Source organism: Streptomyces sp. NPDC056452 (assembly GCF_042796085.1).
Lineage (GTDB): Bacteria > Actinomycetota > Actinomycetes > Streptomycetales > Streptomycetaceae > Streptomyces.
In genome coordinates, this window is record NZ_JBHTRI010000004.1 from 229,348 (window position 1) to 286,658 (window position 57,311).

General features: G+C 71.2%; 47 protein-coding genes (2 of these 47 only partly in view). 29 read left to right on the forward strand and 18 right to left on the reverse strand.

Features of this window, described 5'->3' with window-relative positions:
* Positions 1-1,277: the 3' portion of a phosphopyruvate hydratase gene (eno, locus tag ACFQ6X_RS06215; RefSeq protein ID WP_383176669.1), read on the forward strand. It extends 31 nt beyond the left edge of the window; 1,277 of the gene's 1,308 nt are visible here — the last part of the coding sequence; the start codon falls outside the window, past its left edge; it ends in the stop codon at positions 1,275-1,277.
* An 88-nt stretch (positions 1,278-1,365) separates the two neighbouring features.
* On the opposite strand, the gene ACFQ6X_RS06220 is transcribed toward eno, so the two are convergent.
* Positions 1,366-2,556, reverse strand: a complete 1,191-nt coding sequence (locus ACFQ6X_RS06220) for an FAD-dependent monooxygenase (protein ID WP_383176672.1) — start codon at positions 2,554-2,556, stop codon at positions 1,366-1,368.
* A gap of 154 nt (positions 2,557-2,710) precedes the next feature.
* Positions 2,711-3,490, reverse strand: coding sequence for a chaplin family protein (locus tag ACFQ6X_RS06225; protein ID WP_383176675.1), 780 nt, complete (start codon positions 3,488-3,490; stop codon positions 2,711-2,713).
* 346 nt (positions 3,491-3,836) lie between these two features.
* Here ACFQ6X_RS06225 and ACFQ6X_RS06230 point away from each other — a divergent pair, with 346 nt between their 5' ends.
* The 6 genes from ACFQ6X_RS06230 (at position 3,837) to ACFQ6X_RS06255 (ending at position 6,785) form a co-directional block, all read left to right on the forward strand.
* Positions 3,837-4,238 carry a rodlin gene (locus ACFQ6X_RS06230; protein ID WP_383176678.1) on the forward strand — a complete coding sequence of 134 codons (402 nt, stop codon included), beginning with the start codon at positions 3,837-3,839 and terminating at the stop codon, positions 4,236-4,238.
* A 222-nt stretch (positions 4,239-4,460) separates the two neighbouring features.
* Positions 4,461-4,694 (forward strand): chaplin, encoded by a 234-nt coding sequence (locus ACFQ6X_RS06235; protein WP_383176681.1) that lies wholly within the window; start codon positions 4,461-4,463, stop codon positions 4,692-4,694.
* A gap of 224 nt (positions 4,695-4,918) precedes the next feature.
* Positions 4,919-5,221 carry a hypothetical protein gene (locus tag ACFQ6X_RS06240; RefSeq protein ID WP_329206173.1) on the forward strand — a complete coding sequence of 101 codons (303 nt, stop codon included), beginning with the start codon at positions 4,919-4,921 and terminating at the stop codon, positions 5,219-5,221.
* Between the two features lie 186 nt (positions 5,222-5,407).
* Complete coding sequence (locus ACFQ6X_RS06245) at positions 5,408-5,818, forward strand: rodlin (protein ID WP_383176684.1); 411 nt, start codon at positions 5,408-5,410, stop codon at positions 5,816-5,818.
* Positions 5,819-6,040: 222 nt separating this feature from the next.
* Positions 6,041-6,259: a hypothetical protein gene (locus tag ACFQ6X_RS06250; protein WP_383176687.1), complete on the forward strand. Its 219-nt coding sequence runs from the start codon at positions 6,041-6,043 to the stop codon at positions 6,257-6,259.
* Positions 6,260-6,374: 115 nt separating this feature from the next.
* Complete coding sequence (locus ACFQ6X_RS06255; protein WP_329206169.1) at positions 6,375-6,785, forward strand: rodlin; 411 nt, start codon at positions 6,375-6,377, stop codon at positions 6,783-6,785.
* 80 nt (positions 6,786-6,865) lie between these two features.
* On the opposite strand, the gene ACFQ6X_RS06260 is transcribed toward ACFQ6X_RS06255, so the two are convergent.
* A complete protein-coding gene (locus tag ACFQ6X_RS06260) occupies positions 6,866-7,366 on the reverse strand; it encodes a DUF5949 family protein (protein WP_383176690.1) in 501 nt (166 codons plus the stop codon).
* Positions 7,367-7,685: 319 nt separating this feature from the next.
* Between ACFQ6X_RS06260 and rsgA the strand changes: the two genes are divergently transcribed.
* A complete protein-coding gene (gene rsgA / locus ACFQ6X_RS06265) occupies positions 7,686-8,843 on the forward strand; it encodes a ribosome small subunit-dependent GTPase A (protein WP_383176693.1) in 1,158 nt (385 codons plus the stop codon).
* A 75-nt stretch (positions 8,844-8,918) separates the two neighbouring features.
* Positions 8,919-10,295, forward strand: coding sequence for a DNA-3-methyladenine glycosylase 2 family protein (locus ACFQ6X_RS06270; RefSeq protein WP_383176868.1), 1,377 nt, complete (start codon positions 8,919-8,921; stop codon positions 10,293-10,295).
* A gap of 11 nt (positions 10,296-10,306) precedes the next feature.
* Here the strand turns inward: ACFQ6X_RS06270 and ACFQ6X_RS06275 are convergent, their stop codons facing one another.
* Both ACFQ6X_RS06275 and ACFQ6X_RS06280 read right to left on the reverse strand, forming a co-directional pair.
* Positions 10,307-10,789 carry a DUF456 domain-containing protein gene (locus ACFQ6X_RS06275; RefSeq protein WP_383176696.1) on the reverse strand — a complete coding sequence of 161 codons (483 nt, stop codon included), beginning with the start codon at positions 10,787-10,789 and terminating at the stop codon, positions 10,307-10,309.
* A 73-nt stretch (positions 10,790-10,862) separates the two neighbouring features.
* On the reverse strand, positions 10,863-11,849 hold the full coding sequence (locus tag ACFQ6X_RS06280) for a helix-turn-helix domain-containing protein (protein ID WP_383176699.1): 987 nt from the start codon (positions 11,847-11,849) through the stop codon (positions 10,863-10,865).
* Positions 11,850-12,058: 209 nt separating this feature from the next.
* Here ACFQ6X_RS06280 and ACFQ6X_RS06285 point away from each other — a divergent pair, with 209 nt between their 5' ends.
* The 3 genes from ACFQ6X_RS06285 (at position 12,059) to ACFQ6X_RS06295 (ending at position 19,389) form a co-directional block, all read left to right on the forward strand.
* Entirely contained in the window at positions 12,059-15,820 is a 3,762-nt protein-coding gene (locus tag ACFQ6X_RS06285) for a S8 family serine peptidase (protein WP_383176702.1), read from the forward strand.
* Positions 15,821-15,958: 138 nt separating this feature from the next.
* Positions 15,959-17,536, forward strand: coding sequence for a protein phosphatase 2C domain-containing protein (locus ACFQ6X_RS06290; RefSeq protein WP_383176705.1), 1,578 nt, complete (start codon positions 15,959-15,961; stop codon positions 17,534-17,536).
* A gap of 110 nt (positions 17,537-17,646) precedes the next feature.
* Positions 17,647-19,389 (forward strand): pyruvate dehydrogenase, encoded by a 1,743-nt coding sequence (locus ACFQ6X_RS06295; protein WP_383176708.1) that lies wholly within the window; start codon positions 17,647-17,649, stop codon positions 19,387-19,389.
* Positions 19,390-19,401: 12 nt separating this feature from the next.
* On the opposite strand, the gene ACFQ6X_RS06300 is transcribed toward ACFQ6X_RS06295, so the two are convergent.
* The 3 genes from ACFQ6X_RS06300 to ACFQ6X_RS06310 form a co-directional block, all read right to left on the reverse strand.
* Entirely contained in the window at positions 19,402-22,518 is a 3,117-nt protein-coding gene (locus ACFQ6X_RS06300; protein ID WP_383176711.1) for an alpha-mannosidase, read from the reverse strand.
* Positions 22,519-22,585: 67 nt separating this feature from the next.
* The gene (locus tag ACFQ6X_RS06305) at positions 22,586-22,975 is read right to left on the reverse strand and encodes a barstar family protein (RefSeq protein WP_383176714.1); all 390 of its coding nucleotides are present in this window, start codon (positions 22,973-22,975) and stop codon (positions 22,586-22,588) included.
* Between the two features lie 96 nt (positions 22,976-23,071).
* Entirely contained in the window at positions 23,072-23,470 is a 399-nt protein-coding gene (locus tag ACFQ6X_RS06310; protein ID WP_383176717.1) for a ribonuclease domain-containing protein, read from the reverse strand.
* Positions 23,471-23,711: 241 nt separating this feature from the next.
* On the opposite strand from ACFQ6X_RS06310, the gene ACFQ6X_RS06315 reads away from it, so the two are divergent.
* Positions 23,712-24,122 carry an ATP-binding protein gene (locus tag ACFQ6X_RS06315; RefSeq protein ID WP_383176720.1) on the forward strand — a complete coding sequence of 137 codons (411 nt, stop codon included), beginning with the start codon at positions 23,712-23,714 and terminating at the stop codon, positions 24,120-24,122.
* A 3-nt stretch (positions 24,123-24,125) separates the two neighbouring features.
* Here the strand turns inward: ACFQ6X_RS06315 and ACFQ6X_RS06320 are convergent, their stop codons facing one another.
* The gene (locus ACFQ6X_RS06320; RefSeq protein ID WP_383176723.1) at positions 24,126-25,211 is read right to left on the reverse strand and encodes a DUF2637 domain-containing protein; all 1,086 of its coding nucleotides are present in this window, start codon (positions 25,209-25,211) and stop codon (positions 24,126-24,128) included.
* A gap of 202 nt (positions 25,212-25,413) precedes the next feature.
* Positions 25,414-26,262 carry a (2Fe-2S)-binding protein gene (locus ACFQ6X_RS06325; RefSeq protein ID WP_383176726.1) on the reverse strand — a complete coding sequence of 283 codons (849 nt, stop codon included), beginning with the start codon at positions 26,260-26,262 and terminating at the stop codon, positions 25,414-25,416.
* 146 nt (positions 26,263-26,408) lie between these two features.
* Between ACFQ6X_RS06325 and ACFQ6X_RS06330 the strand changes: the two genes are divergently transcribed.
* Positions 26,409-27,158 (forward strand): GntR family transcriptional regulator, encoded by a 750-nt coding sequence (locus tag ACFQ6X_RS06330; RefSeq protein ID WP_383176728.1) that lies wholly within the window; start codon positions 26,409-26,411, stop codon positions 27,156-27,158.
* A 44-nt stretch (positions 27,159-27,202) separates the two neighbouring features.
* On the opposite strand, the gene ACFQ6X_RS06335 is transcribed toward ACFQ6X_RS06330, so the two are convergent.
* Both ACFQ6X_RS06335 and ACFQ6X_RS06340 read right to left on the reverse strand, forming a co-directional pair.
* Positions 27,203-27,985 (reverse strand): hypothetical protein, encoded by a 783-nt coding sequence (locus ACFQ6X_RS06335; RefSeq protein WP_383176731.1) that lies wholly within the window; start codon positions 27,983-27,985, stop codon positions 27,203-27,205.
* Positions 27,986-28,148: 163 nt separating this feature from the next.
* Positions 28,149-29,885, reverse strand: coding sequence for a PucR family transcriptional regulator (locus tag ACFQ6X_RS06340; protein WP_383176733.1), 1,737 nt, complete (start codon positions 29,883-29,885; stop codon positions 28,149-28,151).
* A gap of 272 nt (positions 29,886-30,157) precedes the next feature.
* On the opposite strand from ACFQ6X_RS06340, the gene ACFQ6X_RS06345 reads away from it, so the two are divergent.
* From ACFQ6X_RS06345 to ACFQ6X_RS06370, 6 genes are all read left to right on the forward strand, one after another.
* Positions 30,158-31,048: an FAD binding domain-containing protein gene (locus tag ACFQ6X_RS06345; protein WP_383176738.1), complete on the forward strand. Its 891-nt coding sequence runs from the start codon at positions 30,158-30,160 to the stop codon at positions 31,046-31,048.
* Between the two features lie 2 nt (positions 31,049-31,050).
* Complete coding sequence (locus ACFQ6X_RS06350) at positions 31,051-31,647, forward strand: (2Fe-2S)-binding protein (RefSeq protein ID WP_383176741.1); 597 nt, start codon at positions 31,051-31,053, stop codon at positions 31,645-31,647.
* 2 nt (positions 31,648-31,649) lie between these two features.
* Positions 31,650-34,067, forward strand: coding sequence for a xanthine dehydrogenase family protein molybdopterin-binding subunit (locus ACFQ6X_RS06355; protein ID WP_383176744.1), 2,418 nt, complete (start codon positions 31,650-31,652; stop codon positions 34,065-34,067).
* Positions 34,068-34,281: 214 nt separating this feature from the next.
* The gene (locus ACFQ6X_RS06360; protein WP_383176747.1) at positions 34,282-35,739 is read left to right on the forward strand and encodes an NCS2 family permease; all 1,458 of its coding nucleotides are present in this window, start codon (positions 34,282-34,284) and stop codon (positions 35,737-35,739) included.
* A gap of 41 nt (positions 35,740-35,780) precedes the next feature.
* Positions 35,781-36,920, forward strand: coding sequence for an XdhC family protein (locus ACFQ6X_RS06365; protein WP_383176750.1), 1,140 nt, complete (start codon positions 35,781-35,783; stop codon positions 36,918-36,920).
* A 103-nt stretch (positions 36,921-37,023) separates the two neighbouring features.
* Positions 37,024-40,779 carry a S8 family serine peptidase gene (locus tag ACFQ6X_RS06370; RefSeq protein WP_383176753.1) on the forward strand — a complete coding sequence of 1,252 codons (3,756 nt, stop codon included), beginning with the start codon at positions 37,024-37,026 and terminating at the stop codon, positions 40,777-40,779.
* A 64-nt stretch (positions 40,780-40,843) separates the two neighbouring features.
* On the opposite strand, the gene ACFQ6X_RS06375 is transcribed toward ACFQ6X_RS06370, so the two are convergent.
* The 5 genes from ACFQ6X_RS06375 to ACFQ6X_RS06395 all read right to left on the reverse strand — a co-directional run bounded on the left by ACFQ6X_RS06375 (position 40,844) and on the right by ACFQ6X_RS06395 (position 45,688).
* Positions 40,844-41,698 carry a DUF3626 domain-containing protein gene (locus tag ACFQ6X_RS06375; RefSeq protein WP_383176756.1) on the reverse strand — a complete coding sequence of 285 codons (855 nt, stop codon included), beginning with the start codon at positions 41,696-41,698 and terminating at the stop codon, positions 40,844-40,846.
* Between the two features lie 56 nt (positions 41,699-41,754).
* Positions 41,755-42,522, reverse strand: coding sequence for a hypothetical protein (locus tag ACFQ6X_RS06380; protein ID WP_383176759.1), 768 nt, complete (start codon positions 42,520-42,522; stop codon positions 41,755-41,757).
* A 163-nt stretch (positions 42,523-42,685) separates the two neighbouring features.
* Positions 42,686-44,230: an N-acetylmuramoyl-L-alanine amidase gene (locus ACFQ6X_RS06385; protein WP_383176762.1), complete on the reverse strand. Its 1,545-nt coding sequence runs from the start codon at positions 44,228-44,230 to the stop codon at positions 42,686-42,688.
* 192 nt (positions 44,231-44,422) lie between these two features.
* On the reverse strand, positions 44,423-45,154 hold the full coding sequence (locus tag ACFQ6X_RS06390; RefSeq protein WP_383176765.1) for a nitroreductase family protein: 732 nt from the start codon (positions 45,152-45,154) through the stop codon (positions 44,423-44,425).
* Positions 45,155-45,244: 90 nt separating this feature from the next.
* On the reverse strand, positions 45,245-45,688 hold the full coding sequence (locus tag ACFQ6X_RS06395; RefSeq protein ID WP_383176768.1) for a nitroreductase family deazaflavin-dependent oxidoreductase: 444 nt from the start codon (positions 45,686-45,688) through the stop codon (positions 45,245-45,247).
* Between the two features lie 227 nt (positions 45,689-45,915).
* On the opposite strand from ACFQ6X_RS06395, the gene ACFQ6X_RS06400 reads away from it, so the two are divergent.
* From ACFQ6X_RS06400 to ACFQ6X_RS06410, 3 genes are read left to right on the forward strand one after another with little or no spacing between them, the layout of a single operon-like run.
* A complete protein-coding gene (locus ACFQ6X_RS06400) occupies positions 45,916-46,149 on the forward strand; it encodes a phosphopantetheine-binding protein (protein ID WP_383176771.1) in 234 nt (77 codons plus the stop codon).
* Positions 46,146-47,420: a beta-ketoacyl-[acyl-carrier-protein] synthase family protein gene (locus ACFQ6X_RS06405; RefSeq protein ID WP_383176774.1), complete on the forward strand. Its 1,275-nt coding sequence runs from the start codon at positions 46,146-46,148 to the stop codon at positions 47,418-47,420. The genes ACFQ6X_RS06400 and ACFQ6X_RS06405 overlap by 4 nt, the downstream gene beginning before the upstream one ends.
* Positions 47,421-47,434: 14 nt before the next feature.
* Entirely contained in the window at positions 47,435-48,370 is a 936-nt protein-coding gene (locus ACFQ6X_RS06410; RefSeq protein WP_383176777.1) for an alpha/beta fold hydrolase, read from the forward strand.
* A 57-nt stretch (positions 48,371-48,427) separates the two neighbouring features.
* Here the strand turns inward: ACFQ6X_RS06410 and ACFQ6X_RS06415 are convergent, their stop codons facing one another.
* A complete protein-coding gene (locus ACFQ6X_RS06415; RefSeq protein ID WP_383176780.1) occupies positions 48,428-50,845 on the reverse strand; it encodes an endonuclease/exonuclease/phosphatase family protein in 2,418 nt (805 codons plus the stop codon).
* A gap of 543 nt (positions 50,846-51,388) precedes the next feature.
* On the opposite strand from ACFQ6X_RS06415, the gene ACFQ6X_RS06420 reads away from it, so the two are divergent.
* The 6 genes from ACFQ6X_RS06420 to ACFQ6X_RS06445 form a co-directional block, all read left to right on the forward strand.
* On the forward strand, positions 51,389-52,642 hold the full coding sequence (locus tag ACFQ6X_RS06420; protein ID WP_383176783.1) for an ROK family protein: 1,254 nt from the start codon (positions 51,389-51,391) through the stop codon (positions 52,640-52,642).
* Between the two features lie 303 nt (positions 52,643-52,945).
* Positions 52,946-53,491 carry a flavin reductase family protein gene (locus ACFQ6X_RS06425; protein WP_383176786.1) on the forward strand — a complete coding sequence of 182 codons (546 nt, stop codon included), beginning with the start codon at positions 52,946-52,948 and terminating at the stop codon, positions 53,489-53,491.
* Between the two features lie 13 nt (positions 53,492-53,504).
* Positions 53,505-54,569, forward strand: coding sequence for an ABC transporter substrate-binding protein (locus ACFQ6X_RS06430; protein ID WP_383176789.1), 1,065 nt, complete (start codon positions 53,505-53,507; stop codon positions 54,567-54,569).
* On the forward strand, positions 54,566-55,438 hold the full coding sequence (locus ACFQ6X_RS06435) for an ABC transporter permease (protein WP_383176792.1): 873 nt from the start codon (positions 54,566-54,568) through the stop codon (positions 55,436-55,438). Before ACFQ6X_RS06430 ends, ACFQ6X_RS06435 begins: the two co-directional genes overlap by 4 nt.
* The gene (locus ACFQ6X_RS06440; RefSeq protein WP_383176795.1) at positions 55,414-56,181 is read left to right on the forward strand and encodes an ABC transporter ATP-binding protein; all 768 of its coding nucleotides are present in this window, start codon (positions 55,414-55,416) and stop codon (positions 56,179-56,181) included. Before ACFQ6X_RS06435 ends, ACFQ6X_RS06440 begins: the two co-directional genes overlap by 25 nt.
* A 19-nt stretch (positions 56,182-56,200) precedes the next feature.
* On the forward strand, positions 56,201-57,311 hold the 5' portion of the coding sequence (locus tag ACFQ6X_RS06445; RefSeq protein ID WP_383176798.1) for an LLM class flavin-dependent oxidoreductase. 266 nt of this gene lie beyond the right edge of the window; only the first 1,111 of its 1,377 coding nucleotides appear in the window; its start codon is at positions 56,201-56,203; the stop codon falls past the right edge of the window.

Sequence of the window (57,311 nt, forward strand, 5' to 3'; positions counted from 1 at the left end):
CCACCATCGAGACCGTCACCGCCCGCCGGATCATCGACAGCCGGGGCAACCCCACGGTCGAGGTCGACATCGTCCTGGCGGACGGGTCCCTGGGGCGCGCGGCGGTTCCCTCAGGCGCCTCCACCGGCACCCGGGAGGCCGTGGAACTGCGCGACGGGGACACCACGCGCTGGCACGGCAAGGGCGTCGACCGCGCGGTGGCCCACGTCAACGGGGAGATCGCGGCGTCCGTGCGCGGCCGGGACGCGGCGGACCAGGCGGGTCTCGACGCCGCGCTGATCGCCCTCGACGGCACCGCCACGAAGGCCCGGCTCGGCGCCAACGCGGTCCTCGGCGTCTCCCTCGCCGCCGCCAAGGCCGCAGCGGCGGCCCACCGCCTGCCCCTCTACCGCTACCTCGGCGGCGCCGACGCCCGCCTCCTGCCGCTGCCGATGATGAACATCGTCAACGGCGGCGCCCACGCCGACAATCCGCTGGACTTCCAGGAGTTCATGATCGCGCCCGTGGGCGCGGACACCTTCGCCGAAGCCGTCCGCATGGGCAGTGAGGTCTTCCACACCCTGCGCCGCGATCTGCTGGCCGCCGGGCACTCCACGGGTGTCGGCGACGAGGGCGGCTTCGCGCCCGCGCTGCGTACCGCCGAGGAGGCGCTCGACTTCGTGACGGCCGCCATCGAGCGCACCGGCTACCGCCCCGGCACGGACATCGGCCTGCTCATGGACCCGGCGTCGTCGGAGTTCTTCCGCGACGGGGTGTACGACTACGCGGGCGAGGGGGTGCGCCGCACCCCCTCCGAGAACGTCGACTACCTGGCCAAGCTCATCGAGGCCTACCCGATCGTCTCCATCGAGGACCCGATGGCGGAGAACGACCTGGAGGGCTGGCGCGAGCTGACCGCCCGCGTCGGCGACCGCTGCCAGCTCGTCGGCGACGACGTGTTCTGCACCGACGAGACGCTGCTGCGCGAAGGCATCCGCACCGGCGTCGGCAACTCGGTCCTGGTCAAGGTCAACCAGATCGGGACCCTGACCGAGGCACTGGCCGCCGTGGACACGGCCCACCGGGCGGGCTGGACGGCTGTCATGTCGCACCGCTCGGGCGAGACGGAGGACACCACCATCGCCGATCTGGCGGTGGCGACCGGCTGCGGTCAGATCAAGACCGGATCGCTCTCCCGCTCCGACCGCACGGCGAAGTACAACCAACTGATCCGGATCGAGGAGGAGCTGGGCGACTCGGCGCGCTACGCGGGCCGCTCCGCACTGCGACGGGCGTGAGCCGCAGGCAGACCCGAGCGCGCGCCGACGGGGCGGCGCGCGCCTCCCGGCCGATCGTCGAGGGGGTCTCCCGGCTGCGGAGATCCTGCTACTGGACGCCGCCGTACAGATAGCTCGTACTGCCGGCGAGGGTGGCGCGGCACCAGGCGTCCACCGCGCCCTGGTCCATCGCGGTCCAGTCGGGAGTGCGTTCCACCTGGGCGCCGCCCAGCCTGCGGCCGAGCTCCATCAGCCGCGCCCCCTCCGCGGTGCGCTCCCGCGCGTAGTGCCGCAGCGCCTCTGCGGGTGAGGCGGACCCGCGCAGCGCCTCCTCCAGGCACAGGGCGTCCTGCAGCGCCTTGACCGCGCCGCTCGCCGTGTGCGGCCGGGTGACGCCTGCCGCGTCCCCGGCCAGCAGGAACGGCGGATCCGCCGACCGGGGTGCGTGGAGGTCGGTCACCGGGTGGCAGACCATGGAGGTGTGCTCGCCGCGGGCGACGATGTCCGCCCACTCGGGAGGGAAGTGCTCATCGGCGATGTCGCGTACGTACGGTGCCAGTTCCTGCGGATCACGGGGTTCCGGCGCGGGCGGCCTCGCGTAGACGGCGTAGGCGAGCAGACGCTCCTCGGGTCCGGCCCCGCCGCCCCGGGGGATCAGGTAGAAGATGCCGTGCCCGCCGGGGTAGCCGATGGTGATCCAGGCACTCCGCAGGAGTTCGAGCTGCCGCTGATACCCGTCGAACGCGCTCAGCGGGAGCGCACCGCGCCACACCATGTACCCGGCGGGCGTCGGACTCAGCCCGGGGGCGAGGGCGTGCCGGGTCAGCGACCGGTGCCCGTCGGCGCCCACCACGATGTCGTACGGCTCCTCCGCCCCGGCCGCACGGACGAGGGCCTGCCCCGAGGCGGTCCGTTCGACGGAGGTGACCGGACGGCCCCGGTGGTAGCGGACCGAGTCGGCCTTCGCGCGCAACGACCGCCACAGCAGCCCCCAGTTGCACGGCGTGACCGGGCTCGGCTGGCGCGCGAACTCGCGGGCCGACCGCTGCCCCGGCTGCCGGGTCAGCCAGACGCGCGTGGCCACCGGTGCCGTGGGCATCGCGGCGTCCAGATAGCCCGTGGCGACGAGCTGTTCGTGCAGGGGAGGCGGGATCACGATGCCCAGACCGCGGTCCTGGAGTTCGCCGGTGCTGCGCTCGTACACGGTGACGTCCGCCCCGGCCCTGGAGCCCGCGATCGCCATCGCGCACCCGGCGATGCTGCCGCCGACCACGCCCATACGTAAGCCTGTCGCTGCCACGCCTCTGCCGCCTGTCCGTCGTCCCGGTAGGTGTCGTCCCCATGGTCGCAGTCGCCCGGTGCGGCCGGGGGAGCAACACCTGCTCGGCACAAGGGCCGCCCGCACAGCAATCGATGCTGTGCGGGCGGCCCTTGTACGTGCGTGACGGCGGAAACTAGCGCTGCGAGCTGCGGGTGCGCCGCAGCAGCACTGCGCCGCCGAGGAGCAGTGCCGCACTCGCACCGGCGGCCAGGCCGATGTCACCCGCGCCGGTCTCGGCCAGCTGCGTGTCGGGGGTGTTCGGTCCGGGGTTGCCGGCCGGCGGCTGGTCGACCGGGGGCTTGCTCACCGGCGGCTCGGAGGCCGGGGGCTCGTCGACGGGCGGCTCGTCCACCGGCGGCTCGGAGGTCGGCGGCTCGTCGACCGGCGGCTCGTCCACCGGCGGGTGCTCGTGGTCGTGACCGCTCACGTTGGCGCAGGAGTTGCCGCCCGTGGGGTTGAGCGCACCCACGATGTCGACGGTGTTGCCGCAGGCGTTCACCGGGATGTCGAGGGGCACCTGGGCCAGGTTGCCCGACAGCACGCCGGGCGAGCCGGTGGCCACGCCCTCCGCGCTCGCACCGGAGCCGTGACCGCCGTGGCCGCCGGAGCCGTGGCCCCCGGACTCGTGTCCACCCGAGCCGTGGCCCCCGGACTCGTGACCGCCGGACCCGTGTCCGCCGTGGCCCTTGTCGGAGCTGACGTTCGCACACTTGTTGCCGAAGGCGGGGTTCAGCAGGGCGATCACATTGACGGTATTGCCGCAGAGGTTGACCGGGATGTGCACCGGCACCTGCACGGCATTGCCCGAGCCCACGCCAGGCGAATTGGCGGCAACGCCGTCAGCCGACGCGTCGGCGTGCGCATAACCGCCGGCGGCGGACAGGATGCCCGACGCCGCCGCCATGACGATCATGCTTTTATTCAGAACCTGTCGCATTACTTGCCCTTCTTCGGGATATTCACGTGGGCAGTGAGCCCGCAGAATCATCGCGCGGTGCCGCATGTGTGCCGGGGCGGTGGCCCCGGCGGCAACTCATTCCATCTACGCGGACTACTTCATAACGACAGGGGAGTTGCGTGGGAAACTTGGAGAGTCGTGGAAATTATGTAACCACTCGAATGGGTAACGCACATACGTTCACTTGACGGTGGGTGCCTGGGGATTTCCGGCATTCGGGTGAACGGGGAGAACCAAACCAGGGGCGGAGAGTTGGGCAGGGCGCTCCGCCACGGGGCAATCGGTACGAGAAGGGTTCATCGTGATCAAGAAGGTTCTGGCTACGGGTGCCGTCGCCGCCTCCATCCTCGGTCTCTCGGCGACGAGCGCCATGGCGATCGGTGACGACACCGGCACGACGTCGATCAACGGCAACGGTGCCGTGTCGGAGTTCGGCAACAGCGTGACCAAGGGTGACCAGAGCCCGCAGCTCAGCCTGGTCCAGGGCTCGCTGAACAAGCCCTGCATCGCCCTGCCGCTCAAGGCGAACGTCGGTGGGCTCCTCGGTGCCCTCGCGGTCGGGGTCCAGGACATCAACGTCCTGTCGAGCCCGCAGAACCAGCAGTGCACCGAGAACTCCACCCAGGCCAAGGGTGACGAGGCGCTGTCGCACATCCTGTCGGACATCCCGGTTCTCGCCGGAAATGGCGCCGGCAACGGCTGATTTGGGCCGCACCAACCGGCCCGGGCCGCCGACACTCCTCCATCGTGCGGCCCGGGCCTGCGTCATTCGGGGGGTTTTTCAAGAAACTGCTTCCAGAGAGTTTCGATAACGCCCGCCAATCGTTACGGATTACAGAAACGGGGCCACGAGCGCATTTTCAACAGCGTTCGTGCGGCACGAAAGACGTGACCGCTCAGGGCTCCGCTGCAGAAAGGGATGAAAGTGAAGTACACCAAGGTTGCCGCCATCGCCGCCGGAACGCTCATGGCGCTGGGCTCCGCTGCACCGGCCATGGCCGACTCCGAGGCCGAGGCCATCGCGGCCCACTCCCCGGGTGTCCTGTCGGGCAACGTCATTCAGGCCCCGATCAACATCCCGGTGAACATCTGCGGCAACACCGTGAACATCATCGGTCTGCTCAACCCGGCCTTCGGCAACGTCTGCATCAACGACTGACGTTTCCCGGTCGAGTCGATGGCCAGTCATCGGCAGGCCCCGGACCGCATAGCCGCGGTCCGGGGCCTTCTCATTTCCGCCGACGAAAAGTATGCCCTGTGCAGTTGCCCGTTCGCGGGCTGATCGTTATGCCTGGTGAAAGCGGCGGAAGTCACAGGTAAAGAAGACTTGTGCGACGCGGGGACGCGACCGAAACAGACGCCGCTCCAGAAGGGAACCCGAAAGTGAAGTACGCGAAGACTGCCGCCCTTGTCGCCGGTTCCGTGGCCGCTCTCGGAACGGCCGCTCCGGCCTTCGCCGTTACCACCGCCACGGCCCCCCACTTCAGTCTGACCAGTGGTGTGAACGAGATCACGTCCACCACGCCGCAGCTCGCGGACCAGGTGGTGAACCCCGTGGTGGGTGCGGTCGGCGACACCACCGAGGCGGTCCAGGAGGACGGCACGGTCAGCAAGCTGGCGGACGGTGCGACCGGTGCGGCCAGGAGTGCCGGCCCGCTCCTGGGCGGGCTGCCCCTCGGCGGCTGATCCGTTTCGCGGGACGCGTTCCTTCCCGATGCGCGTCATTCCCGTTGCCCTTTTCCGCGTAATCCTGCGGTGACCTGGACGAATTAAGAATCGTTCGAGTGAAACGGCACAACCAAACCCGCCGGAACGAGTTGTTCACCATGCTCCGGACAGGCGGGCAACAGAAGAATCAGAAGGGCTAGTTCCATGATGAAGAAGTTCCTGGCGTCGGCGGCAGTCGCTGCCTCCGTCGTCGGCGTTTCCGCCGCTGCGGCCCCCTCGGCCATGGCGATCGGCAACGACCAGGGCACCACGTCGGTCAACGGCAACGGCGCCGTGCAGTCCTACGGCAACAGCAGCACGCACGGCGACATGAGCCCTCAGATCGGTCTCATCCAGGGATCGTTCAACAAGCCCTGCATCGCCCTGCCGGCCAAGGCCAACATCGGCTCGCTCCTCGGTGCCGTCGGGGTCGCCGTCCAGGACGTCAACGTCCTGTCCAGCCCGCAGAACCAGCAGTGCACCGAGAACTCCACGCAGGCCAAGGGCGACGAGGCCCTGTCGCACATCCTGGACGACATCCCGATCCTCTCGGGCAACGGTGCGGGCAACCACTGACCACCGATAACTCCCGTCCTGCCCTTCCGCAGTTCATGACCTGAGGGGCCGGCTCATCCGTGCGGCAACCGTTCGTCGGGAGCCCGGGTGAACCGGCCCCTCAGGGCTGCCCGCCCTCATGCACCCTCCGGTCTGCAGGTCGGGTAGCCCGATAGTGCGGGAATTGGGCCGGTTGCCCCAGTCGCGGCCGACGCGGGCCGCCCGTTCGGGTAGGTGGCCCTCATGGACCAGTACGACAGTCACCATCCGCCCGGCCGTGACCCCCGGCCGGAGGGCGCCACGCCCATCTACGACAGGCTGCTCGCCGAATGGTGCGAGGCGGCCCGGCGTGAGGCCGTGGGGCGCCCGCAACGCCCGGCGTCCGGTGGGCCGGTGCGCGGCAGGGCGAGCGCCTTCGTCCCGGCCGCGCGCACAGCGGAATCCACGGGAAACAGCAGGTAGGGAACGTCGACCCGGCGCCGGTTCCAACTCGTTTGAGTGGTGTAGCGGAACCGAAACCTCCGCTTGGGGTTAGTCAGTACGTTCCACAACGGGACGCTCCGAAAGGTGAAGCTTGATGAAGAAGATGATGGCCGGCGCGGCTGTGGCTGTGTCCCTGGTCGGTCTGTCCGCCGCCGCGGCCCCCTCGGCCATGGCGATCGGCAACGACCACGGCACCACCACGGTCAACGGCAACGGCGCCGAGTCGAAGTTCGGCAACAGCGCCACGCTCGGCGACCAGAGCCCGCAGCTCAGCCTGGTGCAGGGCTCGCTCAACAAGCTCTGCGTCGGCCTGCCGGCCAAGGCCAACGTCGGTGCGCTGCTCGGCGTGATCGCCGCGGTCGCGGTCCAGGACGTCAACGTCCTGTCCAACCCGCAGAACCAGCAGTGCGCGGACAACTCCACCCAGGCCAAGGGCGACGAGCCGCTGTCGCACATCCTGAACGACATCCCGGTGGTCTCGGGCAACGGCGCGGGCAACAACTGACGCCACTGAGCGCGACGATGCCCACCACTCCACGGGGGGTGGTGGGCATCGTCATGTCCCGGTGCGGCGCAGGTGCCGGCTCAGGTCAGACTGCGTACCGGCAGGAGGCAGTGGGCCGAGGTCCCGATGACCTCCGGGTCACCCACGAAGGACCGCAGCAGCTCCTCGTCGACCGGCAGGCCCGGAGCGGCCGCCGGCCACGGGCGCGTGGCGAACATGCCGTGCACCTGGCCCTCGGCCTCGGCCACCGCGAGCCACTCGCGCGGGACGGTGTACTGCGCCTTGAAGTGAGGCATCGTCAGGACGGCCTGGCCGGACTGGATGAGGAGCTTGACCGGAAGGTTCGGCTTCTCGGTGGCGTCCAGGGTCTCGCCCCCCACCCGCAGTCCGCTGCGCTCGAGAGCCACGCGCATGGCCTTCTCGCCCGTCTCCGGTCCGTCCTGCCCGTCGCCGAGCGAGTAGGTGAGGAGAAAAGCGACGTCACGGCCGGTCGTGGCGTTCTCGCCGCTCCAGGCGAGGAGGATCTGTGTGCCCAACTGGGCTTGTGCGAACGTGCCGGTGGCGGTCTGGGGTGAGGTCATGTCCGGCACCCTAATGGCCTGAGACCGGTTGTTGTGCATGCGTATCACCTGATCGAGGGAGATCCCCTGTCAAGCCGGACGAACGCCGCAGCCCGGTGCTCGGGTGCGAAAACCCGTTGACGCCGCAGGGCGGCCCCGCGCTAGGCTGTGCGGAGTTCAAGGAATCAGGAGGTGAGGACATTGATGACTGTCGTTGCGATGGGCGCTGCCCACAACCAGAAGAGCATCGTTCTCACCCCCGTGGCCACCGGCTGACCTTCACCTTTCTTCTCCGCGCCCGAGCGCGCGGTGCCGGGGCCACCCTTGTGAAGGGTTTCCCTTGTCTTTCCCCATTCTTCCGGTTTCCGTTTCGTCGCACCCGCTGGCTCCGTACGGCTGGGACGACGACTGGGCCGCTGCCTTCGCCCCGTACGCCGAGCAGGGACTCCTGCCCGGCCGCGTGGTCAGGGTGGACCGCGGGCAGTGCGACGTGGTCACCCCGGACGGCACACTCCGGGCGGACACCGCGTTCGTGGTGCCCCGCGATCCGATGCGGATCGTCTGCACCGGCGACTGGGTGGCCGTCGACCCCGACGGCGACCCGCAGTTCGTCCGCACCCTCCTTCCACGGCGCACCGCCTTCGTACGCTCGACGTCCTCGCAGCGTTCCGAGGGCCAGGTGCTCGCCACCAACATCGATCACATCGTCATCTGCGTCTCGCTCGCCGTCGAGCTGGATCTCGGACGGCTGGAACGGTTCCTGGCGCTGGCCATGTCCAGCACCTCCGGTGCCGCCCTGCTGGGTGACGGGACACAGGCCGAGGAGTACGAGGCGCACCCGCTCGTCGTGCTCACCAAGGCAGATCTCGTCCCGGACGCCGCCACGCTCTCCCATCTGGTCGAGGACATCGAGCGCATCGCCCCCGGAGTGCAGGTGCTGCCCGTCAGCTCCGCCACCGGTGAGGGGGTCGACGTGTTCGGTGCCATCGTCTCGGGCGGTACGAGCGTGCTGCTCGGGGTCTCCGGCGCGGGCAAGTCGACCCTCGCCAACACGCTGCTCGGCGAGGACGTCATGGATGTCCGGGCGGCGCGCGACGTGGACGGCAAGGGCCGGCACACCACCACGACGCGCAACCTCCTCGTGCTGCCCGGCGGCGGCGTGCTGATCGACACCCCCGGGCTGCGTGGGGTCGGGCTCTGGGACGCGGAGGCCGGCGTCGGCCAGGTCTTCTCGGAGATCGAGGACCTGGCGCGGCAGTGCCGCTTCCACGACTGCGGCCACGAGGCCGAACCGGGCTGCGCCGTGCTCGGCGCGATCGAGGACGGGACGCTGCCGGAGCGGCGTCTCGACAGCTACCGCAAGCTGCTCAGGGAGAACCACCGGATCGCGGCCAAGACGGACGCCCGGCTGCGCAGCGAGACCATGCGCGAATGGAAGCGCAGGGGCGCGGAGGGCCGGGCCGCCATGGCGTTCAAGCGGGAGGGCCGTATGCGGTAGTGCGGGCGGCCACCTGCTTCGACGTCCGAAAACCGCGAGTGCGCCCTCGGGAGGGGGCGCACACTGGACGGTGTGATGGACGAAGAGACCAGGTACGAGGCGGTGAGCCGCCGCGACGCGCGCTTCGACGGAGAGTTCTTCTTCGCCGTCGCGACCACCGGCATCTACTGCCGGCCGAGCTGCCCCGCCGTCACCCCCAAGCGGAAGAACGTGCGGTTCTACCCGACCGCGGCCGCGGCCCAGGGCAACGGCTTCCGGGCGTGCAGACGCTGCCGCCCGGACGCCGTGCCGGGCTCCGCCGAATGGAATGTGCGTGCCGATGTCGTCGGCCGCGCCATGCGGATGATCGGCGACGGCGTCGTGGACCGGGAAGGCGTCCCCGGGCTCGCCGGGCGGCTCGGCTACAGCGCACGTCAGGTCCAGCGCCAGCTCAACGCCGAGCTGGGAGCCGGCCCCGTCGCCCTCGCGCGCGCCCAGCGCTCCCACACCGCCAGGGTCCTGCTGCAGACCACGGACCTGGCCGTCACCGAGATCGCCTTCGCGTCCGGCTTCGCCAGCGTGCGCCAGTTCAACGACACGATCCGGCAGATCTACGCCCGCACCCCCAGCGCTCTGCGGACCGAGGCCGGTACGGGCACCGGCGGGGGGCTGCGCGAGGGGCGAAGGGCCGGAATCCCGCTCCGGCTCGCGCACCGCGGCCCGTACGCCGCCCGGGAGGTCTTCGACCTCCTCGGGGCCGAGGCCGTGGCCCGGATCGAGGAGATCGGCGGAGCCCCCGGCGCACGCACCTACCGGCGCACCCTGCGGCTCCCGTACGGCGCCGGAGTCGTGGCCGTCGACGAGGCCTCCGCCGGGCCGTGGCTGGAAGCCCGCATCGCGCTCACCGACCTCCGCGACCTGACCACCGCCGTACAGCGGCTGCGCCGGCTCCTCGACCTCGACGCCGATCCGTACGCCGTCGACGAGGCCCTCGGCGCCGATCCGCGTCTGGCGCCGCTCGTCGTGGCCCGCCCGGGTCTGCGCTCGCCGGGCGCGGCGGACCCGGAGGAGTTCGCCGTACGTGCGCTCGTGGGCACGGAAGCCGCCGAAGGGCTGGTGGAGCGGTACGGGAAGGTCCTGGACGTACCGTGCGGCGGCCTCACCCATGTCTTCCCCGAACCGGGTGTGCTGGCCGTCCGGGCGGAGGATCCGGCCCTGCGGGAGCTCGCGGGCGCCCTTGCCGAGGGAACCGTACGGCTCGAAGCCGGAGCGGACCGGGACGAGGCGGAGCAGGCGCTGCTGCGGCTGCGGGCGATCGGACCGGAGACCGCGGCGCTGATCCGCATGCGGGCGCTGGGCGATCCCGATGTGGACCCGCACGGGACACCCGCGACGGAGGGTCTGCGGCCGTGGCGGTCGTACGCCGTACGCCACCTGGAGCGCGCGGGCCGAGCGGGACTCCTGGGGCGGTAGGCGCAGGCCGGTCAGCCCCAGATCACGGCGCCCAGCCACGCCCCGACCACGAGCAGGCAGACGAAGAGCTCCAGGAGCACCGAGTAGCCGGTCGCCCGCATGACCGACCTGAGCGAGGTCCAGCCCGCCCTGCGGGTGCCCAGCCGCAGCCGTTCCGCCCCGTAGATCGCGCCCACGTAACCCAGCAGCCCGCCGATCACCGGCACCACGAAGAACCCCGCGATCGCGGCGACACCGCCGATCATCAGCGTCTTGCGGGGAGCCCCCGACTCCTGCGGGCGGCGTGACGGCAGCAGCGCCTTCAGCGCCTGGTTCAGCAGGAGCAGACACGTCGCCCCGATCAGTACCCCCCACGCGAGCGGCGTCGTGTCCGTCAGCGCCCACCACAGCACCGCGGCCCAGATCATCGCCTGCCCGGGCACACCCGGCACCAGCACACCGACCAGGCCGAGCACCATCACCGCGCCCACGGCAACGAGCTGCCACACACTCATTCGACCAGCGTGCCGGAGTCCGCCCGGTCCCGCCCGTCAGCGCAGGTCCGACAGGGGGCGAACCCCCGGGCGGTCAGCGCGGCGCCCGGGCCACCCAGCCGCGTTCGTACGCGTGCCAGCCCAGCTGCAGCCGCGTCGACACCCCGGTCAGCTCCATGAGCCCCTTCACCCGCCGTTGCACCGTCCGCAGGCCCAGTTCCAGCTGTTTCGCCACACTCGCGTCCGTCAGACCGGACAGCAGCAGGGACAGGATCTCCAGATCGGTGGGGTCCGGCCCGGGGCCTTCCTCCTCGCTGACGCCGCTCTCACCCAGCCGCAAGGGCATCGCATCGCGCCACACCGCCTCGAACAGTCCCATCAGGGACTCCAGCAGACCACTGCCATGGACGACCAGCGCGGCGGGCTCGGCCCCGCGCCCCGTCAGCGGCACCATGGCCAGCGAAGCGTCGGCGACCACCAGTTTGGTCGGCACCCGGTCGACCACCCGGCACTGCTCGTCGCGGCTCAGCGCCGCCGAGAGCTCCACGATCCCCGACGGCAGCGCGAGCACATCGCGCTCGACGACGACCCGGTAGGACACTCCGCGCATCGCCGCGCGTTCCTCGGACTCGTTCTCCATGCCCGTGACCGCGATCGGCTTCCCCGTGACCAGTGCGCAGACCTCCGAGACGGCGCCCAGCTGCAGCTGATGGAAGCGATGCGCCACCGCACTCGCACCGGTCACCACCTCCACCAGGTCGTGCACCGCCGGCTCGGCCGCCTCCGCCCGGTACTCCTCGGCGAGCAGCGCCGACGCGAGCTCGGCCTGCTCCAGTTCGTGCCGCTGCTGAGTCAGCAGCGCGCCCAGAGCGACCCCGGGCGGCGCGGCCACCCAGCGGTCCGTCCGCGACGAGGACTGGGCGGCGAGCCCCTGCTGTTCCAGCCGGCGCAGCGCCCGCTCCGTGTCCGCCTCCGGCAGCGCCAGCCGGCGCGCGAGATCGGAGAGCTCTGCGGCGCCCGCCGCGACAAGCGCCCGGTAGGCCGCTTCCTGTCTCTCGTCGAGACCTATCGCTGCCAGCATCTTCCGACCCTCCCCGGGATGGTGTGCGCGCGTCTCCGCGCCTTTCCGGCCGACCGGCCATGGCGGGAAACAGCCACGGCGCAAACCCGCCGGACACATCATCCCCCGTACCACCGGTGCCTCTGCCAATGTGGCGCCACCGCAGCACCAACAACCTTTCGAATGTGGCGCCTTGTGCTGCTACGTTCCGGAATGATCTGGGGAGAGCGATGCGCCCGATATCGCGCACGGCGCTGGGAGCGGCCACCGCCGCCGTCCTGGCCGTCACCGCGATCGCACCGTCCGTGGCGGCGCCACCGGACGACTCGACCGCACAGAGAGCGCTGACCGGCAGCGCGGCCGCGACTGCCGAGGACGCCCCGGTCACCGTCACCCTCGTCACCGGCGACAAGGTCCTGGTGAGCACCGACGGTTCGGGCAACGCGTCGGCAACGGCCATGGCCCGGGCGGACGGCACCGTACCCCTGGTGCAGACCCGGCAGTCCGGCAAGGACCTGTACGTCTACCCCGACACCGCCGCGGACGCCCTTGCCTCGGGCACCGTCGACGAGGAACTCTTCAACGTCACGGGACTGATCCGCCAGGGCTACGACGACGCCCACTCCACGACCGTCCCGCTGATCGCCACCTACACCGGGCAGGCCGCGCGCAGCACTCCCGTCACCCCGCGCGGCGCCGAGCGCGGACTCGACCTCGCCGCCGTCGACGGTGTCGCGCTCAAGGCAGACAAGAAGCAGACCGCCGCCTTCTGGGCCGACGTCACCGGCACGCGCGCCCGCTCGGCCGCCGGCCTGAAGAAGCTCTGGCTCGACCGCAAGGTCCAGGCCACCCTCGACCGGTCGACCAAGCAGGTCGGCGCCGACCTCGCCTGGGCCGCCGGATACGACGGCAAGGGCACCAAGGTCGCCGTCCTGGACACCGGTGTCGACGCCGAGCACCCCGACCTGAAGGGCCGGATCGCCGCCTCGGAGAACTTCACCGACTCCGACACCACCGACGACCGGCAGGGCCACGGCACCCACACCATCTCCACCGTGGGCGGCTCCGGCGCGGCCGGCGACGGCAGGAACAAGGGCGTCGCCCCCGGCGCCGACCTGCTGGCCGGCAAGGTCCTCAACGACAGCGGTTCCGGCGCCGAGTCCTGGATCATCGCCGGTATGCAGTGGGCCGTCGACCAGAAGGCCGACGTCGTCTCCATGAGCCTCGGCAGCCAGACCCCGACCGACTGCACCGACCCGATGAGCGTCGCAGCCGAGGAGCTCGCCCGGAACAAGGACACCTTGTTCGTCATCGCGGCCGGCAACTCCGGTCCGACGCTGAACACCGTCTCCTCGCCGGGCTGTGCCCCCGGCGTGCTCACCGTCGGAGCCGTCGACCGCGACGACTCCACGGCCCAGTTCTCCAGCCGCGGACCCGCGATCGGCTCGCACACCCTCAAGCCCGAGATCTCCGCCCCCGGCGTCGACATCTCGGCCGCCGCGGCCGGTGGCCGCGGGGTGTACGCGTACCGGACGATGTCGGGCACGTCGATGGCCACCCCGCATGTCGCGGGCGCCGCGGCCATCGTGAAGCAGCGCCACCCGGACTGGACGGCACAGCAGATCAAGGCCGCTCTCGTCTCCTCCGCGAAGAGCGACATCCCCGGCGACGTACGGGAGACCGGCGGCGGCCGCCTCGACGTCAAGGCCGCCATCGACACCACCGTCGTCGGCGCGCCCGCGCTCCAGGGCGGCACGTTCAACTGGCCGCAGGACAAGAGCGACCGCACCACGGTCGACGTCCCGTACACCAACTCCGGCACCGGGCCGGTGAAGCTGTCGCTGAGGGTCCAGGGCGTCACCGGCAACGACGGCTCGGCGGTCCGCTCCTCGGTGGCCGGGCTCGACGCGAGCAGTGTCACCGTCCCGGCCGGAGCGACCGTCACGGTCCCGCTGCGCATCGACCCGACCGCGAGCCTGAAGGCCGCCCAGTACGGAGATGTCACCGGGCGTGTGCTGGCCACCGGCGCCGGCGGCGTCAAGGTCTCCACACCGTTCTCGCTGTACGTCGGCGCCGAGACGGTCACCCTGCGCGTCAAGCTCATCGACCGCACCGGGAAGCCCGCCGCCGGATCCTCCTCGCTGGACGTCATCGGCACCGACACCGCCGACGGTGAGCGCCGATTCAACGACGGCGCGGCCGACCAGGTGTACCAGGTGCGCCCCGGCGCGTACTTCGTCTCCAGCTTCGTCACGACACCGGACCTGAAGGACGCCACCGGCAGGATGGTCGACTCCGTCGGCTACCTCGCCAGGCCGCAGCTGAACGTCACCAAGGACACCACCCTGGTACTGGACGCCCGCAAGGCCCACCGGATCCAGGTGAGAACCGAGGACCGCACGTCCGAGAGCCGCTCCACGACCCTCGCCTTCGGCCGCAGCTGGGACGACACCTGGCTGCACTCGGGTTCCGTCACCGGCAGCCGCATCATCAAGGACTACTTCGCCGACGTCCAAGGCCGGGCGAGTGACGGCGACTTCGAGTTCACCAGCTTCTGGCGCGCGTACGCCCCGCAGATCGAGAAGTTCTCGGTCGTCGGCGGCGCCGAACTGCACCCGCAGACGGCGAGCACCGGCGCCGTCAACCTCGACGGTACGGGCGAGGCCGCACTCGTCGATGCCGGCACCGGCACTCCGGACGAGCTCAAGGCCGCCGGTGTCGAGGGGAAGATCGCTCTGGTGAAGGTCGCCGACGACGGATACATGACCGTCCAGGCCCGGAACGCCAAGGCTGCCGGCGCGAAGGCACTCATCGTGTACCGGTCCTCCGCGGGCAAGTGGCTGCCGTCCCTCGGCTTCGGTTCGGCGCCCGTGCCCTCCCTCGCAGTCGAGGCGGGCGAGGCCGCCGGTCTGACTGCCGCCCTTGCGGACGGCCCCGTGAAGCTGCGCTGGAAGGCCACCGCCACCAGCCCGTTCGTCTACAATCTGGGCTTCCCCGAGACCGGCCCGGTCACCTCGGACCGTACGTACAAGGTCCGTGACAGCAAGCTCGCCAAGTCCACCGCCACGTACGAGGCGATGGGCATCGCAGCCGACTACGACGACTCGCTGGTCTTCGGCCGGCCGTACGGCGGACGCTACTCCGGCGTGTTCAGCACCGTCGCCGTCCCGGGCAAGCGCACCGAGTACTACTCGGCAGGCGACAGCACCTGGGAGCGTTTCGTCTCCTCCAGCCTGCCCTGGGGCGAGACCATGTTCGACAAGCCCCGTACGTACAAGGCGGGCCAGCAGCGTACGGAGAACTGGTACCGCGGCATCGTGGGCCCGTCGACGCCGCTCAGTCTGCAGGGTGAGCAGCAGCTCGCCGCCGAGCGTCAGGACAACCTGATCGGCGTCGCCCCGGGCTTCTGGGCCGACACCGAACACGGCGCGATGCAGGGCTCCTTCGGAGACCTGGGCGGAATGACACTCACCAGTGGCGGCGAGGTGCTCGGCCGGTCCGGCTACCCCTCCGGCGTGTTCACCGTCCCGGCCGAGGACAAGGCGTACGAACTCACCCTGGTGACGTTCAAGTCCGGTCAGCCGGCGGCCGTCTGGAAGCGGTCGACGCACACCGAGACCACGTGGAAGTTCCGCTCGCACCGCGAGGAGAACACCTACTCCCAGGGCATTCCGATGCTCTTCCCGGGCTACGACCTGGCGACGGACGGGCTGAAGACCCTGGCGGCGCAGGACGGTCAGAAGATCGAACTGAGCGTTACCGGCCACGCGGGGTACACGCCCGGCAGGCTGACCGCCGCCAAGGTCTCCTACTCGTACGACAACGGTGAGACCTGGACCGCCGCCACCACCGCGGAGAAGCGCGGCACTTGGACCGCGACCGTGAACCACGCGGGAGCGGCGGGCAAGCCCGTCACCCTGAGGACGGAACTGACGGACGCCAACGGCAACTCCGTCATCCAGACCGTGACCGACGCGTACGCCGTGCGCTGACGACACCCTGACCGGTCCGCCGGGCGTCCTTCCCGTGGGGGGTGGGGCCGCCCGGCGGACCTTTTTCCGGCGGTCAATTCCGGGCCTCTTTTCCGGATGAACCGTTTTCGCACAGCCCGCGCGGTGGACAATAAGGGCATGAGTCAGCAGGGGGAGACGCCCGCCGCCCACGAGGACGACTGGTGGCGCAGGCTGTACGACGAGACCGCGCCGGACACGGGGCCCACCAGCGCGGCCGACAGTCTCGACGACCGCTTCGACTCCGCATCGGATGCGGTGGGTCCACCGGAGGACCGCGCAGACCCGGAAACGAACGATGGCCCGGGAACGGGAACGGGCGCAGGTCCGGGTGCCCCGGCGCCGGATGCCTTTTCCGTCAAGGAGGGCGCCGCCGTCCCGGTGCCCGATCCCCGCCTGCCCACAAGGCCGTCGGCTCCCGGGGCGCCGCCCGCCGGCGCACACCGGCAGGAGCAGCCCGCACCCAAGGCGCCCCCTGCACCTCAGCGATCCGCCGCGGACGGCGTGCCCGCGCCCCAGCGATCCGTACCGGCCGCACCGCAGAAACCTGCCGGGCCGCCGCATCCCGCGCCGACGCGCACGGTGGCGTGCCCCGCTCCGTGGGAACCTCCGGCCGGAACCGCGCAGCCGCGGACCTTCGCCGCCCCGCCACCACCCGAGGCGCCCCCCGAACAGCCCGCGCGCCCCGTCACGGCGTCCCGCCCCGTCGTCGGCCACATCGGGGACCGGCCGCCCACCTACGACGCCGAACCCGTCGCCCTGCCCGTATCCGGCCCCGGTGACCTCGACGGGCTCGTCGCCGACACCGTGCTCGACGGCGCCCGGTACGGGACGTACACCCTGCGGGCCGCCTCCGTACGCGGGGACTCGGCGCGCTTCCGGGGCGAGCCCCGGCGTGACGCCCTGCTGACGGCACGCTTCGGTGCCGGTGACGGGTCCCTCGTCCTGGTCGCCGTCGCCGGCGGTGCCCGGGCCGCCGAGTACGCGCACCTCGCCGCCGCCGACGCCTGCCGCTGGATCGGGGGCGCCGTGGGCCGCAGCCACACCAGGCTCTCCGACGACATAAGGGCGGGACGCAGGGGCGATCTCAAGTCGGGTCTGCACCGTCTCACCGACCGGACCTACGGCAAGCTGCGCGCCCGCGCGGCGGAGCTGGGCATCGAAGCCGACGCCTACACCGTGGGCCTTCGCTGCCTGCTCCTGTCCGCGGACCCCGAGTGCCGCACCCGGGTCTTCTTCGGCATCGGCGACGGGGGACTGTTCCGGCTCCGTGACGGTGCCTGGCAGGACCTCGAACCGCCGGCACCACCCGCCGGTGCCGGCCGGGGGGAACCCGTCGTCGGTTTCGGCTCGGCCCCCCAGGCCGGTGCGGAGAGCGAAGAGGGGCCGGGCGGCGACCGGCTGACGATGGACCTGCAGATCACGACGCCGCCGTCCCCGTACATCGAGAGTCCGGTGCCGCCGCCCGCCGAGCCCTTCCGCTTCCGTGCCTCGGTCGCCCGTCCGGGGGACACGCTGCTGCTCTGCAGCAACGGTCTGGCCGAACCGATGCGGGGCGAGCCCGCCCTCTCCGAGGAACTCGCCGAGCGCTGGAGCGCCACCGGGCCGCCGGGACTGGCCGCATTCCTCGCGGACATCCAGACGAGGGCCAAGGGGTACGCCGACGACCGCACGAGCGCCGCCGTCTGGGAGGCGTGACGCCGCACGCCATGGGTTGATGGACTTCGGAGTCCGACGGCCGGCTGTCCCGGTCCCGGAGCCGGGACAGCCGCATGTGCGCCGAGCACACGCAGAGAGGGCGCACACCCATGGCCAAGCAGAACGTGTCGGAACAGTTCGTCGACATTCTCGTGCGGGCGGGGGTGAAGCGGATGTACGGCGTCGTCGGTGACAGCCTCAACCCCGTGGTCGACGCCATCCGGCGTAACGCCGCCATCGAATGGATCCAGGTCAGGCACGAGGAGACCGCCGCGTTCGCCGCCGGTGCGGAGGCCCAGATCACCGGCACCCTGGCGGCCTGCGCCGGGTCGTGCGGACCGGGCAATCTGCACCTCATCAACGGCCTCTACGACGCCCACCGCTCCATGGCCCCGGTCCTCGCCCTCGCCTCGCACATCCCTTCGAGCGAGATCGGGCTCGGCTACTTCCAGGAGACCCATCCCGAGCTGCTCTTCCAGGAGTGCAGCCACTACAACGAGATGATCTCCAACCCGCAGCAGATGCCCCGGCTGCTCCAGACCGCCGTCCAGCACGCGATCGGGCGCGGCGGGGTCAGCGTCGTCTCGATGCCCGGCGACATCGCCTCCCGGCCCGCCCCCGAGAAGTCGATCGAGCACGCCCTGGTCACCACGCGGCCCTCCGTACGGCCCGGCGACCAGGAGATCGAGAAGCTCTGCCGGATGGTCGACGAGGCCAAGCGGGTGACGCTCTTCTGCGGCAGCGGCACCGCCGGCGCGCACGCCGAGGTGATGGAGTTCGCCGGGCGCGTCAAGGCACCGGTCGGGCACGCGCTGCGCGGCAAGGAATGGATCCAGTACGACAATCCGTACGACGTCGGCATGAGCGGGCTGCTCGGTTACGGCGCCGCCTACGAGGCCACCCACGAGTGCGATCTGCTCATCCTGCTCGGGACCGACTTCCCGTACAACGCGTTCCTCCCGACCGATGTGAAGATCGTCCAGGTGGATGTGCGTCCCGAGCACCTGGGCCGTCGCTCCAAGCTCGATCTGGCGGTCTGGGGCGACGTGCGCGAGACCCTGCGGTCGCTCACACCGCGCGTGAAGGCCAAGACCGACCGCACGTTCCTCGACCGGATGCTGAAGAAGCATGCCGACGCGCTCGAGGGCGTGGTCAAGGCGTACACCCGCAAGGTCGAGAAGCACGTTCCGATCCACCCGGAGTACGTCGCCTCCGTGCTCGACGAACTCGCCGACGAAGACGCCGTGTTCACCGTCGACACCGGCATGTGCAATGTGTGGGCCGCCCGCTATCTCACGCCCAACGGGAAGCGCCGGGTCATCGGTTCGTTCAGCCACGGTTCGATGGCCAACGCGCTGCCGCAGGCGATCGGCGCCCAGTTCACCGACCGGAACCGGCAGGTCGTGTCGATGTCCGGCGACGGTGGATTCACCATGCTGATGGGCGACTTCCTCACCCTGGTCCAGTACGACCTGCCGGTGAAGGTGGTCCTGTTCAACAACTCCTCGCTCGGCATGGTCGAACTGGAGATGCTCGTCGCGGGGCTTCCCTCGTTCGGCACGGCCAACAAGAATCCGGACTTCGCGGCGGTCGCCCGTGCCTGCGGGGCGTACGGGGTGCGGGTGGAGAAGCCCAAGCAGCTCGAAGGCGCCCTCAAGGACGCCTTCAAGCACAAGGGTCCCGCACTCGTCGACGTGGTCACCGACCCGAACGCGCTCTCCATCCCGCCGAAGATCAGCGCCGACATGGTGACCGGCTTCGCGCTCTCCGCCAGCAAGATCGTGCTGGACGGCGGGGTGGGGCGGATGCTCCAGATGGCCCGCTCCAACCTCCGGAACATGCCCCGCCCCTGACCTGCGGCACGCTCAGGCGGGTGTCAGCCGCACCGTCAGGATCTGGAAGGGCCTGAGCGACAGCACAAGACCGTCCTCGCCGGCCACGGCCTCCTCCACCGGCCGCTCCAGCAGATCAGTGATCTGCGCCCGCACCACGGGGAAACCGACCCGCAGAGTGGTGTCCGCCCGCCCTCCGGCCGACTCGTACAGCCGCACGACGACATCACCGCCACGGTCCTCGGCGAGCTTCACCGACTCCACGGTCACCGCCGGATGCCCCGTCGTCACCAGCGACGGCACGGCCGGGGCCACCGCCGCCCGCAGCGGCAGATTGAGCGCCAGCCCCTCCCGCACCGCGTCGGTGACCTGCGCGCCGGGCGCCAGGGCGTAGCGGAAGCGGTGCGTCCCGAGATCGGCGTGCGGGTCGGGGCTGTGCGGTGCGCGCAGCAGCGACAGCCGTACGGTCGTGCCGAGCCCGGCCTCGTGCGGGGTCCGCGTCACCTCGTGGCCGTACGTCGAGTCGTTGAGGACCGCGACGCCGTAGCCCGGTTCGGCGACGCGCAGCCAGCGGTGTGCGCAGATCTCGAAACGCGCCGCGTCCCAGCCGGTGTTGTCGTGCGTCGCCCGGTGTACATGACCGAACTGGATCTCGGCCGTGGACCGTTCGGCGTGGACATCCAGCGGGAAGGCCGCCTTCAGGACTTTCTCCGACTCCTGCCAGTCCACCTCGGTGTCGATGTCGAGCCGGCGGCTGCCCGCGGAGAGCCGCAGCTCCTGCACGATCCGGGACGCTCCGAAGGAGCGCACCACACGGACGGCGGACCGCAGCGGCCCGGCCTCGACCGTCTCGACCAAGTCCGCGTCCGTCAGGTCCGTGCGCGAGCGGCGGTAGTGCCGGTCGATGTCCCAGGCGTCCCAGTGGTTGGGGTGATCCGGATGCAGCTGAAGGAGGTTCGCCCGGTGGCCGGGGGCGAGGACGTCCCGGCCGGCCACCAGGTCGCGCACCGAGGCGATCAGCCCGTCCCGGTCGACCGTGACCCGCAGGAGCCCGTTGTCCAGAACGATTCCGCCGTCGTCCGCGGTGCCGGTCGCCGTGGCCGCGTGGTCCGGCACCACCGAGCCGTCCAGCAGCCCCGCACCCAGTGCCGGCGTCTGTGCCGCCACTGCCGTACGCCCGTCGCCCAGCTCCTGCACATGGGCGCCCGACGGCAGCACTCCGCTCGCATCCGCGTCCAGTTCGAGAACGTGACTGCGGTCGTACGGCGAGGCGTTGAGCGCCACGAGACCCTCCGGCGGGCCGAGCGCCGTCACCGCCTCGGCCACCGCGTCGGCGAGCTCCGCCCGCACCTCCTCGTACGTGTCGCGGGCCTCGCGGTGCACCCAGGCGATGGACGAGCCGGGCAGGATGTCATGGAACTGCAGCAGCAGAACGGTCTTCCAGATCCTGTCCAGCTTCTCGTACGGGTAGCGGTAGCCGGGGTTGCGCAGGGCCGCCGCCGTCGCCCACAACTCCGCCTCGCGCAGAAGGTGTTCACTGCGTCGGTTGCCGCGCTTGGTGGCCGCCTGGGAGGTGTACGTCCCCCGGTGCAGCTCCAGGTACAGCTCGCCCGACCAGACCGGTGCCTCGGTGCCGTACTCCTCCTCGGCCGCCGCGAAGAACGCCGAGGGCTTCTCGATCTCGACCCGGGGCGAGCCCTCCAGATTCCGGAGCCTGCGGGCCTTCTCCAGCATCTCGCGGGTCGGCCCGCCCCCGCCGTCGCCCCAGCCGAACGGCACCAGGGAGCGTGAGGCGCGGCCCTTCTCGGCGAAGTTCTGTTCGGCACGGGCGAGTTCGCGTGCGTGGAACTGGGCGTTGTACGTGTCCACCGGAGGGAAATGCGTGAAGACCCGGGTTCCGTCGATGCCCTCCCACCAGAACGTGTGGTGCGGCATCCGGTTGTGCTGGTTCCAGGACAGCTTCTGCGTCAGGAACCACCGGACCCCGGCCAGCCGGGCCAACTGCGGGAAGGCCGCTGTGTAGCCGAAGGAGTCCGGCAGCCAGATCTCCTCCGTCTCGACCCCGAGCTCCTCGGTGAAGAACCGCTTGCCGTGCACGATCTGGCGGGCCAGCGCCTCACCGCCGGGCATGTTGGCATCGGACTCCACCCACATCGAGCCGACCGGCGCCCACTGACCGTCCGCGACCGCCTGCTTGATCCGCTCCCAGATGTGCGGCTGATGCTCCTTCACCCAGGCGTACTGCTGGGCCTGGGAGCATGCGAAGACCAGCTCCGGATAGTCCTGGGCGAGGGCGGTGACATTGGCGAAGGTGCGCGAGGCCTTGCGCACCGTCTCGCGCAGGGGCCACAGCCACGCCGAGTCGATGTGCGCGTGCCCGGCCGCCGACACGCGGTGCGCGCTCGCCGAGGCGGGCCTGGACAGGGCCTGGGCCAGTTCCGCCCGGGCCGCCGCCGCCGTGCCTGCCACATCGTGCAGATCGAGCGCGTCCAGCATGCGTTCCAGCGCCCGCAGGATCTCGTGGCGCCGCGAGCGGTCGGCGGGCAGTTCGCCCATCAGCTCGGACAGCACCTCGATATCCAGGACGAGATGCCAGACGTCCTCGTCGAGGACGGCGAGGTCGGCGGAGGCGAACGTGTAGAGGGGACGGTCCCCGGCGGTCAGTACGTCGCCGAGCGGGGTCGGTTCGAAGCCGTGCTCCAGCACGGCGGGGTTGGCCGCGGCCTCCAGGAGCAGGGCGACCGGCTCGCCGCCCTTCGCCGCCGCGGCGATCGTGAGGTGCCGGTTGCGCGGATGGATGCCCTTGAGGGGGACGCCGTCGGCGGCGTACAGCATCCCCTCCGCCTGGAATCCCGGCCCCTGGCCGGAGAACCCGGGATCGACGACCACCTCCACCCGGCGTCCCGACCACTCCTCGGGCACGCTGCCCCTGAGCCGGAACCAGGTCGTGGACCACGGCGTCCCCCACGCCGTTCCGGTCACGAAGGGCGCGTACGCCTGATCGAGAGCGTCGGCCACCGGTACGGGTTCGCCGGGGGCGTGCCAGGCGGAGAGGGCCAGAGGGATCCGGGCCGCGTACTGGGCGGGGCGGACGAACTGCTGGAGCGCCCGCTCCAGACGGCCCTCCACCAGGGTGCGGTCGTCGTGCATCACGGCTCCTCGGGGTCGGTGCCTGCGGGGTGTTACAGGGCTTCACTTCCCCGTACGGCGCCCGTGATCACCTCAGCCGCAGGGTCCCGGGCGCGGTCCGTTCCGTGATGACGTCGACCAGCGTGTCGAAGAGCGTCGGGCCCCGGCCGGCCAGCGCCTCGGCCAGCGCGTGCTCGGCAGCGGCCCTTCCGGTGGGGTGCACACGGGGGAGCGTGCGCCGCAGATGGCGTGCGGTCTCCTCGTGGCCCAGCGCACGGGCGGAGAGCGCGTGGTCGCGCCATTCGATGACGAAGGCGGCGTCGTCCGGGGTGCCCATACCGCCGCTCAGACAATCGGCGAACGAGTCGAGACCGCGGCCGAAATAGCCGCCGGGGCCGTTCACCGCCTCGCCGACCACGTCCCAGAAGCGCTCCAGGCCGGTGACCTCGGAGCCGTCGATCACATAGATCACGGTCATGCGTGGAGGGTACAAGCGCGGTTCTCCCGCCGCCGGTCCGGTGATCCGCGCCGCAGGTGGGGGACGACGGCGCGGACCGGACCGGGGGATTGCTGATCAGCAGTCGTGGTCGACCAGGTCGAAGGACTCGTAGTGGTCAGCGGTGTAGTAGTCCTCCTGGACCTCTTCGCCCGTCACGATCCGACGGGCCCCGCGGGTCGGGGAGCCGGGCGTGATGACCGTGTACTCGTGGTAGTAGCCGGTTCCCTGGCTCGGCAGGATGCCTTCCCGGTTCTGGAAGACGGTGCCGTCCTGGTCGTACGGGAAAGGGCCTCCCGCGTCGATGAGATCGAGGGTGTCGTGCGCCTGCGACGGCAGGGCGGAGTAGCAGATGCTGCCGACCGCGGTGACCGAGGGAGCGGTCGCGGCCGTCGCGGTGACCGGGCCGCCGACGAAGAGGACGGACAGGAGGGCGGCGATGCCGCCGAGCGTGGTGATCCGTGGGGGGATTCGCATGGGCACCATGATGACGCGCGTAGATCCCCATCCGTCAACGCCGACTCATGTGAATTTTTTGGAAGTTAACCGTGGGTACGAAAACGTAACGCACCCGCCTTCCGGCCGGGGTTGCGCCGGTGTCCGTTCACCTGTTGACGCCCGCACAAGCGTGAGTGCCCGCCTGTGGGGCATGCATCCCGTGAAGGTGTTCGAGGGATGACGACTCGAAGGAGGTCGATTCACTGTGCGCGCGGGGGACATGACGAAGCGACAGGAGAGCCGGCCGGTGCGGCTGCACCGGAGACTGGGGCACGCGGATCTGTCGGGCGTGGGGGAAGTGAGAGGCGCCTTGCGGGAGTTCCTGCGCTACCGCTCGCGTCCCGAGGACACCGACGTGGCAGAGCTCCTGCTGAGCGAACTCGTGACGAACGCCCTGATCCACACCCGCACCGGCGCAGTGGTCACGGTGACGGCGGCGCCCAGGCGATTACGGGTGGAGGTGCGCGACTTCCTGGCGGAGCAGGAGCCCGAGCCGTACGTACCGAACGCCGACGACGGTACGCACGGCAGGGGACTGCTCCTCGTGCAGAGCCTGGCCGACTCCTGGGGAGTCACCGCGCAGGCGCTGGGCAAGGTGGTCTGGTTCGAGCTGAACAGCGAGAAGCCCTGAGGCCTAGCCGAACTGCTGCTCCAGATCCTTGAGCTTCTGCTCCAGCGAGTCGAGCCGGGGCAGGGTCTGGGTGTCGTCCTCCGCTGTGAGGTCGACGGTCACGGGTTCACCGTTCGGGTTCTGTGCCGAAGTACTCCTGGATTTCTGGCCGTTGACGGCTTGCAGGGATGGCCGGGGACGCAGGGGCAGCTGTCCCGGCTCTGTTATGGCAGGCTCCGCGACGGCCGGTGTGCCGCCGCCCTGTGCGGGTGCGATGGCCTGGACGTCCACTTCGTGGGCGTTCCTGCCGATGCGTCCCCAGGCCCGGTTCTGCCGGTTCAGGGCCTTGATCTGCGCCCGGTCCAGCTTCGCCTGGTCCTTCCTGCGGTGCCGGTCCTGTTCCTTCTCCCGGCGGTCCTCGCGTACCTCGTCGACCGCCTCGTCCAGGGTGCGTACGCCCTCGAGGAGCATCAGCGACCAGGCGCCGAAGGTCTCCCTGGGCGCCCGCAGCCACCGTACGATCCGGATCTGCGGCAGGGGCCGCGGTACCAGCCCCTGCTCCCGCAGGGCGGCCCTGCGGGTCTGCTTGAGCGCCCGGTCGAACAGCACGGCTGCCGAGAGGGACATCCCCGCGAAGAAGTGCGGGGCGCCCGCGTGGTCCATCCCGCGCGGCGCGTGCACCCAGTTGAACCAGGCGGCAGCGCCGGCGAACGTCCACACCAGCAGCCGGGAGCCCAGCGCCGCGTCACCGTGGCTGGCCTCCCGCACCGCGAGCACCGAACAGAACATGGCGGCCCCGTCGAGGCCGAAGGGGACGAGATACTCCCAGCCCCCGGAGAGGCTGAGGTTTTGCCGGCCGAAGCCGACGAGTCCGTGGAAGGAGAGGGCGGCGGCAACCGCGGCGCAGCAGAACAGCAGCACGTACGAGGCGGTCGCGTAGAGCGCCTCCTTGCGCCTGCGGCGGTCCTCGCTGCGTTCCCAGGTGTCGTCGGCCGCGGCCTTCTCAGCGGCGCGCTTGCCGCGCGCGACCACCGTCACCGCCGCCATGACCCCCACGAGCAGTACGGCGCCCGGAAGCAGCCAGTCAAGCGATATGTCGGTCAGTCTCATGCGCGGTCCCTTGCGTCGCGTAGGGCGTTTCGGACGCCATCGTGACGGAAATACCGGACCGCTCAGGGGGGTTTCGGGGCAAGTGAACGCCATTGGGGTGGCTGGGCTCACCGTTGGACGGAATCTTCTCGAACATCCGTATAGGGCAAGCGAGTTGCGTTCGAATTCAGGTCGCCCGGACGGGCGGTGTGAGCCGACGCCCTCAGGGAGCGGGCGTCAGCTTCCGGACGCGGTCGGCGTCGCAGGTGCGCGGGCAGGTGACACAGGTGTCCTCGGGCCGCAGGGTGTAGAAGAGGCAGCAGCTCGCCCGGTCGCGGGTCGGCAGTGCCTCACCGTCGGGGCCGGTCAGCTCGCGGAAGCCCGCGGTTCCCACGTACGGCTTGGTGGTGCCGGGCAGCAGCAGCTCCAGCTCGTCCATCGCGCGGCGCTCCTCGCCGAGCAGATGGGCGATGTACCAGAGGCCCTCGACGATCTCGTCCGTCGCCATGCCCCACAGGGCGCGCTTGCCGCGCCGCATGCGCGGCCCGAAGCCGTCGAGCACGGGGCCGAGGTGCTCCGCCACCGCATCGCGGACCTCGGCCCGCAGTGCCGACTCGTCCGGCACGATCCGCGCGCCCGGCAGCGTCGCCGCCGGATCGTCCGGAAGGCAGGCGAACTCGCGCACCCGGACGGTCAGATGCCCCAGGGCCCGCTGGAAGGAGACGTCCCGGACGGGAATCCGCGGCACCCGGCGCTGCAGGAACCACGGAACGGTCACCAGCAGACAGGCGGGCCAGGCGTAGCGGTGAAGTCCGAAGCTGGCCACCACGTCGGGGCGTGCCTGGGTGCCGTAGTCCCGGAGCACCTGCGCGTTGTCCCAGGCCAGGAAGGCGTCCAGGGCGGCGCCGCCCTCGGCGAGCTCGGCGGCGCCCACCCAGCCCGCGCCCGACGGCGCGGCCGCGTCGTCGGCGAGCACCTCGGCCCGCAGCCCGGGAAAGACCTCGGCCAGGCGTACGTACGCCGCCGTCACGGGGGACGGGGCGGGGGCGGTGAGCAGGGTGGGGACGGTCATGCAGGGACCACCGAATCACGATCGTTTGCAGGTAAGCCTAACCTTACCCGAATTGATCGATGTTTGAACTGCGGCCTCCTCCGCCTATCGTGCACAGAGGGCAGGCCACGTGCGAGCCGGGCCCGTGGCAGGCCGAGGAGGTCCGGGTGGAGCAGGGCAGAGCGCGCGAGGGCGTACGCCCGCCGTACGCGTCCGCGGGGACCCCGCAGGACGTCCGTGTGCCCGAACAGGCACGCGGCGAGCACACCCACAGCGAGCCGCCCGCCCCCCGCGTGGTCCAGCGGCACTCCGTACGCGGCCAGATCCTGGACGCCCTGCGCGCCGCCCTCGTCGACGGCGAACTGGCACCGGGGCAGGTCTACTCCGCCCCGGCGCTCGGCGCGCGGTTCGGTGTCTCCGCGACGCCGGTGCGCGAGGCGATGCAGCAGCTGGCCATCGAGGGCGCCGTCGAGGTCGTGCCCAACCGCGGCTTCCGGGTCAGCGAGCGGGGCCCGCGCGAGCTGGCCGAGCTCGCCGAGGTGCGCGCCCTGATCGAGGTCCCCGTGATGCTGCGGCTGGCCCGTACCGTGCCGGCGGGCAACTGGTGCGTGCTGCGCCCGCTGGCGGACGCCACGGTCGCCGCGGCGGCCGTCGGTGACCGGGCGAGCTACGCCGAGAGCGACCGCGCCTTCCACCGTGCCGTTCTCGCGCTCTCGGGCAACCAGCAGCTCGTGGCGGTCGCCGACGAGCTCCACCGCCGTTCCCAGTGGCCCCTGGTCAGCAACCCCGCCACCCGGCGGGCCGACCTCCTCGCCGACGCCTCCGAGCACACCGCGCTGCTGGACGCGCTCATCGCGAGGGACCTCACGGTCGTGCAGTCACTCGTGCGCGAACACTTCACGGGCGCCGAGGGCTGACCCCGCGCCGTCCCCGGCCGGGGACGGCGCACCGGCCGCGAGCGTCAGTTGGCCTCCACGGTCTCCGGGGCCGGTGGCTCGAGCCGGGGGGCCAGCCACGTCGGTACGCCACCGAGCAGCCGGAACAGCCGGCCCGCCTCGGCGCGCAGCCGCCCCGCCTCGGGTTCCGTCTCGGCGTCCGCGAGCGAGAGCAGGGCCGGGGCGGTACCGACGAGATAACCCAGCTCCTCCCTTATCCGCAGCGATTCCGCGAAGCCGTGCCGTGCCTCCGCGAGCTCGCCCTCGCGCAGGGCGAGCGAGGCCAGGTGCCGCCAGGTGAACGAGAGCAGCAGCTCGTCGCCCTGGGCCGTGGCCCCGGCATGGGCCCTGCGGTACGCGGCCCGGGCGGACTGGGGGGCGTCGGAGATGTTCTGGGCGATCAGGCCCCGGCGGAAGTCCAGCAGGGGGCGGCCGGGGGCTCCCGGGGCCAGCAGCGCCGCGGCCCTGCTCAGCGCCACGCTGGCCTCGTCGGCCCGGTCCCGTACCCCGAGCAGGGTCGAGGCGTACGCGAGGTAGCCGCGCTCGCAGGCGGCCGCCCCGCGCTCGGTGTCGTCGTGGGCGAGTGCCTCGGCCGTGCGCAGGGCGTCCTCGGCCTCGGTCCAGCCCGTACTGGTGTAGAGGCACTGCTCGGTCAGCAGAGAGGTCCGCTGGAGAGCGGCTGCGGCATCCGTGGCCGCGTGGTGTTCCAGCAGTGCGGCCGCGTCCGTCCAGCAGGCGCGTGACCGCAGCCGCCATACCGCTGTCTGGAGCGGCGGATCGTCATCTGCTGTCGTTCCGGAACCAGACATGGCGGTATGCGCCACGTTGCCCTCCCCGAGCGCGCCCTTGAGCTGTTGAGTGTGGCCGCATCTCAGCACGGAATGGCACGCCGGGCCAAGGGGTGGGATCAATGTCAGGTGAAAGATTTCACAATCGACCGGACCGCGACGGTGCCGTGACGGCGCCCGGAGGTCAGCTCATACGCAGGGCGAGGAAGAAGTCGAGCTTGTCCTCGAGGCGCGAAAGGTCACGCCCCGTCAACTGCTCGATTCGGCCGACGCGGTAGCGCAGCGTGTTGACGTGCAGGTGCAGCCGGGCCGCGCAGCGGGTCCAGGAACCGTCGCAGTCCAGGAAGGCCTCGAGCGTCTCGATGAGCTCCGCGCGGTGCCGCCGGTCGTAGTCGCGCAGCGGGTCCAGCAGACGGGCGGTGAAGGCCCGGCGGACGTCGTCGGGTACGAAGGGCAGCAGCAGGACGTGCGAGGCGAGCTCGTGGTGGCCGGCCGCGCAGACCCGGCCGGGGCGTGCCGCCGCGACGCGGCGGGCGTGCCGGGCCTCCTCCAGCGCGCCGCGCAGTCCTTCGGCCGAATGCACGGCGGCGCTGACACCCAGTGTCAGACGGCCGTCGTCCGCGAGCCCCGCCGAGAGCGGTTCGCGGACGGTGGCGAGGAGGGCGTCGGCGTGCAGCGCGTTGTCCCGCCGCTGCGGGGCCTCCTCGGGCGCGTCCTGGCCGGAGCCGGAAGCGGGCTCCGCCGCGGGCGCGGAGACGGCGGGCAGCGGAACGAGGGCGATGGCCTCGTCACCCGTGTGGGCCACGGCGATCCGGTCCGTGGAGTCGGGTCCCGCCACGGCGGGGTCGACGAGGATCTCCTCCAGCAGCGCCTGGGCGACCTGGCCGCCCGGCAGCTCCGGGCCGGAGTCCGTGCCCTCGCCCGCCCACTCGACCCGGGCCACCACGACCTGCCAGTGCGGTGCCGTACCGAGGCCGGGCAGCAGGACCGGGGCCGCGACCCGCAGCCTGGCCGCGATCTCGGCCGGGGGCGCGCCCGTCTGGACCAGCTCCAGCACCTCCTGGGCGAGCCTGCGCCGCACCGTACGGGCCGCGTCGCGGCGGTCCCGTTCGACCGCGATCAGCTGCGTGACGCCCTGGAGCAGGTCGAGCCGTGCCGCCGGCCAGTCGCTCGCGTCGGCCTCCACGGCCAGCAGCCAGTCCGAGAGCACCGACTCCCGCGCGTCGCGGGACGGCGCCGGGACGGTACCCCGGCCGTTGTTCCGGATCGGGAACAGCGAATACGTCGTACCGCCCACCTCGGCGCGGTGCGGGCCCCGGCGGCCGGTGCGGGTGGCCGCGAGGTGCTGCGCGGCCAGTGCCGCGGCAACGGGTCCGGACAGGGGTTCGCCGGCTCCGGCGATCCGGCGGCCCGTGGGGGAGAGGACCCAGGCGCGCAGGTCCAGGTCGGAGGTCAGCAGGTCGAGGACCACCTCGGGACCGCCGCCCGCCGGGCCCGAGGTCATCAGCCGGCGGTGCCGGTCCACGACGGCGGCGAGATCACCGGCACGCTCACCGGAGACCTGACGCACCACATGCTCGGTGATCGTTGCAAATGCGACAATTTCATTGACCGCGAAGAGCGGAAGCCGGTGGTGCAGGCATGCTTCGACGAGATCGTCGGGAATGGCCCCGAGCTCCGCCTCGCCCGCGGCGAGACCGGCGACCCCGGCACCCGCCAGGATTCGGACAAACGGCTCCGAGTCCGCCGCGTCCCGGCGCCAGGCCAGGCCCGTGAGGACGAGCTCCCCGCCGGAGAGATAGCGGCTCGGGTCGCGCAGATCGGTCGTCATCACGCCCCGGACCGAACGGTCCAGCTCGTCCTCGCCGCCGAGCAGCCGCAGGCCCAGCGCGTCGGTGTCCAGCAGTGCGCGCAGCCGCATCTCGATTGCCGCCGATCTTTTTCGTTGGTCCGGGGGACAGCTGGGGATACCTGTGAGTTGCGGTGAGGTTCATGTTCCCCACCATTCGTTCGAATCTACAAGACAGGGATGAGGACCAGCCAATTCCTTCATGGTTTCGGTGACTGCACCGAGTGGAGCAAGGCTTGTGTACTGGGTCACACACCGCGTCAACAACACAGGAACGACCAGTCGAGGGCCGGCCGTCCCCAGCCCCCAGCCGAACGACCCGATTGAGAAGAAGAGAGCCACTCATGGACTTCCTTCGCCCCGCCAGCTGGGAGGAGGCGCTCGCCGCCAAGGCCGAGCACCCGACGGCTGTACCCATCGCGGGTGGAACCGATGTGATGGTCGAGATCAACTTCGACCACCGGCGGCCCGAGTACCTCCTGGACCTGAACCGCATCGGTGAGCTGTCCGAGTGGCAGGTGGGCCAGGACGACGTCCGGCTCGGCGCCTCCGTGCCGTACAGCGCCATCATGGAACACCTCAGGACCGAGCTGCCCGGCCTCGCCCTCGCCTCGCACACCGTCGCCTCGCCGCAGATCCGCAACCGCGGCGGCGTCGGCGGCAACCTCGGCACCGCGTCACCCGCCGGTGACGCCCACCCGGCCCTGCTCGCCGCGGGCGCCGAGGTCGAGGCCGAGTCCGTACGAGGCACCCGGATGATCCCCATCGACGCCTTCTACACCGGCGTCAAGCGCAACGCCCTGGAACCGGACGAGCTGATCCGGGCCGTGCACATCAAGAAGGCCGACGGCCCCCAGCAGTACTCCAAGGTCGGCACCCGCAACGCGATGGTCATCGCCGTGTGCGCCTTCGGCCTCGCCCTCCACCCGGAGACCCGCACCGTCCGGACCGGCATCGGCTCCGCCGCACCCACGCCCGTGAGGGCCAGGGAGGCCGAGGAGTTCCTGAACGCCGCGCTGGAAGAGGGCGGGTTCTGGGAGAACGGCAAGATCATCACCCCGTCCGTCGCCAAGCAGTTCGCGCAGCTGGCCTCCGGCGCCTGCAACCCCATCGACGACGTACGGGGCACCGCGGCCTACCGCAGGCACGCCGTCGGCATCATGGCCCGCCGCACGCTGGGCTGGACCTGGGAGCAGTACCGCGGCACGGGCCGCACCCTCGAAGGAGCTGCTTAACCATGCGAGTGAATTTCACGGTCAACGGCCGCAAGCAGGAAGCCGACGACGTCTGGGAGGGCGAGTCCCTCCTGTACGTCCTGCGTGAGCGCATGGGCCTTCCGGGTTCGAAGAACGCCTGTGAACAGGGCGAATGCGGCTCCTGTACGGTCCGCCTGGACGGTGTGCCCGTCTGTTCCTGTCTGGTCGCCGCCGGACAGGCCGAGGGCCGCGAGGTCGTCACCGTCGAGGGTCTCGCGGACTACGCGAAGCACCGCGAGGACGCCCACCCGGGCAACGGCTGCGCCTCCGGCGCCTGCGGCACGACGCTCGACGCCGCCCAGCGCTGGCAGGCCAAGCCCGCCGACGGACAGAGCGGCGAGGCCACCGAGCTCTCGCCGATCCAGCAGGCGTTCATCGACGCCGGTGCCGTGCAGTGCGGTTTCTGCACCCCCGGCCTCCTGGTCGCCGCCGACGAACTGCTGGAGACCCACCCCTCGCCGTCCGACCAGGACATCCGCGAGGCGCTCTCCGGCAACCTCTGCCGCTGCACGGGTTACGAGAAGATCCTCGACGCGGTCCGCCTCGCGGCCGCCCGTCAGGAAGAGACGGTGCGATAGCCATGGCTCTGCATCCACGGGCCGCCTCCGTGCCGGCCGGTACCCCCACCAAGATCACCCAGGGCTCGAAGACCAGGGGCGGCATCGGCGAGTCCACGCTGCGCCCCGACGGCACCCTGAAGGTCACCGGCGAATTCGCCTACTCCTCGGACATGTGGCACGAGGACATGCTGTGGGGCCACACGCTCCGCTCGACCGTCGCCCACGCCGAGATCAGGTCGATCGACATCGGGGAGGCCGTCGCGACGCCCGGCGTCTACGCCGTGCTGACCTACGACGACCTGCCCGCCGCGATGAAGAACTACGGCCTGGAGATCCAGGACACGCCCGTCCTCGCCCACGGCAAGGTCAGGCACCACGGTGAGCCGGTGGCGCTCGTCGCCGCCGACCACCCGGAGACCGCACGCCGCGCCGCCGCGAAGATCAAGATCGACTACGTCGAACTGCCGGTCATCACGGACGAGGCGTCCGCGACGGCACCCGACGCGATCCTGGTCCACGAAGGCCGCGACGACCACCACATCGGCCATGTCCCGCACCCGAACATCGTCCACCGCCAGCCGATCGTCCGCGGCGACGCCGACGCCGCGGCGAAGCGCGCCGATGTGATCGTCAGGGGCGAGTACACCTTCGGCATGCAGGACCAGGCGTTCCTCGGCCCGGAGTCCGGCCTCGCCGTGCCCTCCGAGGACGGCGGCGTCGAGCTGTACGTGGCCACCCAGTGGCTGCACTCCGACCTCAAGCAGATCGCCCCGGTCCTGGGCCTGCCCGAGGACAAGGTCCGGATGACGCTCTCCGGCGTCGGCGGCGCCTTCGGCGGCCGCGAGGACCTGTCGATGCAGATCCACGCCTGCCTGCTCGCGCTGCGCACCGGCAAGCCGGTCAAGATCGTCTACAACCGCTTCGAGTCCTTCTTCGGACACGTCCACCGGCACCCGGCGAAGCTCCACTACGAGCACGGCGCCACCAAGGACGGCAAGCTCACCCACATGAAGTGCCGGATCGTGCTGGACGGCGGCGCCTACGCCTCCGCCTCCCCGGCGGTCGTCGGCAACGCCTCCTCGCTCTCGGTCGGCCCGTACGTCATCGAGGACGTCGACATCGAGGCCCTCGCGCTCTACTCCAACAACCCGCCCTGCGGCGCCATGCGCGGCTTCGGCGCGGTCCAGGCGTGCTTCGCGTACGAGGCGCAGATGGACAAGCTCGCGGCGAAGCTCGACATGGACCCGGTCGAATTCCGCCAGCTCAACGCCATGGAGCAGGGCACCCTCCTGCCGACCGGGCAGCCCTGCGACTCGCCGGCCCCCGTCGCCGAGCTGCTGCGCCGGGTCAAGTCCCGGCCGATGCCGCCCGAGCAGCAGTGGCTGGCGGTGGACGCCGAAGGCAGCAGCGTCGACGTGCGCGCCCTGCCCGGCGGGCTCTCCAACACCACCCACGGCGAAGGCGTCGTACGCGGGGTCGGCTACGCGGTCGGCCTCAAGAACGTCGGCTTCTCCGAGGGCTTCGACGACTACTCCACCGCCCGGGTGCGGATGGAGGTCATCAACGGCGAGCCGGTCGCGACCGTGCACACCGCGATGGCCGAGGTCGGACAGGGCGGCGTCACCGTGCACGCCCAGATCGCCCGCACCGAGCTCGGCGTCAACCAGGTCACCATCCAGCCCGCCGACACCCGTGTCGGCTCGGCGGGTTCGACCTCCGCCTCCCGCCAGACGTACGTCACCGGCGGCGCCGTGAAGAACTCCTGCGAAGCCGTCCGGGAGAAGGTGCTGGAGCTCGGCCGCCGCAAGTTCGGTACGTACCACCCGGCCTGGGCCACCGCCGAACTCCTCCTGGAGGGCGGCAAGGTCGTCACCGACGGCGGCGAGGTACTGGCCGACGTGGTCGACGTACTGGAGGACGAGGCGATCGACATCGAGCTGGAGTGGCGCCACCGGCCCACCGAGCCGTTCGATCTGCGGACCGGCCAGGGCAACGGCCACGTCCAGTACTCCTTCGCCGCCCACCGCGCGGTCGTCGAGGTCGACACCGAGCTCGGCCTGGTCAAGGTCATCGAACTGGCCTGCGCCCAGGACGTCGGCAAGGCGCTCAACCCGCTGTCGGTCATCGGCCAGATCCAGGGAGGCACCCTCCAGGGCATGGGCATCGCCGTCATGGAGGAGATCGTCGTCGACCCGAAGACCGCGAAGGTACGCAACCCGTCCTTCACGGACTACCTGCTGCCCACGATCCTCGACACCCCGACCATCCCGGTCGATGTGCTCGAACTCGCCGACGACCACGCCCCGTACGGGCTCCGCGGCGTCGGCGAGGCCCCGACCCTGTCGTCCACCCCGGCCGTCCTCGCGGCGATCCGGAACGCGACGGGTCTGGAGCTGAACAGGACACCGGTACGACCCGAGCACCTCACCGGGACCTGACGGCCACTCAGAACCCTCCGGGCGGTGCGCGCCTGCCGTGAACGTCACACTTCCCCGCGCCGCGCACCGTCCGGAGTCCAACGCACAACCGCTCCACCTGCAAGAAGAGTTCGTCCTGGGCCGTCCCCCGGGTCGTGCCGCCGAGCAGCATCCCAAATCCCGCAGTCACGAAGCTCCACGCGGGTGCCCCTGTGAACCTTGGGAGTCAGGCAACATGACCCAGCAGTCAGTGCAAGTCAAGACAAGTGCGGAGGACGCGGGCCCCGGCTCGCGTGTCCCCGCCGGACGGTCCTGGCTCGACCGTTACTTCCACATATCCGAACGGGGATCGACCGTCGCGCGCGAAGTGCGCGGCGGCGTCACGACCTTCATGGCCATGGCGTACATCCTCCTGCTCAACCCGCTCATCCTCGGCGGCAAGGACGTCGACGGCCAGCTGCTCAGCCAGCCGGGACTCATCACCGCCACCGCGTTCGCGGCGGCTGCCACCACCCTGCTGATGGGCTTCATCGGCAAGGTGCCCCTCGCCCTCGCGGCCGGTCTCAGCGTCTCCGGCGTACTCGCCTCGCAGGTGGCCCCGGCCATGTCCTGGCCGCAGGCCATGGGCATGTGCGTGGTCTACGGGCTGGTGATCTGTCTGTTGGTCGTCACCGGCCTCCGCGAGATGATCATGAATGCCATCCCGCTCGCGCTGAAGCACGGCATCACCATGGGCATCGGCCTCTTCATCGCCCTCATCGGGCTCTACAAGGCCGGCTTCGTCCACAAGGGCACTGCGACCCCGCTCTCCCTCGGCCCCGCCGGTGAACTCGCCGGCTGGCCCGTCCTCATCTTCGCCGTGACCCTGCTGCTGATCTTCATGCTCCAGGCGCGCAACATCCCCGGCGCGATCCTGATCGGCATCGTCGTCGGCACCCTGGTCGCGGTCGTCGTCAACGCCGTCGGCGACATCGACGCCAAGTCCTGGAGCAGCGGCCCGCCCGAGCTGGCCGGCAGCGCGGTCTCCTCACCGGACTTCTCCCTCTTCGGGGACGTCGAGTTCGGCGGCTGGGGCGACGTCGGGGTGATGACCGTCGGCATGATCGTCTTCACCCTGGTGCTGGCCGGCTTCTTCGACGCCATGGCCACCATCATCGGAGTCGGTACGGAAGCGAAGCTCGCCGACGACAAGGGCCGGATGCCGGGCCTGTCCAAGGCGCTCTTCATCGACGGTGCGGGCGGAGCGATCGGCGGCGTCGCCGGGGGCTCCGGCCAGACCGTGTTCGTCGAGTCGGCGACCGGGGTCGGGGAGGGCGCCCGCACCGGGCTGGCCTCCGTCGTCACCGGGCTCTTCTTCGCCGCCTGCCTCTTCTTCACCCCGCTCACGGCCATCGTGCCGGCCGAGGTGGCCTCGGCCGCCCTGGTCGTCATCGGCGCCATGATGATGCAGAACGCCCGGCACGTGGACTGGAGCGACCGATCGGTCGCCATCCCGGTCTTCCTCACCGTGGTCCTGATGCCGTTCACGTACACCATCACCACAGGTGTCGCGGCGGGCGTCATCTCGTACGCCGCCATCAAGCTCGCCCAGGGCAGGGCCCGTGAGGTCGGTGCCTTCATGTGGGTCCTGACGCTCATCTTCGTCGTCTACTTCGCCCTGAACCCGATCGAGAGCTGGCTGGGCGTCCACTGACGCCACCGCCCCTCCGCACCCCTGTCAGAAGGAGACACGCCATGCTGGACATCGCCGAAGAACTCCACCGGTGGGTCGGGCAGGGACGCGCGTTCGCCGTGGCCACCGTGGTGGCCGTCGGCGGCAGCGCGCCCCGGCAGCCGGGCGCAGCGCTCGCCGTCGACAGCGAGGGCACGGCCATCGGATCGGTCTCCGGCGGATGTGTGGAGGGCGCGGTGTACGAACTGTGCCGGCAGGCGCTCGAGGACGGCACCACCGTGCGCGAGCGCTTCGGCTACAGCGACGACGACGCCTTCGCGGTCGGGCTCACCTGCGGCGGCGTCATCGACATCCTGGTCACCCCGGTGCGCGCGGACGATCCCGCGCGCCCGGTGTTCGCCGCCGCGTTCGCCGCTGCCGCCGGGGGTTCGGCGGCGGCGGTCGCCCGGGTCACCGACGGGCCCGCGGAGCTGCTCGGCCGCCCGCTGCTCGTCCACCCCGACGGCAGGTACGAGGGCGGGCTCGGGGGGCATCCCGAGCTCGACCGCACGGCCGCCGCCGAGGCACGGGCGATGCTGGACGCGGGCCGCACCGGCGAGGTCACCATCGGCGCCGACGGCTCGCGCTGCGGCCGCCCGCTCGCCCTGCTCGTCGAATCGAGCGTCCCGCCGCCCCGGATGATCGTCTTCGGGGCCATCGACTTCGCCGCCGCCCTCGTCCGGGCCGGCCGCTTCCTCGGCTATCACGTCACCGTCTGCGACGCCCGGCCCGTCTTCGCGACCGCGGCACGCTTCCCGGAGGCCGACGAGATCGTCGTCGACTGGCCGCACCGCTACCTCGCGGACACCGAGGTGGACGCGCGCACGGTCCTCTGCGTACTCACGCACGACGCCAAGTTCGATGTACCGCTGCTGGAACTGGCGTTGAGGCTGCCGGTCGCCTATGTCGGCGCGATGGGTTCGCGCCGCACCCATCTGGAGCGCAACGAGCGACTGCGCGAGGCGGGCGTGACCGAGAGCCAACTTGCCGCCCTGCACTCGCCGATCGGGCTGGACCTCGGAGCGCGTACGCCCGAGGAGACGGCCCTGTCGATCGCGGCCGAGATCGTCGCCGACCGGCGCGGCGGCAGCGGTGTGCCGCTCGCCGGCGCCCACACCCCCATCCACCACGAGGACGGACCACCGCTGGCCTCCGTGGCCTGAACCGGCCGCCGGACCGCGGTCGTGCCGGGCGGATTGCCGCCACGGCGGGTTCACGCCAGGCGTGAACCCGCCGTGGCTGTGTCCCGGCAGGTAGATCTGCTGCATGACATTTCTACCCTCCTCCGTTTCCGGCCGGGCGAGACCCGCTCGCGCGGGACGCAGGGCTCTGCTCATAGCGACCTCGGTCGCCCTCGTGAGCGGCGTCATGCTTCCCGCGGCGGGCTCCGCCACCGCAGCCCCGCAGCCGTCGTCCGCCGGCGGCCGCTCCGAGGCCCCGGCCCGGAGCTACGACATCACCCTCGTCACCGGTGATGTCGTCCACTACACGGACGGCGCCGGCGACCAGGACACTGTGACCGTCGACCGCCCCGACGGCGCGGCGGGCGGCGTGCACATGCAGCAGGCGGGCGACGACATCTACGTCCTGCCCGACGAGGCGACCGCCCTGATCGCGGCGGGGAAGCTGGACCGCCGGCTCTTCAACGTCTCCGCCCTGGTCGAGATGGGGTACGACGACAAGCGCTCCGGCGGCATCCCGCTGATCGCCACCTACCCGGCGGGCCCGGCCCGTTCGCTGCCCGTGGCACCGCGCGGCAGCAGGACGGTCCGCACCCTCGAATCGATCCACGGTGCGGCGCTGAAGGCGGACAAGGACGACGCCCGCGCCTTCTGGAGCGACATCGCCCGTACGGAGAAGAGCCGTTCGCTCGACAACGGCATCGCCAAGCTGTGGCTCGACGGCCGGGTCGAGGCCTCGCTCAAGGACTCGGTGCCGCAGGTCAACGCCCCGCAGGCATGGGCCGCCGGCTTCGACGGCAAGGGCACCACGGTCGCCGTCCTGGACACCGGTATCGACGCGACGCACCCGGACGTCAAGGACCGCATCCTGCAGTCCAGGAGCTTCGTACCCGGCGAGGAGGTCGTCGACAAGCACGGCCACGGTACGCACGTCGCGTCCACCATCGCGGGCTCGGGCGCCGCGTCGGACGGTGCCAACAAGGGCGTCGCCCCCGGCGCCGACCTGCTCGTCGGCAAGGTCCTCAGCAACGAGGGATCCGGCGCGGACTCCGGCATCATCGAAGCCATGGAGTGGGCGAAGGCCGAAGGCGCCGACGTCGTCTCCATGAGCCTCGGATCCAGCATCCCGGACGACGGCACCGACCCGATGGCGCAGGCCGTCGACGCGCTCTCGGCCGACGGCGGACCGCTGTTCGTGATCGCCGCCGGCAACGCGTACGGCGCCGGCACGATCGGCGCACCCGGCTCCGCGGCGAAGGCACTCACCATCGCCGCCGTCGACAAGCAGGACAACCGCGCCGACTTCTCGTCCATGGGCCCGCTGGTGAGGTCGCACGGCCTGAAGCCCGACCTGTCCGCCCCCGGCGTCGACATCAACGCGGCCGCCTCGCAGGCGATCCCCGGCATGACCGAGATGTACCAGCAGATGTCCGGTACGTCGATGGCGACGCCGCACGTCGCCGGCGCCGCCGCCATCCTGAAGCAGCGGCACCCCGACTGGTCCGGCCAGCGCATCAAGGACGCGCTGATGACCTCCTCGAAGCAGCTGCCGGACTACACCCCGTACGAACAGGGGACCGGCCGCCTCGATGTGAAGGCGGCGATCGACACGACGATCGAGGCCACCGGCTCCGTCGAGGTCGCCTCCTACGACTGGCCGCACGCCACGACCGACCCGGTCGCCGAGCGGAAGATCACCTACCGCAACTCCGGTGCGCAGGACGTCACCCTGAACCTGGCAACCGGCACGGACTCGGCCGCCTACAAGCTCTCCGCGTCCACGGTCACCGTCCCGGCCGGCTCCACCGCCGACGTGGTCCTCTCGATCGACCCGGCCCAGGTCCCGAGCAACACCCAGTTCTCCGGCCAGGTCGTCGCCAAGGACCCGGCCGGCACAGTCGTCGCGCACACCGGCTTCGCGGTGAACAAGGAGCAGGAGCTCTACGACCTGACGCTCAAGCTCCGCGACCGCGAGGGCAAGCCGATGGACGGCTACGTCGTCCTCGGTGAGCTCGGCAGCCCGGACCTCGGCGTCGTCGCGGTCTCCGGCGAGACCACGCTGCGCCTGCCGCCCGGCAACTACTCCACCTGGGCCTCGGTCGACGTCAAGGGTGACCGCGCCGACTCGAAGGCCGTCGCCTTCCTGGCGGACCCCGAGACCGTCCTGGACAGGCCCACCACGGTCACCCTGGACGCCTCCAAGGCCCGCAAGGTCAGTGTGCGCACGCCCAAGGAGACCGAGACGCGGCAGCTGCGCTACGACATGGCACGCACCGCGCCCAACGGCGTCGTCCTGCGTGACGCGTTCCAGATCCCGCTGACCTACGACCAGTTGTGGGCGAGCCCCACCGAGAAGGTCACGCAGGGCAGCTTCAGCTTCCTGACCCGCTGGCGTCAGGGCGAGAAGATGATCGACCTGTCGGCCGACGGCCGTGATGTGCCGGTCACCGTGCAGGGCGGCGCGCTGCTCGCCGAGAACAGCGAGCAGAAGCTGACCGGCTTCTTCGCCGGCAACGGTGCCGCGGCCGACTACAAGGGCCACAACGTCAGGGGGAAGGCCGTCGTGGTCACCCGCAGCGATGCGGTCAGCCCCGCCGACCGGCTGGCGAACGCGCTCGCCGCGGGCGCCAAGGCGCTGTTCGTCGTCCACGACGGCAGCGGCGTCCTGATGGAGAGCTACGTCCCGTACGGCACCGAGACCACGATCCCGGTGGCCACCGTGCAGCGGATCGCGGGCGAGACGCTGATCAAGGCCGCCGAGCGCGGCCGGAAGCTCGACATCGACCAGCGCAGGTACACGAGCTACGTGTACGACCTGGTCGACCGCCACGACGGAACCATCCCCGACCGCTCCCTGGCCTTCGCCCCGTCGACCGGTCAGCTGGCGAAGGTGGAGAACACCTTCTACGGCCACAAGGCGACGCTCGGCGGCGGCTACCGCTACGACATCCCGGACTACGGTCCGGGCCTCGGCTTCGAGGAGTACGAGAAGTTCCCGGGCGTCCGCACCGAGTGGGTCACCCCGCTGCCGGGTGACTCCTTCTGGTACGAGAACCACTCGGTCCTGAACGCGCAGGCGACAGGTTTCGCCGCCGAGATGCGCAGCGGCGACCTGGACTACACGGCCGGCCGCAGCTACGAGGCCGAGTGGTTCGCGCCGATCACCCGTCCGCGGCTCGGCACCGGCTACTGGGGTCCGTTCCGCACGACGTACAACGACATGCAGTTCAACATCCCGATGTGGAGCGACTCCGGTGCGGGCCACTCCGGTTCGATGCCCGAGGACGAGTACGACACCACGTCGTACGCCTTCTACCAGGGTGACACGCTGCTCAGGAAGGGAGCGGGCCGCGCCGGATACGCGGGCGACCTCTCGGCGGAGAAGCTCCCGTACCGGCTGGTCCTGGACTCGGTCCGGGACGGCGACCTGTGGAAGACCTCGACCCGGACCCACAGCGAGTGGAGCTTCGTCTCGGGCGCCCTGGACGAGAACGGCCCGTACCAGTCCGACATCCCGATGCTCCAGCTGGACTTCGACGTCGACACCGACCTGGCCGGTGACGTCAAGGGCGGCCGGTGGACCGAGCTGGGTCTCGCCTCCGGCACGCAGGAGTGGATGGGCGGCGCGGTGAAGGCCGACAAGGCGTCGCTGTCGGTCAGTTACGACGACGGCAAGACCTGGGTGGCCGCGCAGCTGCACAAGGACTCGGCGGGCAAGTGGACCGCACGGTTCAGGACGCCGGCGAAGTCGGGCGGCTTCGTGTCGCTCAAGGCGCACACCGAGGGACCCGGCGGCCTCGCTGTCGACCAGGAGATCATCCGGGCCTTCGGCCTGAAGTGATCTGCTGAGGGACCCGTCCGAGGTGGCTCCGCACCCTGCTCAGGGGTGCGGAGCCACCTCGCTCTCACGTTCTCCCGCCGGTGGCGGTCCGCCCGAACCGGGCGAGACAGTGCCAGACCTTCTTGAGGTCCTGCCCGTCGTGGAGGCCGGTGCGGGCCGCGTCCCCGATCATCCGCGGGTCGAGGTACCCGTCGACCGCGAGCGCGGCTCCGAGATCGACGTACTCCTGTCCTCGGTAGCCGGGCCGGCGCCGCAACTCCTCGACGCCGATCCGGAACCCGTCGTGCCATTCGACGGGACAGGGCAGTCTCCGTGCGGCGGACTCCACCGGCGTACCGCGGTAGGACGGGTCGAGGACCAGCGCCTCCACATGGCGGTCGAGACGGACGGGCCCGTGGACCTGGGCCTCGATGTAGTCGTCCAGCGCGTCCTTGCGGTCGGCCTCGGCCAGTTCGATGAGCCGCATACGTGCCGCCACCCCGAAGTCCGCAGGTTCCAGGAAGCTGTCGGGATAGCAGAACGTGGTGCGGTCGAGCGTCCCGGAGGTCAGCCTGAAGTGCGCGGAACCGAACCGGGGCGCCGCACCGACGGTCGAGCGCCGGAATTTCAACGCGCCGTAGACGGGCCGCTCCTGGGCGTGCGCGTCGTCGTAGGCGCCCCCGAAGATCCGGCTCTCCCAGCGCCACCGGTCACCGCCCGGGTGCGCGGTGAGCCCTCCGTTGCTCGTGCCGGTGACGAACTGGGACACGTACACGCCGTCATCGGCCAGCAGATCCAGAACCGTACGGCCGTCGCCGCCGGCCCGGTCCGGGTGGAAGTTCAACGTCACAGCCAGTGCCGGGTCCAGCGGCGATCCTGTCGACAGGGAGGCCACGTGCCGAAGGGCGCGCTCCGGTGCCCGCGGGGTGTCGGTACTCACCGCCCCAGTCTGCCCGGTCGTGCTTCCGCCCTGCCGCCCGGTCCCGCGCAGGCGAATCAGTGCAGCGGGCGGGCGCCCGTGTCGCCGTCGGCCGTCCGGAGCAGCCGCAGGAACGCCTTCAGGCCGGTGATGATCTCCTGGTTGTCCGTCAGGCGGTTCACCGTGGCCTCGAACTCCCGGGCCAGCGCCGCGATCTTCCGGTCGGCGACGTCCGCCCGCTCGTACACCGAGACGCCCACCGCGTCCACGGTGCCGCGCAGTGCGGCGAGGGCGCGGTACTGCTCCTCCGCCTTCTCCTCCAGGACCCTGGTCCCGCTCTGCACCTGCTCGACCTGCTTGCGCAGTTCCAGGACGTCGTCACGCGGGAAGGTGACGTCCTCGACGAGGGTGCCCAGCCGTCTCCGCAACTGTCCGAAGTAGGCGCCCGCCGGCCTGAAGACGGTGCTCAGCAGGAAGAACCCGGCGAACCAGTATCCCGTCACCGCTCCCGTCGCCACCGTGACCGCGACGACCAGGGCAGCCGTAAGGATGTGACCCCCCACGGCCACCCGCAGCATCATCCGGGCGATCCGCGCCGCTTCGGCATCGCGTGCCTCGGGCACGTCCAGGCCCTTCCCGCGGCTGACCCCGATCTCGGCGAGGACCGACCGGGCCCGGAAGTACAGGTTCCATGGCACCGTCAGCAGGAGGAGCAGCCACAGCAGGCTCAGCACGCCGGCAGCCGCTCCCAGCAGCAGCGAAAGTGACATGCCCGACGTGTAGGCCAGCACCAGTGCTCCGGCCAGTGCGGCTGTCGCCAGCACCGCCCCCACGAACCGTCCCATGCCGTCCCCCCGACCGAGCCGCGCGTCCGTCCGCCCGCTCTCCCGTCATCGTCCCGGGGGAGCGGGGTCCGGGCATGAGTACCGGTACTCAAAGGGACGGGCGGACCTGTGCGCGGTGCGCACGGGCCCGCCCGCGGAGCTCCGGTGACGGAGAACCGGGGGATCAGAGCCCGGCCTGCAGCGCCTCCCATGTGTCGGGGCCGACGCTGCCGTCCACGTCCAGACCCCGGCCCTCCTGGTAGAGACGCACGGCCGTGTCCGTCGCCGTGCCGAAGTTGCCGTCCATGGCGACCGTCGATCCGAGCGCCGCGGTCAGGGCCCGCTGCACCCGCTTCACGTTGTCGCCGCTCGCACCCTTGGTGAGCGTGGGTGTGGTCCCGGCCGACAGGAGCGCGGTCCACGTCTTCGGGCCGACCGTCCCGTCGGCGGACAGCTTGCGGGCCGTCTGGAACGCCTTGACGGCGTCCTGCGTGGCCTGTCCGAAGACGCTGTCCTCGGCACCCGCGCTGTACCCCTGCTTGTTCAGCAGGTACTGGATGGCCTTCACCTGGGGACCCGTCGAGCCCGACCGCTGGGTCGCGTACGAGGTGAAGTCCAGCCCGACACCGGCGCTGCCCCCGCCGCCCCCGACCAGCTGCATGTAGTAGGTCCAGTTCCAGTTGACGCCCGGGTCGGTGTGGTCGTTCCCGGGTGCCTCGCTGTGCCCGATGATGTGGGCCCGGTCCTTCGGGATCCCGTACCGGTTGCACAGGTATGCGGTCAGCGCCGCCGAGGAGCGGTACATCGAGTCCGTGAACCACGACGGGTCGTCGATGAAGCCCTCGTGCTCGATGCCGAGGGACGAGGCGTTGGCGCTCTTGGCGTGCCAGCCGGTGTCCTTGTCGCGCACCATCTGGGTGATCTGGCCGTCGGAGGAACGGACCACGTAGTGGGCGCTGACCTGTGAGGCGGGGTTCTGGAACCAGCTGATCGTGCCGGCGTACGAGCCCTGCGTGACGTGGATGACCACCTTGTCGATGGTCGCCGTCCGGTTGACCGCGTAGTTGGCGGCGTTGGCGGGGACCCACAGCGCCGAGGGGTAGTCGGGGCTCTGGGCGGTCACCGCGGCCGCGGCCAGGGAGCCCTTCTGCGGGGCGACCGGACGGGAGGTTACCGAGACCCGTTCGCCACCGGGAACCGTCGCCCGCAGCCCCTGGGCGAGGAAGGTGTAGACGTTGTCCGCGTAGAGCGCGGACACGCCGCCCTTCGCCCCGCTGTAGCGGGCGACGGCCGGGTACCAGGCATCGATGTCACGACGCTCGGCGCTGTCCAGGCCGAGTGCGTCGGCGTGGCTCCGCAGGAGGGCCGCGCCGCCCAGGATGTTGGCCTCGGTGTCCTGGCGCAGCTCGGCCGCGGATTCGCCGGTCAGGGCGGAGGCCTTCTCCAGGGAGCGGTTCGCGGGGTTGCTGACGAGGTGCATCACGCCGTAGCCGCCCGCCTGGCTCGGGCGTCCGTCATGCCCGTCCAGGTGGGTTTCGCCGTAGCCCACGGCGGCGAGCAGGTCGCGCGGTACGCCGAACCTCTCGGCTGCCCGGGTGAAGGCCTGGTTCATGGGATCCGCCGCGGCCGCGGCGGGGGCCGGGTGGCCGGCGGCGACGACGGCGGTGACGGTGAGAGCCGCCAGAACAGCTGCGCGACCCCGGGTGTGGCCGGCGGGGCTTCTGGGCATACCTGCTCCTGGTCTGTGGGGAGAGGAAGGACCCCCGTGCCCGTGTGGGGTGGGCCGAGGGCGCGAGCCCGCACAGGCTATCGACCGGGTCAGGGCATGACAACGCGCCGCAAGCGTGTTCAAATCCCTTTCACTCCAATGGAGTTGGGGAGATTCCGGCACCCCCGACGGGGGTGCCGGAGCCCCGTGCTGCTACCAGCGGTCCCGGTGGATGACGTCCGCCACCGGGCGGCGCCGGACGGGCCCGAAGTTGCCCTGCGGCCACCCGACGGGAATGGCGGCGAAGGTCTCCATGTCCTCGGGGATCCCGAGCGCCTCCTTCCACTCCTGCTCCAGCATCAGATGCCAGATGGTCACGTTGGCGGCGAGCCCCAGGGCCCGTGCGGCGAGCAGGATGTTCTGGACGCCGGGATAGACGCAGGAACCCTCGGCGAGTGCCTGGAAGCGCGTCTGCGTGTCCGTCATGTGCGCAAGCCCCGCCGGGCCGAGCGACTCGGCGTAGACCCGCAGGCCCTCGTCGTCGAACTGCGGCTCCGGGAACCGGTAGCAGGGGATGATCAGCGCCGGTGTGTCCGCGAAGTGGTCGCGCTGGTACTCGATGGCCGCCACCATCCGGCCGTACGCCGCGTCGTCCATACCCTTCGGCGCGTACTTGCCCGTGGTCGCGAGGTACGCGTCGACGCAGCGCTTCCACAGCGGGGCCAGACGGGCCATCACCTCGCGGTCGGTGACGACGACGTACTCGTAACACTGCATGTTGCCGCCGCTGGGTCCCCAGACGGCGGCCTGTATGAGCTTCTCGATCGTCTCGTCCGGCACGGCGTCCGGCTTGAGGCGGCGCATGGCGCGCATGGTGGACATGGTCGGGAAGAGCGCGGGTCCGTCGAGGGCGGACGCGTCGGACTGAACCGTTTCGAAGGTCATGATCGCGGAGTGTACGCATCAGGAAGCCCTGCGGGGACCCCCGTTGGGGGCAGGCTCCGCAGGGCCGCCCGGCCGGACCGTCCGGGCAGGTCAGCGGCGCCGGAGCCGTACCACGGGGATGTCGCGGGCGGTGCCCTGCTGGTACTTCGCGTACCTCGGGAAGACCTCCACCAGATGCGGCCACACCCGGGCCTTCTCCTCGGGCGTGAGGGTCTCGGCGAGCGCCGGGAAGCGCTCCGTGCCGACCCGGATGTCGACGGCGGGTTCGGACAGCAGGTTCAGGTACCAGAGCGGATGGCTGTCCGAGCCGCCGTTCGACCCCACGATCAGGTAGTCGTCACCGTCGCGCCCGTACATCAGGACCGTGCGCCGCACCGCCCCGCTGCGCCTGCCCACGCAGTCCAGCAGCAGGCACGGGACGCCGAGCTGGGTGGTGCCCTTGGTCCCGCCGGACGACTCGTACAACTCGGCCTGCTTCGCCACCCAGTTCGTCGGGCTGAGCCGTACCGGACCGTCGTGCTGCTCCGTCGCCATGACCGCTTCTCCCTCTCGTGCCCCTGTGTGCACCCATCGTGTCACCCCTCCCCGCGGCACGTCGGATTCGCACACCTGGTCGTCCCCCCTCCTCACGGGGGAACGGGGGCCGGAATCCCGGCCGTGAAGGCGTATAAAGGGTGCCTCCGGAGCAGCCGGCGTCCCCGATGGCCGTCCCACCCCCACGCGGCCGGCGTCACCGCGTACGAGAGCGGAGGAGCGTCCCCATGAGCACCTCGGAAGAGATCAGCGCCTTGCTCGTCACCACATTCGGAGCGGATCCCCTGGCCATCCGGCCGGAGGTGCCCCTCCGTCAACTGCGCCTGGACTCGCTCGCCCTGGAGGAACTCCGGCTCCTCATCGAGGAACGGATGGACATCGACCTCGAGGATGTCGTCCTCTCGTCGCGCGACACCGTGGGCCAACTGGTCGCGGCAGTGTGCAGCAAGGCCGGCGCGTGACGGCCCGGCGGCCGTTCGCCCGCACGTCCGCCCGTCCTGGGACCGAGCCGTTCAGTGCCGCCGTCACCGGGATCGGTCTGGTGACCGCCGCCGGTGTGGGGGTCGAGGCGGCATGGCGCGGGGTGTGCGACACAACCGTCGCCCCCTCGGTCATGCAACGGCCCGAACTGGCCGGTCTGCCCTGCGACTTCATGTACTCGATCACGGACCTCGACACCAGGGCCGTCCTCGGCGTCGCCGCCCAGCGGCTGATGGACCGCTTCTCGCAGCTCGCCGTGATCGCCGCACGGGAGGCCGTCGCCGACGCCGGACTCGACCCGGCGGTCTGGGACAGCGGCCGGGTCGCCGTCGTCATCGGCTCGGCCCACGGCGGACTCCCCTTCTACGACGAGCAGCACACGACCCTCACCGAGCGCGGCGCGCGACGTGTCTCCCCGAAGCTCGCCCCGCTGTCCGTCGTCAACGGCGCCGCCAGCAGCGTCGCCATGGACCTGGGCGTCCACGGCCCCAGCCAGGCGGTCTCCACCGCCTGCTCCTCCGGCACCGTCGCCATCGGCACCGCCCACCAGATGCTCCGCACCGGGGCCTGCGACATCGTCGTCGCGGGCGGCGCCGAATCGGTCTGCTCCCGGCTGCTCATCGCCAGCGCCTGCCAGATGCGGGCCGTCTCCACCCGCCGCGACGACCCCCAGGCGGCCTGCCGCCCCTTCGACACCCACCGCGACGGCTTCGTCGTCGGCGAGGGCGCGGGGCTCCTCGTCCTGGAACGCCCCGAGCACGCACGGGCCCGCGGGGCCACGGTCCGCGCCCTCGTCGCCGGCTACGGGGCATCGAGCGACGCCCACTCCGCCGTCGCCCCCGACCCGGACGGGCTCGGCATCGAACGGGCGCTGCGCACCGCCCTGGCCGACGCGGACATCGACGCCTCCGACATCGGCCACGCCAACGCCCACGGCACCTCGACCGTCGCCAACGACCTCATCGAGGCGACCATGCTGCGCCGGGTCCTCGGCGAGCACCCCCTGGTCACGTCCACCAAGGCGATGACCGGTCACACCCTGGGAGCCGCGGGCGGCATCGAGACCGCGCTGACCGTCCTGGCGCTCCAGCACCAGCTCGTACCGCCGACGGCCAATCTCGACGCACCCGACCCCGCGATCCCCCTCGACGTGGTGAGCAAGGAGGCCAGGCGGGGCGCGTTCGACTGCGCGGTCAAGACCTCGCTGGGTTTCGGCGGTCACAACGCGGCGCTCGTCCTCACCAGGGCCTGAGGGGAAGGAGCACCATGCCCGAGGAGATCATCCGGTCCCTGTCCGTCCACGGGCTGCGGTACGCCTATCGCATCCTGCCCCGCGCCGAGCCGGCCCACGGCCCGGGCACCGAACCCGTACTCGTCCTCGGCGGCGCGCTGCAGGGCATGTTCGGCTGGCCGCAGATGGACGACCACCTGGGCCCGGTGGCCGACGTGGTGACCGCGGACCTGCCCGGCATGGGTACGGCGGACCCGCTGCCCCCCGGCGACTGCGCGGGCATCCTGCGTGCCGCGGTCACCGGGATCATCGACGACATCGGCGCGCCCCGGGTCAACCTGTTCGGCTTCTCCTACGGCGCGGCCATCGCCTTCGGCTGCGCGCGGCACGACCCCGGCCGCATCGCCCGGCTCGTCCTCGGCGGCGTTCCCGCGCACATCGGCTCCGCCCAGCGGAGCTACTGGCACCGGGCCACGGAGCGGCTGGCCGAAGGCGACGCGCAGGGGTTCGCGGAGCTGGCCGCCGACGGACTGATGTGTCTGGACCCGGACCGTCCGGTGCACCGCAGGGAACTCGCCAGGCGCTACGTACGCCGCTCGTTCCTGCACGCACTCAGCCACTCGCCGCACGCCGCCGACTCGCTGCACCGGGCGCTGGGGGACAGGCCCGACTTCTCCGGGGGACTGTCCGGCGTACCGGCCCTGGTCTTCGCCGGGGAGCACGACACGGTGACCTCGCCCCGGCGGCAGCGGGAGTTCGCCGCGACCATCGAGGGAAGCCGCTTCCTCACCTTGCCGGAGTCCGACCACTGGGTGGTGCTGGAACGCTCCGACGAGGTCGCCGCACTCGTCACCCGCTTCTTCACCGACGATCCGGCGGACGGGCCACCGGATCCGCAGCCCGCCGCCCGCGCACTCCCGCGCCAGGTCACGGCCCCGGGCGGCGCGGCAGCGACCCGCGCGGACGCCTGAACGCGGTCCGCCGAACGGGATCCGGGGACGGCCGGTGCCGGCCGTCCCCGGATCCGGTCAGTGCTTGTGGCCGCCGTTGCCGTTCACGTCGACCCGCACGATCTGCGGGTCGTGGTCGCTCGCCTGGTCGGCGAACTCCGCGTTGATGTGCACCACGTCGTAGTCGAGACGGCGGATCCCGGGGCTGGTCAGAATGTGGTCCAGCGTCTGCGAGTTGCCGTCGAACACGTAGCTGTACTGCTCGCTCCTCGGCAGCGTAGTGATCAGCGGCTTGAGCACCTTGCCGCTGGTCAGCGCGTCCATCGTCGGCGAGAACGCGAAGTCGTTCAGATCCCCGAGCGTGATCACCTGGGCCGACCTGTCCGCCTTCAGCAGCGAGCGGACGAAGGTGTTGACCTCCGCGGCCTGCTGGACCCGCTTCGTCTCCGAGCTGCGCACCGGTTCCTGGTAGCGCCCGTGCAGGGGCTGGTCGCCGCCCTTGGACGCGAAGTGGTTACCGATGACGAAGACCGGCTTCCCGCGGAAGCGGAACTCGCCCACCAAAGGCTTGCGGCTGTCGTCCCAGGCGGCGCTCGTCGGGTTGATCCGGCCGGGCGAGACGGAGAGCGTGGCACCCTTCTTCGTCTTCACGGCCGTCACGGCGGTGGTCGCGTCGCCGCCCGCACGGTCCACGAAGTCGACCCGCTGGGGGTTGAAGAGGAAGACGTTGCGGATGTTGCCGCCGGGCTCGCCGCCGTCCTTGCCGTCCTCGGGTGCGACGTAACGCCACGCGTACCGCGGTCCGCCCGCGGCGACGATCGCGTCGGTGAACCGCTTCAGCGTCGCGTCGGAGCCGACCGTGCCGTCGTTCGCCGCTCCGTTGTCGTCCTGGATCTCCTCCAGCGAGACGATGTCGGGGGAGGCGAGGCTGACCGCGACACCCTCGGCGAGCGTGTCGAACTTGGCCTGCTCGTCGAGCGCGTCGAGGTTCTCCACGTTGTACGTGGCGACGGCGAGCTCCTTGCGCTTCTGCTTCCGTGTCACCTCGCGCCGCAGCCCGTTGTCGGTGAGCGTGCCGAGCTCGGTGGCCTGGAGGTTGTACCCGCCGAACGACGCGTAGTCGATGACGCCCGTGGTGGAGCCGGAGAGCTCGTCGCCCACGTCCGCCACCGGGACCGGCTGTGCGGCGTTCAGCGACATCACCTTGATGCGGCCGGTGTTCTGGTCCTCGTACGAGGCGTAGAGCGTGCCGCCGCGCCGGGTGCGGTTCTCCTCCGGCTTGACCGTCACCCAGACCTCGTCGTACGCGGTCGTCGCGCCCGTCACCCGGGTGTCGGCGATCGTGGCGCGGGCGCCCTCGACCGACTCGTACAGGTCCAGGGCGTACGTGGCCGGGTCCAGGGCCAGTGCGTCGATCGACCCGCCGCCTGCCGACGGCACGTAGGCGTCGGGCACCGAGGCCGCGTCGAGGACGACGGGCGCCGGAAGGGCGTTGCCCGAGGACAGGACCGTGGTGCTGGGTGCGGTGAGCTGGGTGAGCGACTGGGTGGTGGAGGACGGGTAGTACTCGGCCACCTTGCCGCTGACCAGCACCGAGTCGCCCAGGGCGACGGCCGGGGCGGCGGAGCCGGTGTACACGAACAGGCCCTCGCTCGTACGGGCGTCGGCGTCCGGTGCGGTGTCCTGGATCCAGAAGCCGCGCGAACCGCTGGTCCGTACGCCGGTGACGACGCCGGGGACACCGGTCACCGCCTGGCCCACGAGCGGGGAGACACGGGTCGTGCCCTGGATGTCGTGCACCCGTACGGTGCCGGGCTCGGTCGGCCCGCCGGGCTCGCCCGGCCCCGATCCGCCCGAGGTCTCGCCGGCCGCGTTGACGGGCGTCGGCGTGCCCGCGGCCAGGTCCGCCGCGTTGTCGTCGGTGTCGGCGAGGGACGTACCGCGGGCCACGGAGGCGGTGGCCGAGGTGCCCGTCGCCGGGCCGCTGCCCTCGCGTACGACTGCCGAGCCGTAGCCGACGAGGTCCACGATCCGGGTGTCGACGGCGCAGTCCGCGGCTGTCTTGCAGGTCAGCGGTGTCGTGCCCGAGACCAGCGCGACGGTGCCGCTCGCCGCGGACATCGCGACCGTGCCGGTGGCGTCGGCGGTCGGCAGTGCGACCGTGCCGCCGGTGCCGGCGGCCTGCGCGACGAGGTAGCGGCCACCGGGCGCGACCGCGCCGGACAGCTCGGAGACCTGCCACAGCGAGCCGGCGGACGGGGTGCCCGGCAGGTACTGGACGCTGAAGCCCGACAGGCCGAACGGGCTCGAGCCGGCATTGGCCAGCTCGATGAAGTCGCGGGTGAGCGTCGCACCGGAGTTGCCGCCGCCTCCGTACACCTCGGAGATCACGGCGGTGGAGGACGGGGCCGCGAAGGCGGCGGGCAGCGCGGTCACCGAGAGGGTTACGGCGACGGCGCCGGCCAGCAGGGCGGAGCCGGGTCTGGCTATGTGCACGGGAACTGCCCCCAAGTTGTAGTGAGGTGGCAAAAGCTATGCGCGTAGACCAGGAGTGACAAGGCATCACGAGGTTAATTCCTGGAAACGCCCGGGTGCGCGGGCGTCGCGGCCGGTCCGTGTCAAGCGCCGAAACGGTGCCGCCACACGCTCTCAACACCCCTTCAACGCAGCGCAATACGCCCGCAACACATGTCCGTGGACAGTCGTCCCAGCATGCGGGCAGTGGTTTGACCGGCTTACGCCGTTCCGGCTACGTTGCGCGGCATGCAGCGATCCGCACACCTGACGACGCGAGGTCATGTCGACCTGAAGCGCGTGTGCTCCGCGGCGTGTCACCGGGCCTGAACACACGGAGCCCGCGCGAACCGCCCACGGGGACACGCTCCCCCTGCGCGCCGCGGGCGCCCCGCCGCACGGGACAAGCGGAATCCGGACCGGACCGATACCGGCCGGTTCCGCCACGAGGAACCGCCCCGCACCTTCGCCGGGGCGGGACCGCACCCGTACCGCCCGCTGCCACCGAGGACCTGGACGACACCTGTGAAGAGTCTGCCTGCGCCCGCCCGCCGCACCGGTCCGCTGCGCCGCTCGGACATCCCCGCGGCCGGAGCCGCCCGCCGTGCCTCCGGAACGGGAGCCGTGCTGAGCGCGATCCTCGACCACGGCCCGGTGGCCCGCTCCACCGTCGCCCGCGTCACCGGCCTGTCGCCCGCCTCGGTGACCGGACACGTGGGACACCTCCTGTCCCGCGGTCTGGTCCGTGAGAGCGAGGAGACCACCGGCCCGCGAGGGCTCGGACGCCCCCACATACCGGTGGAGATCGACACCGGCAGGTTCCTGGTGGCCGGGGCCCATATCGCCGTCGCGCACTCGACGGTCGCACTGATGGATCTGCGCGGCCGGGTGGTGGCCGAGGACCGCCGGCCGCACCTCAGCACCGAACCCCGCGGCATCCTGGCCGACCTGGCCACCCGGCTGCCCCGGCTGACGGCCGCTCACGCGGCCGGCCGGACCGTGCTGGCCCTGGGCGTGGCCACCGGCCACCGGGTGGACTCCGCCGCCGGAGTCGTCGTGGAGCATCCCCATCTCGGCTGGCGCTCCGTTCCCGTACGGGAGATCCTGACCGCTGCCACCGGGCTGCCCGTCCATGTGGACAGCCACTCACGAGCGTTGGCGCGGGCGGAGCAGATGTTCGGGGAGGTCTCGACGCGGGCCAGCACGGTGCTGCTGTTCATCGGCGCGGTCGTCGACGCCGCCTTCGCCACCGCGGGCGAGTTGCACCGTGGCCCGCGCTCCGCAGCGGGCAGCGTGGCCCATCTGCCGCTCGGGCCGGGCGGATCGGGTGACGCGGAGCCCTGTAGCTGTGGCCGTACCGGATGCCTCCAGTCCGAGGTCTCCGAACGCGCGATGATCCGCCGGGCCGCCGAACAGGGCCTGCACGTCGCGTCGTTCCGTGAACTGCTGGACCACGCGATGGCGGACGAGCCGCGCGCCGTGGCGCTGTTCCGCCGCCGCGCCCGGCTGGTGGGCCGGGCCGCGGCACTGCTGCTGGACATGTTCGACCCGGAGTGTCTGGTGGTGGTCGAGCCCGGAGCGGGCCGGCTGCCGCAGTGCCTCGCCGATCTGCGGGCGGAGGTGGCCGAACGCTCCGGCGTGTGCGACGACCCCGAACGCGCAGTGGTGCCGAGCAGTTTCACCGGATCGGTGCTGGCCACCGCGGGGGGCGCGGTCGCGCTCGGCGCGTTGTACACCGACCCGCTGGGGCCCTGGCCCGCACTTCCCGCGGTGTCCTGACCGCCTCCACGAATACCGACTTAATTCAGATCGTTGCATTGTTGACCCGCCCTCGCCCCGAACGGGAAGATGGATTCATGACCAGCCGACAGCGGAATTCGAGGAATGTGCCCCAGGTGGCACGTTCCTGCCGCGCGGCCGCGCCGGTGAGCGATATCGCCCGGCGTTCCTGTTGTCGCCCCTGTCCGGGTAACCGATAACCCTCAGAAGAATTTCCGGGCGGTCCGCACTCCGTGCGTGTTCACCTCACCGCCCGTCTGTCCGCGCACCCATTTTTTCCGCCTTTCCGACCGGGGAGAGACGTTGACCGTCACTGTGTCTTCGTATGCCGCTGTCCAATCAACCGAACCCGCCGCGCCCGGCATTGCCCCGGAACGCTTCAAGCAGGCATTCCGCAGGTATCCCGCAGGTGTGGTCGTCGTCACCGCCGACGCCGGCCACGGGCCGGTCGGCTTCACCGCCACCTCGCTCACCTCGCTGTCGCTCGCCCCGCCGCTGGTCTCCTTCGGCATCGGGACATCGGCCTCGTCCTGGCCGCACATCGAGCGGGCCGCCACCGCGGTGGTGAACTTCCTCGGCGTCGAACAGGAGGCGCTGGCCACCACGTTCGCGACCAGTGGCATCGACCGCTTCGCCGCGCCGACCCGGTGGAGCCGGCTGGCGGGCGGCGAGCCCGTGCTCGACGGGGTGACCGGCTGGCTGCGGCTCACCGTCCAGCACATCGTCCCGGCCGGCGACCACCGCGTCGTCGTCGCCCGGGTCGAGGAGTCCTGGCTGGACGAGGGGCGCAGCCCGCTGCTGTTCCACGACGGCTCCTACCACTCCATCCGCCCCACTCGCGATCAGTGATCAGGAATTCACCATGACACGTAACGACACCCGGCGGACCCTTGCCCGCCGATCCTTCCTCGCACTGGCGGGCGGAACCGTTCTCAGCCTCGCCGCCTGCTCCCCGCAGAGCAAAGCCGTGGCCGGCGCGGAACCTGCCGGCGCCCTGCCCACGGGAGATCCGCCGGCCGGCACGAAACTGACCATCGCGGTCCGTACGGCCCGACTCCAACTGGAGCCCGCGGGGCTCGCCGAGGAATTGAACTTCACGGTCACGGAATGGCCGAACCTTTCCGCGGGACCCGACATCATCCAGGGATTCCGTGCGAAATCGATCGACCTGGCCACCAATGCGGGAATCCCGCCGATCCAGGCGCACGCCATCGGTGTCGGAGCGAAAATTGTCGGGGTGCAGGTCCGCAAGAAGCCGACGTACGTCTTCGCCACGGCACCCGGATCGTCCATCAGGAAGGTGGAGGACTTCCGGGGCAAGAAGATCGGGTTCTCCCAGGGGCAGGCCCAGGGCGTAGTGGTCCTGCGCGCACTGAAGGCGGCAGGTCTGAGCAACAGCGACGTCGAGCTCGTCGCCCTGCCCAGCACCCAGTTCCTGACCGCCCTGCAGTCCAAGCAGGTGGACGTGGCCCCACTGGGCGAGCCGACCATCACCAAGTACCTCAGCCAGTACGCGAAGGACGGCGCCCGCGGGGTGAAGACAGAGGTCGTCGACCTGCTGACCGTGCTCTGGGCGCCGAACGAGGTCCTCAACGACCCGGCGAAGGCGGCGGCGGTCCGCAGCTTCATACCGCTGTGGGCGCGGGGCCAGGTGTGGGCGTGGGAGAACAGCGACGAGTGGATCGACACGTACTACGTGAAGGACCAGGGCGTGACCAAGGAGGACGGCAAGCGCATCGTCGCCTCCCTCAACAAGCCTCACTTCCCCGCCAGTTGGGACGAGGCCATCGCCTGGGAGCAGGAGACCGCCGACCTGCTGGCCGAGGGCGGCTTCGTACCCGAGCAGAAGGCGTCCGAGCTGTTCGACCGCCGCTTCGAAGGGCTGGCGGCCGCGGCCGTGGCCGCCGAGTACCGGGAGGGGTCATGACGGATCTGCTGTCCAAGGCACGCGAGGCCCGGCCGGAGGCCGTGGAGGCTCCGCGGGCAGCCGCGGAGGCCGCGCCCGCAGCCCGCGGCACCCGACGGCGGCTCGGCCCCGGCCGGTCCCTGCCCTTCGGGCGGCTGATCGGGCCCGTGCTGCTCGTCGCCGCCTGGTGGGCGGCGTCCGCCTCCGGCTATCTCGACCCCCGCATCCTGTCCTCGCCCGGCACCGTGCTCGCCACCGCGGGCGACCTGGTCTCCACCGGCCGGCTCCAGGACAACGTCCTGATCTCGCTCCAGCGCGCCGGACTCGGCCTGTTCTTCGGGGTGTCGGCCGGTGTGATCCTGGCCGTGGCGGCCGGACTGAGCCGCAGCGGTGAATACCTGCTGGACGGCCCGCTCCAGATCAAGCGGGCGATCCCGTCCCTGGCCATGCTCCCACTGCTGATCCTCTGGCTCGGCATCGGCGAGCAGATGAAGGTCACCGTGATCGCGCTCGGCGTCGCGGTGAACATGTACATCAACACGTACGCCTCGCTGACCGGCATCGACAGCAAGTACGTGGAACTCGCCGAGGGGCTCGACCTGGGCCGCTGGCAGTTCATCCGCAAGGTCGTCGCCCCGGGCTCGCTCCCCGGCTTCTTCGTCGGCCTGCGCCTCGGAGTCACCTCGTCCTGGCTCGGCCTCATCGTGGTCGAGCAGATCAACGCCACCAGCGGTATCGGCTACATGATGTTCCAGGCCCAGCAGTACGCCCAGTCCGACGTGATCATCGTGGGGCTGGTGGCCTACGGGATCTTCGGCTTCGCCTCCGACGCGGCGGTACGCGCAGTCGAAAGGAGGGTCCTGTCATGGCGACGCACACTGGCGGGCTGACGGAGGTCCTGCCCGGCACCGAGGGTGAGCGGCCCGCGGTACGCACGACCGGGCTGGTCCGCAGGTTCGGCGACCGGGTCGTCCTGCAGGACCTCGATCTGACCGTGGCGCCGGGGGAGTTCACCGCGCTCCTCGGCCGCAGCGGTTCCGGCAAGTCGACCCTGCTCAGGGCCGTGGCCCGCCTCGACCACACGGTCGAGGGATCCGGTGAACTCCTCGTACCCGAGCGGGTGTCCCTCTCCTTCCAGGACTCCCGCCTGCTGCCCTGGCTGCGTGTACTCGACAACGTCATCCTCGGTCTGCGCGGCCCGAAGGCCCGCGAGCGGGGCCTGACCGCGCTGGCCGAGGTCGGTCTCGAAGGCCGCGACCGCTCCTGGCCCCACGAGCTGTCCGGCGGCGAACAACAGCGCGCCGCCCTGGCCAGGGCCCTGGTCCGCGACCCCGAACTCCTCCTGGCCGACGAGCCGTTCGGGGCCCTGGACGCGCTGACACGGATCAAGATGCACGGCCTGCTGCGCGAACTGTACGAACGCCACCGCCCCGCCGTCCTCCTGGTGACCCATGACGTCGACGAGGCCGTCGAACTGGCCGAACGGGTGCTGGTACTCGAGGACGGCCGGATCTCGGTGGACCTCAGGATCGACCTGCCGTCCCCGCGCTCCCGTCGCGACCCGCGCTTCCAGGAGTACCGCGACACCCTGCTCGGCGCCCTCGGCGTGGCGCAGCCCCAGCTCACGAACTGAATCCCGAGGAGAAGACACCATGCCGCGCAAGCAGCTCCATCTGAACGCCTTCCTGATGTCCACCGGCCACCACGAGGCGTCCTGGCGGCTCCCCGAGAGCGCCGCCGAGGCCAACTCCGACCTCGAGCACTACAAGAACCTGGCCCGCATCGCCGAACGCGGCCGTCTGGACTCCCTGTTCCTCGCCGACAGCCCCGTCCTGATGGGCGACCCCGGCCGCCGCCCCGCCGCCAAGCTGGAACCCACCGTCCTGCTCACCGCACTCGCCGGGGCGACCGAGCACATCGGGCTCATCGCCACGGCCTCCACCAGCTACAACGAGCCGTACAACCTGGCCCGCAGGTTCGCCTCGCTCGACCACGTCTCCGGCGGCCGGGCCGGCTGGAACATCGTCACCACCGCCGGGGCCGACGCGGCCCGCAACTTCGGTCTGGACGACACCCCGCTGCACCGCGACCGCTACCGGCGCGCAGGTGAGTTCGTCGAGGTGTCGACCAAGCTCTGGGACAGCTGGGCGGACGACGCCGTCGTCGCCGACAAGGAGAGCGGCGTCCACGCACTGGCCGAGCGGGTCCGCGCCATCGGCCACAAGGGCGAGTTCTTCCGGGTCGACGGTCCGCTGAACGTCCAGCGCCCTCCGCAGGGCTACCCGTTGCTCGTCCAGGCCGGATCCAGCGAGGACGGCAAGGACTTCGCGGCCCGCTACGCGGAGGCGGTGTTCACCGCACAGCAGACGCTCGAGGAGGGCATCGCCTTCTACAAGGACGTCAAGCAGCGCGCCGAAGCCCTCGGCCGCAACCCGGACGGCATCAAGATCCTGCCCGGCATCGTCCCCGTCATCGGGGACACCGAGGCCGAGGCCCTGGAGCTGGACGCCGAGCTCGACCGGCTCATCGTCCCCGAGTACGCCAAGCGCCAACTGGCGCAGAAGCTGAAGCTCGACCCCTCCGAGCTCCACCTCGACAGGGAACTCCCCGACTCCATCCCCACCGAGGACGAGATCGAGGGAGCCAAGAGCCGCTACACCCTCATCGTGGAGCTCGCCAGGCGCGAGAAGCTGACCGTGCGTCAGCTCATCGGCCGGCTCGGCGGCGGGCGCGGCCACCGCACCTTCGCCGGAACGGCCGAGC

What these genes read in the sequence shown, in the direction of transcription:
- ACFQ6X_RS06225 (WP_383176675.1), bottom strand. Translation starts at nt 3,490, where the DNA reads ATGATCGTCATGGCGGCGGCGTCGGGCATCCTGTCCGCCGCCGGCGGT.
- ACFQ6X_RS06245 (WP_383176684.1), top strand. Translation starts at nt 5,408, where the DNA reads ATGATGAAGAAGTTCCTGGCGTCGGCGGCAGTCGCTGCCTCCGTCGTC.
- ACFQ6X_RS06250 (WP_383176687.1), top strand. Translation starts at nt 6,041, where the DNA reads ATGGACCAGTACGACAGTCACCATCCGCCCGGCCGTGACCCCCGGCCG.
- ACFQ6X_RS06255 (WP_329206169.1), top strand. Translation starts at nt 6,375, where the DNA reads ATGAAGAAGATGATGGCCGGCGCGGCTGTGGCTGTGTCCCTGGTCGGT.
- ACFQ6X_RS06260 (WP_383176690.1), bottom strand. Translation starts at nt 7,366, where the DNA reads ATGACCTCACCCCAGACCGCCACCGGCACGTTCGCACAAGCCCAGTTG.
- ACFQ6X_RS06270 (WP_383176868.1), top strand. Translation starts at nt 8,919, where the DNA reads ATGGACGAAGAGACCAGGTACGAGGCGGTGAGCCGCCGCGACGCGCGC.
- ACFQ6X_RS06275 (WP_383176696.1), bottom strand. Translation starts at nt 10,789, where the DNA reads ATGAGTGTGTGGCAGCTCGTTGCCGTGGGCGCGGTGATGGTGCTCGGC.
- ACFQ6X_RS06280 (WP_383176699.1), bottom strand. Translation starts at nt 11,849, where the DNA reads ATGCTGGCAGCGATAGGTCTCGACGAGAGACAGGAAGCGGCCTACCGG.
- ACFQ6X_RS06285 (WP_383176702.1), top strand. Translation starts at nt 12,059, where the DNA reads ATGCGCCCGATATCGCGCACGGCGCTGGGAGCGGCCACCGCCGCCGTC.
- ACFQ6X_RS06290 (WP_383176705.1), top strand. Translation starts at nt 15,959, where the DNA reads ATGAGTCAGCAGGGGGAGACGCCCGCCGCCCACGAGGACGACTGGTGG.
- ACFQ6X_RS06295 (WP_383176708.1), top strand. Translation starts at nt 17,647, where the DNA reads ATGGCCAAGCAGAACGTGTCGGAACAGTTCGTCGACATTCTCGTGCGG.
- ACFQ6X_RS06300 (WP_383176711.1), bottom strand. Translation starts at nt 22,518, where the DNA reads ATGCACGACGACCGCACCCTGGTGGAGGGCCGTCTGGAGCGGGCGCTC.
- ACFQ6X_RS06305 (WP_383176714.1), bottom strand. Translation starts at nt 22,975, where the DNA reads ATGACCGTGATCTATGTGATCGACGGCTCCGAGGTCACCGGCCTGGAG.
- ACFQ6X_RS06310 (WP_383176717.1), bottom strand. Translation starts at nt 23,470, where the DNA reads ATGCGAATCCCCCCACGGATCACCACGCTCGGCGGCATCGCCGCCCTC.
- ACFQ6X_RS06315 (WP_383176720.1), top strand. Translation starts at nt 23,712, where the DNA reads ATGACGAAGCGACAGGAGAGCCGGCCGGTGCGGCTGCACCGGAGACTG.
- ACFQ6X_RS06320 (WP_383176723.1), bottom strand. Translation starts at nt 25,211, where the DNA reads ATGAGACTGACCGACATATCGCTTGACTGGCTGCTTCCGGGCGCCGTA.
- ACFQ6X_RS06325 (WP_383176726.1), bottom strand. Translation starts at nt 26,262, where the DNA reads ATGACCGTCCCCACCCTGCTCACCGCCCCCGCCCCGTCCCCCGTGACG.
- ACFQ6X_RS06335 (WP_383176731.1), bottom strand. Translation starts at nt 27,985, where the DNA reads ATGTCTGGTTCCGGAACGACAGCAGATGACGATCCGCCGCTCCAGACA.
- ACFQ6X_RS06340 (WP_383176733.1), bottom strand. Translation starts at nt 29,885, where the DNA reads ATGCGGCTGCGCGCACTGCTGGACACCGACGCGCTGGGCCTGCGGCTG.
- ACFQ6X_RS06345 (WP_383176738.1), top strand. Translation starts at nt 30,158, where the DNA reads ATGGACTTCCTTCGCCCCGCCAGCTGGGAGGAGGCGCTCGCCGCCAAG.
- ACFQ6X_RS06350 (WP_383176741.1), top strand. Translation starts at nt 31,051, where the DNA reads ATGCGAGTGAATTTCACGGTCAACGGCCGCAAGCAGGAAGCCGACGAC.
- ACFQ6X_RS06355 (WP_383176744.1), top strand. Translation starts at nt 31,650, where the DNA reads ATGGCTCTGCATCCACGGGCCGCCTCCGTGCCGGCCGGTACCCCCACC.
- ACFQ6X_RS06360 (WP_383176747.1), top strand. Translation starts at nt 34,282, where the DNA reads ATGACCCAGCAGTCAGTGCAAGTCAAGACAAGTGCGGAGGACGCGGGC.
- ACFQ6X_RS06365 (WP_383176750.1), top strand. Translation starts at nt 35,781, where the DNA reads ATGCTGGACATCGCCGAAGAACTCCACCGGTGGGTCGGGCAGGGACGC.
- ACFQ6X_RS06370 (WP_383176753.1), top strand. Translation starts at nt 37,024, where the DNA reads ATGACATTTCTACCCTCCTCCGTTTCCGGCCGGGCGAGACCCGCTCGC.
- ACFQ6X_RS06380 (WP_383176759.1), bottom strand. Translation starts at nt 42,522, where the DNA reads ATGGGACGGTTCGTGGGGGCGGTGCTGGCGACAGCCGCACTGGCCGGA.
- ACFQ6X_RS06385 (WP_383176762.1), bottom strand. Translation starts at nt 44,230, where the DNA reads ATGCCCAGAAGCCCCGCCGGCCACACCCGGGGTCGCGCAGCTGTTCTG.
- ACFQ6X_RS06390 (WP_383176765.1), bottom strand. Translation starts at nt 45,154, where the DNA reads ATGACCTTCGAAACGGTTCAGTCCGACGCGTCCGCCCTCGACGGACCC.
- ACFQ6X_RS06395 (WP_383176768.1), bottom strand. Translation starts at nt 45,688, where the DNA reads ATGGCGACGGAGCAGCACGACGGTCCGGTACGGCTCAGCCCGACGAAC.
- ACFQ6X_RS06400 (WP_383176771.1), top strand. Translation starts at nt 45,916, where the DNA reads ATGAGCACCTCGGAAGAGATCAGCGCCTTGCTCGTCACCACATTCGGA.
- ACFQ6X_RS06410 (WP_383176777.1), top strand. Translation starts at nt 47,435, where the DNA reads ATGCCCGAGGAGATCATCCGGTCCCTGTCCGTCCACGGGCTGCGGTAC.
- ACFQ6X_RS06430 (WP_383176789.1), top strand. Translation starts at nt 53,505, where the DNA reads ATGACACGTAACGACACCCGGCGGACCCTTGCCCGCCGATCCTTCCTC.
- ACFQ6X_RS06435 (WP_383176792.1), top strand. Translation starts at nt 54,566, where the DNA reads ATGACGGATCTGCTGTCCAAGGCACGCGAGGCCCGGCCGGAGGCCGTG.
- ACFQ6X_RS06440 (WP_383176795.1), top strand. Translation starts at nt 55,414, where the DNA reads ATGGCGACGCACACTGGCGGGCTGACGGAGGTCCTGCCCGGCACCGAG.